Source organism: Sorangium sp. So ce321 (assembly GCF_051530195.1).
Taxonomy (GTDB): domain Bacteria; phylum Myxococcota_A; class Polyangia; order Polyangiales; family Polyangiaceae; genus Sorangium.
The window spans coordinates 9912442-9970112 of record NZ_CP150329.1 but is presented as its reverse complement, the minus strand read 5'-3'; the positions used below and the strand labels follow the sequence as shown (position 1 = coordinate 9970112).

Below are 57671 nucleotides of genomic sequence, written 5' to 3'. Positions count from 1 at the left end.
CCGGAGGGCGCGGCCGTGCCGCGCGCGTCGAGCACGTAGACGGCGCCGGCGTGGCTGTCCGTGCCGAGCCGCTCGGTCGAGCCGACGAGCAGGTCGGGGAGCGCGTCGCCGTTGAAGTCGGCGACGGCCGGGGTCGCGAGGAGGCGGCTCGGCGCCGGCTCCTGGGCGAGCGGCCCGGTGTAGTGCACCTCCACCGGCCAGCCGCGCAGCGCGCCGCCGCTGGCGTCGAACGCGTGGACCTTGCCGTCGAACGCCGCCTGGATCACGTCGAGCCGGCCGTCGCCGTCGAGGTCCGCGAGCACCGGCGAGGCGAGGGCCCCCCGCGCGATCCGCGCGTCCGCGGACATGCACGGCGCGCCCGCCGGCGCCCCTTGATCGAGCGGGCAGGAGGGGACCTCGGGCAGGCGCACCGGCCACCCGTCCTTGACCCGGCCGTCCGCGCCGACGACGTAGATCGTGCCCGGCCAGGTGGAGATCGCGATCTCCTGCGCGCCGTCGCCGTCGAGGTCCGCGATCGCGGGCGCGCTCAGGATCGGCTCGCGGCCGAGCTCCCAGTCCACCTCGCTGTACGCCTGCGCGTCCCGGTAGAAGGGCACGCCCTCGGCCGGCGCGGGCTCGACGAGGCCGTCGGTGTGGCGCGTCCGGAACGGGAACTCGAGCAGCTGCTTCGGCCCCTTCGGCGTCACCTTCAGCACGTGCAGCGCGCCGTCGGCCGTCGGGTAGACGATCTCGCGGAGGCCGTCGCCGTCGATGTCCGAGAGCTTCGGGCTGCCCCCGCCGCTGTCGCCGACACGGTAGGGGAACCCCTCGACGAGCGTCGGGTCGCTGTCGACGTAGTACGTGCGCCGCGCCTCGCCTTGCACGTCGCCGAGGGCCCCGCCGTAGTGGGCGAACGCGCGGACGCGCACCGTGATCGCGCGGTCGTTCTCTCCGTGGGGGCTGTCGGGGTCACGCGCGTGGGACGTGTCGATGGTGCGCACGTCGAGCGAGGCCAGCGGGCCGTCGCTGCCGGTGACCACCGTCGGCGCGATGTTCATCTCCCTGCGGATCGCCCTGAAGTCGGCCTCGAGCGGCTGCACGCCCGCGGCCCACTCGACGGTGTAGTCGTAGGACATCGCCCGCGCCGCCGAGATGGTGCCCTCGATGGGCACCGGCCCCTGGACCTGATCCTTGTAGAGGACCTCGAACCACCGCGGCGCCGTGAGGTCGACCGCGGGCGGCAGGCGCCCCTCGCGGAGCGCCTCGACGGCGCGGCTCGCGTTGACGCGGCCGTAGCCGAACCGCTGATCGAACTCCGGCTGCGAGAAGCGGTACGCCGAGCCCGGCTCCCGCGACTCCGGCACGTCGATGTCGTCGGCTGTCGCGATGAGCAGGCCCTGCGCCTCTCCCGGGGTCAGGGTGACGCCGCGCTCGAGGGCGGCGGCGTAGAGCAGCCCCGCGACGCCGGCGATCCCGGCGGTCGCGTCGCTGGCGCAGCCGGGGCTCGACACGGCGAGCAGGTTGTTGCCGCCGAAGCTCGAGCAAGGAGAGGCGTCGATGAACGTGGTCGACGTCGTGACGCTCTGGCCGTCGAAGCGGACGGCGCTCACGGGCAGCGCGTGGTTGCTCGTCGCGGGCGCGCTGTGGTGGTGCGAGCCCGTGTTGCCCACCGACGCGACGACGAGCGTCCCCTTGCCGTGCGCGTGGTCGAGCGCCTCCTGGAGGAAGCTGGTGCTGTCGACCGCGGTCACCGGGCACTGCGCGACGTCGGCCCGGCTGTCGGCCGCGTAGAGGAGCGCCTTCGCGAGGTCCTGCGCGTCGGCGACGTGGCTGTCGCCGACGCGCAGCGGGATCAGCCGGCAGCGCGGGCAGATGCCGGCGCCGCCCAGCTGGTTGTCCGTCTGCGCCGCCGCGGTCTTCGCGCCCTCGGTGCCGTGGCCGTTGCGGGTGTCGTCGAACGGGTCGTTGTCGTTCTTGAAGAAGTCCCAGCCCGCGATGTCGTCCGCGTAGCCGTTGCGATCGTCGTCGAGCCCGTCCGAGAAGTGGAGGAGGAGATCGCCGGCGTCGAGCCGGCCGTTCCCGTTCCTGTCGCCCTTCGGCCGTCCTGCCGACGCTTCCGGCGTGAGCGCCGGCGTGTCCTTGTAGTCCGACGCGGAGAGGATCCCGTCGCCGTTGCAGTCGAAGCCGGCGAGCTCGCCGTCGCCGGCGCACGGCGCGCCGTCCGCGTGCTGCGGCTTGTGGGCCGCGAGCTCGCCCTGGTTGAGCCACACCTTGTCGACGAGATCCCCGTCTCCCCAGAGGATCCCGGAGTCCGTGATCGCGATCCTGACGCGCGGATCCCCCTGGGTGAAGCGCCAGGCGAGATCGACGGACATGCCGGCGGCGGACTCCTCCGGACGGGGGCGGAAGCGCCCGCTCGGGGCCGGGACGAAGGAGTAATGGCTCCACTGCCCGCTCTGCGTGGCCGAGGGGCCGTAATCGGGATCGGTCGGCCAGTAGTCCGGATCGGCCATGTCCGACGCGTCGGCCGAGGCGGGCGGCGGCCAGTCGCCGGACGCGTCGGAGGGAACGAGCGCGCCCACCGCGGCGCCCCCGAGCGCCCCCAGGAAAGCAAGCGAGGGAAAGCGAGCGCAGCGCATGCCGGGAACCTACCATCGGTCCATGCGCGCGAGGCAACCGGCGCTTTCAGCAGGAAATCGGCGCTCCCGCCGCGCTGCTCGCGCGCGCGGTCCGCGCCCGGTTCGCGCGTGGTTCGCGCGCGGTTCGCGCGTGGTCCGCGCCCGGTTCGCGCGCGGTCACGCCCTGATTGCGGTGATCTTTGCCGCTGCGATCGGACGAGCGCTGCGGCGCGCTCAGGGCGCGCAGAGCGCGGGGGTGGGGTGCTCGGCGCAGTACGCCGGATCGTCCGGGGGGCCGACGCGGAGCACGGCGTCTTGCGACGCGAGGCGCGGCCGCGCGCCGCAGATGTCGGCGGACGGCGCGGGCTCGGACGGCGCGCAGACGCCCGCCTCGTTCGGCACGGTCCACGCCTGGCCGGTGCCGTAGATGAGGTTGAGCGCGTAGCGCCCCTCGGGCAGGCAGCCGTAGACGATCTCGATCGCGCGCCCGAACTGCCGGGAGAGCGCCTCCTCGACGTCGGCCGCGCCCTCCTCGGCGATGATGGGGTTGCCCTCCCGGTCCTCGGCGTGGCTGATGACCAGGACGCCCCCCCGCGCCGGGTCGGTCGGGTGCATGCACAGCGCTGCGGGCCGGACGCCGACGAGGGCGCTCTCCTTCGGGTCGTTCAGGTCGTCCGAGCCGATCTGCCCGGCCGTGGTCAGGAGGTCCTCGTAGATCGTGAGCCCCTGGAGGATGACCGTGGGCGCGGCCTGGCTGACCAGCTTGCTGTCGCCCTCGAGCTTCGAGAACACCGAGAGCGGGAAGAGCGCCGGGATCAGGGGTGAGTCGGGGACGTGATCCTTCCCGTCGAGCTCTCCGTCGCCGTTCACGTCCTGCCGCGCGTACGTGAGGGTCGGCGCGGCGTCGCCGCCCACCGGCAGCGAGAGCGGGGGCGCCGCCGCCCTCGAGGCCTCCTTGCCGGGCACCCCGGCCGCGAGCCGCAGGCGCAGGAGCGACGCCTCGGTCTCCGCGGGGGCGGCAGGGCTGAACACGTCGAGCTGGAAGTCGGAGGCCATGACCACCTCGCCGGCGGTCTGCGTGACGCCCGACGGCGGCGCGAGCACCTCGGCGACGTGGAAGATCGGCCGCTCCAGCGGGAGCGGGAGGCCGAGGGTGACCGCGATGCCGCTGATGCGCGCGCCCGTCTCCGGGATGGGGGCGGCCAGCGTGACCTCGCGGTACCGCGGGGCCGCGCCGCCGAGCACCTCGGCCGCGTTCTCGATCGCGCCGCCGGCCACGTCGCCCTGGCTCGGGAGGTTGGCGATGCTGAAGGTGGGGTCGAAATCGCCATCGTGGTCGTAAAACCCGCGGATCTGGTAGGTGCCGGCGGGCAGCGGCGACATCCTCCAGGTGGCGCTCACGGTCACCGGCGGCGCGTCCGGGGCGGGGCAGCGGAGCGCGCCGTCCGGCGCCGGATCGAGCGCCGCGCCCAGGCCGCCGAACAGCTCGTCGCCGGTGATCACGTCGATGCTCGCGGCCGAGGCGCCGAGCCCCTCCGGCGGCGGCAGGAGGCGCGTGTCGAAGCCGAGCACGATCGCGGCCCCGACGACGTGGCCGTCCTTCGTGCAGGGCCGGGGGCCGGAGTACGTCACCGTGCCGTCGAGCACCCCGGCGGGGCCGCTCTGTTCCGGCAGCGGGATGAACACGTCCACCTCCTCGCAGCCCGGTGAGGCAGCGAGGAGTGCGCCGAGCAGGAGGAGGCCGATGCGGAGGCTGGGTCCGAGCATGGGGGTCCCTAGAGTGAGTACCGGAAGAAGCCCATGAAGCGCCGCCCGATCCGGTTGCCGAACGGGTGCATCTGCAGCGGCTGATCGCCGAGGCCGTCGAGCGCGTTGAAGACGGTGGCGGAGATCTCGGCGCGGTTGTCCAGGAAGCGGTAGCCGAGGCGCGCGTTGAGCAGCGTGTACGCGGGCAGCGGGTAGATGCTCGTCGCGATGACCGTCCCCGCCGGGACCTGCTCGGCCCACGCCTGCGACGACTGGTAGTGGAGCGTGACCTCGCCGTCGACGCCGACCGGAGAGCGGACCTGGACCCCGGCGTTCACCTTGTGCCGGCTGGTGCGCCGGTCCTCGAGGGCGTCGCACCCGTCCGGGCGCTGCTGCTCCGACAGGTTGAGCGCGTAGTTGGCGAACAGATCGAGCCCCTCGACCGGGTAGACGCGGCCGCCGAGCTCGCCGCCGACGACATGGTAGATGTCGCACTGGTTCTCGAAGCCGCCGAGGCCGGAGGTGTAGCGCCCCGTCTCCGGGTTCAGGCCCCCGACGCCCTGCGCGCGCTGCGAGAGGGTCGTGCGCTCCGGCTCGGCGAGCGCGATGAGGTCGCTCACGCGGTTGTAGTACGCGGTGACCTCGAACTCGAAGTAGTCGCTCTGCTGGTTCAGGTAGCTCGCCTCGGCGGTGATGATCTGCTCGGGATCGATGATGAAGTCGGACCTCACCGGCGGCCTCGTGGTCGAGAGCAGCTCGAGGCCGGGCAGCGCGAGCTGGATCGGCAGATCCACGTAGGCCTCGAGCGACGTGGGCGAGCGGAACGCGGTCGAGCCGGAGAGGCGGATCGCCTGGCGAGCGGTCGGCTTGACGATGACGGAGCCGCGCGGCGACGGGATCAGCCGCTCCAGGTACGGCACGTAGTCGAGCCTCCCCGAGGCGACGATCGTGACGCGCTCCCCGAGCTTCATCGAGTCCTGGAGGAAGACCGAGCCGTGGTGCTCGATCGGCATGTCGTCGTCGAGGTAGCTCCACTCGGTCGCCTTGAGCCGGTAGCCGAGGCCGATGTGGAAGTCGTGCACGACGGGCGCGGGCGCGCGCAGCGTCTTCACGAACTCGAGCTCGGCGTTCACGATGTGCTGCTGCGGCCGCCCCGCGTAGAGCGTGTGCCCGAGGTACGCGGCGTTGAGCAGCGAGTACCCGTCGAGGTTCGAGTAGTACGTCCGCGCGTTGACGTTCTCGCTGCGGTACGCGACCGCGACGTCGGCGTTCGTGACCTCCAGGTTGTAGTCGTTGAACGGGCCGATGCCGTAGATGTCGAGCTCGCTGCGCGAGTAGCCGGCGCCCACGTCGAGCGCGCGGCGCGGCCCGAGCCGCTGCGAGGCCCGGAGGTCGATCCGGACGTTCTGCGCGCCGATGTCCTGGCTCTGGACGCTCGTCTCGAGGTCGATGCGATCGCCCGCGACCTCGCGCGTCCACCGCGGGTAGCGGGTGTAGCCCGCGGACAGGCGGTAGGCGAAGTCGCCCTCGCGCGCGGAGGCCCACACCGAGCCGTAGCCCTGCTGGTGATCGCCGTAGCCCGCGCGGAAGCCGCTCTTCCCGGCGCCGGGCTCGATCGTGATGATGTTGACGATGCCGGTGAAGGCGTCGGCGCCGTAGAGCGCGGAGCCGGGGCCGCGCACCACCTCGATGCGCTCGATCTGGTCGACGTCGATCGAGAGCGCCTCCCAGAAGGTCGAGCCGAGCACGTCGTTCTTGACCGTGCGCCCGTTCACGAGGACGAGGAGCTTGTTCGCGAGGCGGCTGTTGAACCCGCGCATCGAGACGTTCTCGTCGCCGCCCGTGATCTGCATGACGTCCATGCCCGCGACCCGCCGGAGCAGCTCCGGGATACGGGTCATCCCGGAGAGCCGGATGTCCTGGCGGGTCACGATGGTCGTCGAGTTCGGCGAGTCGAGCGGGCTCTGGGCGCCGCGCGACGCGGTGATGACGGTCTCCTGGTAGACGTCCTCGGTGCGGGCGGCGCCGACGATCCCCGCGGCGTCGGCGGTCGCCTGGCCCGGCGCCGGCCTCGCGACCGCGGCCGGCGCGCCGGGGGCAGCCCGCGCGCCCGGCGCCGCGGGCTGCCCCGCGGTGGGCTGGGCGGGCGCGCCCCCAGGGGCGGGCTGCTGCGGCCCGGGCTGCTGCGGCGCGGGCGCGGGCGGCTGCGAAGGCTGCTGCGGCTCGGCGCTCGCCGCGGCGCGCTGCGCGGCGAGGCGCTGCTCGAGCTGCGCCACGATGCGCGTCACCTGCTCGCGGTCCGGAGGGTCGCTCGCGATGTACTCGCGGTAGGCGGCGAGCGCCTGCTCGATGTTGCCGGCCTCCGCGTGCGCGCGCGCGATGTTGAAGACGACGTTCGGGTGCGGGAGGATCTCGTTCGCCGTCTGGAGCTGCCGGATACCCTCGTCGAACTGCTTCTGCGCGATGAGCTCCATGCCCGCCCGGAAGTGGATGCGCGCCTCGGTGCGGGCGTCGGCGAGCGCGCCGCTCGCGGCGGTCACCGAGCCGAGGAGGATGGCGCAGGCGGAGAGCCTCCGCTCGAGCGCCGCCCGCGCCGTCTTGCGGCGCGGCGCCGCCGCGCGCGCGGCGCGGGCGTCGTTCGTCGGGGGGAGCGCCGTACCGGCGTCGCGGCGGCCTTGCGAGCAGGAATCGGAAGACGACATGGGTTCGCCCTGTCCTCAAGCGGGCCGGGATAGCGATCGTTCCCCGGCGACAAAGGCCGGGGCGCGACCGCGATCCCGGCAGGAGCTCGGGAGCATCCATGGAGCTGCTCCCCACATCACATCGAACACGTCCTCGGCGAGGGGAGCGCCCGCTACGCCCCTCGCGCGAGCGAGGCCACTGCGGCGATGTCACGAGGCTGCAAACGCGAGAGCGCCGCGGACTCTAACAGAGTGGCCGGCGCGCGTCCGCGCGCTCGTCAGTACGGGTTGCTCTTGTACGGCGCGCTCTTCTGGACGTTCGCCCTGGGCTTGCTCGGGGGCCACGGCGCCGGGGTCGCGGCCGGGTCGAGCTTCGCCCGGACCCTCTCTTCCGCGCCGGCGACGCGCACGGTCGCGGGCTTGTAGCCCGTCTTCTCGAAGACGAGCTCGTGCTCCGACGCGAGCGCGGCCGCCGTCCCTCGCCAGATGATCTCGCACGGCGTCTCGGCGCAGAGCTCCTTGGCGCCTTCCCTGACGGCCGCCCCGGGCGGCGTGCTCTCGACCTGCAGCGCGCGCGTCGCGGGCGTGGGCGGCGTCGTCTCCGCGGGCGGCGTGCTCCCCGGGCCGGGCTCGCGCGCGAGCGCGCTCGTCTGCGAGGCCGGCGCGCGCGACGTCACGACGGCGGCGACGCCGAGCCCGGCCGCGAGCACCGCGGCGATCGCCCACGGGACGACCTTCCGACCCGGGCTCGCGCTGGGCTGGGCCGCGGAGAGCCCCTCCACGGCGGGCGCGGGGCGGGGGCCCATCGAGTCCGTGATCGAGGGCGCGACGAAGGTGGGCGACGCCGGCGCCTTGAGCGCGGTCTCCGTGGCGAGCGGGCCTGTGTGCGTGGGGGTGGAGCTCGTGGGAGGCGCCGAGCTCGGCGTGGACAGGCCCGGGAAGTCGCCCGTCGTCGAGTACGAGGGCATGGTCGGGTAGGAGGGCACCGACGGGCGGTGGCTCGTCGCGCCGGACCGCGTGGGCAGCGTCTCGCCCGTGTCGCGCGTGGAGATGCCGCCGGCGGTGAACTTGAGCGCGCCGACGAGCTCGTTCATCGAGGAGAAGCGCTGCGCCGGGTCCTTCTCGAGGCAGCGATACACGATCCCCTCCATCGTCTGCGAGATGGAGAGGTCCGGGTTGCGCGTCTGCATGGGCGGGACCGGATCGTGGACGTGCGACATGAGCGTCCCGACGCTGGCGCCCTTGTCGAAGGGGACATGGCCCGTCAGCATCTCGTACATCATCACGCCGAGCGCGTAGATATCGGTGCGCGCGGAGACGTCGCCGTTGGTGATCTGCTCGGGCGCCATGTACTTCGGCGAGCCCATGAACAGGCCCTGTTGCGTGAGGTTCTCGCCGCTCTCGGTGTCCTTGACGAGCCCGAAGTCGAGCACCTTCACGTGGTCGTGCTCGTCCTCGTGGTCGACGAGCAGCACGTTGCCCGGCTTGAGATCGCGGTGCACGACGCCGAGCCCGTGCGCCTCGCGGAGCGACCGGCAGATCTGGCGGGCGATGTGCGCGGCGCGGGCCTCGGAGAACGGCCCTTCCTCGCGGAGCACGCGGTGGAGGGTCTTCCCCTCGATGTACTCCATCGCGATGTAGTAGATATCGTCGTCGCTGTGGCCGTAGTCGAAGACGGTGACCGTGTTCGGGTGCGTGAGCTTCGCCGCGGTCGACGCTTCGAGGAAGAAGCGCCTGTGGAACTCGGGGTCGTGGTCGCCGTCGTACTTGGGGCTCAGCACCTTGAGCGCGCAGATGCGGCCGAGCGGCGCCTGCTCGGCCCGGTACACCTTCCCCATGCCCCCGCGCGCGATGACGCTGACGACCTTGAAGCGGCCGTTGATGACACGCCCTAGCAGCGGGTCCGGCGCGGCAGCCTTCGAGGGCCTCGAGCTGCCGGTAACGTCTCCCTGTCGGCCATCAGGCATGTCGTGCCTCTCCTCGGGCAGCGTGAGGAGGTGAAGATTGGACACACAGCAGCCGCCTCGAAAGCAGTGTGACTGAGGCGACTCTGGGGTGTCAATCTGCAGTGCCACGATACACGCAGGAAATGCGCGAAGCGCGGTGCGCTGCCGTCCGGACGGCCGGTGAGCGCGGCGCGGCGGCTGCGGGGCGCCAAGCGCCGGCGGCCGGGGACGCACGTGGTTGTCGGGTGACCAACGTGGGTGATCAGGCAGATCGGTGGGCCGGGGTGACACGCAGGTCGGTGAGCGGCGCCGGAGCGCGCGGGGCTCAGCGGCGGGCGGCGACCGCGAAAAGGAACCCGCCGTCCGGCAGGGGGCCGCCGATCCAGAGGCGGCTCGCCTCGTCGGTGAGGAGCGAGAGCGACGTGCCTGCCTTCGCGAGCTCGACGAGCGGCGCCGGGGAGCCGTCGGCGCGCACGCGACCGCCGTCATCGCTGAAGGCGACGGCGATCGGCGCGAGGGCCTCGTAGGTCGCCGGGTCGGTGGGTTGAAAGACGACGAGGCCCGGCGCGCCCTGCGCGGGCGCGAGGGCGGCGAGGCTCATGCCGCCGCCGGGCAGCGTGAAGAGCACGTCGCCGTCCGTCGGACCGGCGCCGCGCGCGATCGCGCCGGCCGCGAAGCCGCGCGCCTCCTGCTGCCCGTCCGCGGACGCGAGCACGGCGAAGACGTCGCCGCGCTGATCCGCGGCGATCGCGCCGGAGTTGTCGCCCCACGTCGCGACGGCGGCGGGCGCCGCGCAGCTCGCGTCGCCCTCGGGCACGAGCCGGGCGTCCTGCCCCGCGGAGCCGCAGCGGTCGGCTGCATAGAGGCCGCTCGGGCCCGCGGCGGGATCGCCGAGCGGCGAGAGCCCGGTGTAGAGCAAGCGCCCCTCGACGGCGGCGGCCGAGAAGAAGCCGTTCACCTCGTAGCGCTCCGCCACCGCGACGTCCTCGACCAGGAGCAGCTCCCCGAGCGTGTCCGGGAACGCGCTGGTCCACGAGATCGCCGTCCAGTCGAAGAAGGGCAGATCCAGCGCCTGCCCGCCGAAGAAGGCGCCGGCGGGGATGCCGGCGTCGACCTTCGTCCGCGCCGCGGTGAGCGCCCCGCTGGCCCCGACCGGCGGCGTCAGCCGCACGATCTCCACCGCGCCCTCGGCGTCGCTCCGCGCGAACATCGGCCCGCCGTGGCGCCCCCACGTCACCGACGAGAAGCCGATCTCTTCGTCCGTCGTGTAGACGCCGACGGCGCACCACGCGGGATCGACCAGCGAGAAGAGCGCCTCGTGCGATCGCGCGTCCAGGCACCCGTCGCCGTTCGCTCCGCCGTCGCCGCCCGACGCCGCCCCGGCGCCTCCGTCGTCGCCGCAGCCCGCCGCGAGCGTCGTCGCCGCCGCGCAGAGCGCCGCCGCGGCGACGCTCGCTCGTCTCTCCTGGATCCAGCCGTCCCAGCGCATCGTTGCCTCCGAGGGGCCGCGGCGCTGCGGTCCGGTGATCGCGCCCGTCCCGGGCTCAGGGCCCGCGGAGGGGCCACGCCGGGTTTCACGGCTTCACCGGCTCGCTGGCCCGGCGCGCCTCGCGGCGCCAGCGCCGGCGCGCGCGCCGGCAGTCCCGCCGGGCTGGCGGACTCGCGTAAACAAATCAGCGGCCATCGTCAAGAGATCCCGGCAGCCAGGACGTCCGGAGGAGCGATCTCGGCCCAAATCAGCGGCGCGGCCGGGTTCTTTCGCTCTGTCCTGCCCGTCCCCCAGAACGACCGTTGCGCTCCACGTTCAGATGGACGACGCTGTGCGCCGCAGCCGGTGTCGGGCACGCTCCGGTTCGCGCTCCTTTTGATCCACCGCGGGCCGTGACCAAGACACCCCCTCCTCCCATTACTGCCGGAACGGTCATCAACGATCGTTACGACATCCGTCAGAGCCTCGGTAAAGGCGGCATGGGCGAGGTCTTTCTGGCCTTCGATCGCTCCACGCAGCAGACCGTGGCGCTCAAGGTGGTCCGCGAAGAGTCGCGCATGCCGGGCGACGACGAGGCGCTCCGTCAGGAGCTCCTCCTCGCGCGCTCGGTCGGCCACCCGAACGTGTGCCGCGTGCACGACCTAGCGCCGAGCCCGTGGGGCCCCATCCTCGTGATGGAGCAGATCCCCGGGCAGACGCTCCACACGCACATCCGCAAGCGCAAGGCCCAGGGCGGCTACACGGCGGACGAGTTCCGCAAGATCGCGAGCGAGGTCTGCAACGGCCTCGCGGCGATCCACGCGCAGGGCCTCGTCCACGGGGACCTGAAGCCCGGCAACGTGATGGTCTCCGAGGGGCGCGCGGTGATCCTCGACTTCGGCTTCGCGCAGGAGCGCGCGCGCGCCTCGGCGCGGCGCCCGGGCGCGCCGCCCGACGGCGGGACGCCGAACTACATGTCTCCCGAGCGGCTCCGCAACGGCGGCGCCAGCCCCGAGGACGACGTGTACGCGATGGCCTTGACGCTCTGGGAGATGTGGACCTGCCGCGTCCCCGAGCCCGGCTACAAGCCGCGGCTCAAGACGATGAAGCAGCAGATCATGTTCGACGTCCCGGCGGGCCTGTCGATCGACGAGGTGCGGCAGATCTTCCGCGGCCTCAACGAGGACCCGGGGATGCGGCCGCAGGCGCGGCACATGCGCTTCTTCAACCCGTCGCAGCTCACGACGAGCCCGATCCAGCTGCCGCGCGAGCGCCTCGACCCCGGCCCGCCGCCCGGCGGCGCGCTCAAGCTGAACTTCACCCCCGGGGCGCAGTCGCTGCTCGTGACGTACGCGACGAACGCGCCGGAGATCGTCGGCTCGCTGCTCCCGCTGCACGACACGAAGCTCGCGCTCGGCCGGCGCAGCGATCAGAGCCTGTGCGTGCCCGAGGCGACCGTCTCGGGGGCGCACGCGATCCTGAAGTGGCAGACGGGCTCGTGGCTCATCGAGGATCAGGGCAGCACGAACGGCACGTACGCGGACTTCAACTACGAGCGCAAGTCGCAGGTCTCGCTGCTGCACGGCGGCGAGGTGCAGGTCGGCGAGTGCCGCATGAAGCTCGTGACCTTCGGCCCGGACTCGCCGCAGCACCGGCGCGCGAAGCAGTACCTCGCGAAGCGCGACGGCCTCACCGGCCTGCTCGTGCGCGAGCACCTGATGAAGGCGATCGACGAGGACGGCCTGTTCGCCGACTGGGCCGAGGTGCCGATGCAGGTCGCGCGCTACGAGCTGCGCGGCCCGAACCGCCAGGTGAGCGAGCGCCCGACCATCCTCGAGATGCTCGCCCTGCGGAAGGCGGCGCAGCGGGTGATCGACCTGACCGAGATGCTCCTGCTCAGCCTCACGCCCGCGGTCGCGGGCCGGACGGGGCCGCTCAAGTTCGTCGTCTCGATCGTGGGCCCGAGCATCGACGAGGCCCGCCACGTGGTCGAGCAGGTGGTCGCGCAGGTCCAGGGCATGCTCCCGGAGACGCTCGAGCTCGGCGCGACGCTGGTGAAGGGCGAGCCCGGACGCCCGGCGCGGACGCTCATCGATTGACCTTGAACGCGCCCGATGAACAGCCGGCCTCCGTTCCCTTCCAGCCCGCCGTCTCAGCCCTCGCCTTACCGCTACCTCGGTCGCGGCGGCAGCGAGCGCCCCGTGCGGCTCCAGATCATCATCGCGCTCGTCGCCGGGCTCATCCTCGTCGCGGTGCCGCTCTACCTCTGGCGCCGCCCGAGGCCTGAGTCGATCCCGTCCGCGGACGCCGCGATGGCCGACGCCGGCGCTTACGCCTGGGACGCGGGGGCGCTCTCGGACGCCGGCGCCGCGCTGCCGGAGGGCGTCACGCTCTCGCCGTTCACCACGATCCGCTGCGAGAACCCCGGCCCGGGCAGCACGCCGCCCGATCGCTGCGATCACGTCACCTTCTTCGAGGACGCCCTCTCGCGCGCGATCCGCGACAACGTCCAGTGCGCGCCGACGGGCAAGACGAGCGTCACGGTGAGCTTCGTCCTGGAGATGGACTTCCGGCGCAAGCGGACGAACCTCTACGTCGGCAAGTCGACGACGGTGAGCCGCGCGAAGACGAAGGAGCTGCTCCGCTGCGTGAAGCGGGCGATGCCGACGCCCGACTGGGGGACGGTCCCGCACCAGTACGTGAAGTACAAGGTCAACGTCATGGCGACGTACCCTGCCAGCGATTCCTTCTGAGGCGAGCGGAGCTTGCATCGCGCATCGATGGGGCTGGGGCGCTGCGCGCTCGCGCTCTCCGGAGCGCTCCTCGCGAGCGCGGCGCAAGCGCAGCAGCGCGCGCCCGTTGCGCCCGTTGCGCCCGTTGCGCCCGCTGCCCCCGCTGCGCGCGAGGGCTACTCTAGCTACGAGAGCGCCACGATCGAGCGTGCCCTCGCGCGCCTCCGCGCGACCCTCGATCCTGCCCCGGAGGGCAAGACCGTCGAGGGGGTCGACGTGGTCCCGTTCGAGGTGATCGAGGACCGCGATCCGGCGCCGGCCTTCCTCAACTGGTTCCACGTGCTCTCGCGGCGGTACGTCATCCGGCGCGAGGTGCTGCTCGCGGTCGGGCACCCTTACGAGCAGGCGCTCGCCGACGAGTCGGCGCGCATCCTGCGCGATCTCAGCCAGCTGTCGCTCGTCCTCGTCTTCGCCGTGCGGGGCAGCGCTCCGGATCGGGTGCGGGTCGTCGTCGCCACCAAGGACGTCTGGAGCCTGCGCCTCAACACGAACTACCGCTTCGCTGGCGGGCAGCTCGAGTACCTGTTCCTGCAGCCCAGCGAGCAGAACCTGTTCGGCATCCACCACGCCATCGCGGCGCAGCTCGCGCTCGATCCCGGCGCGCTCTCGCTCGGCGTCGCCTACGCGATGCCGCGCATCGGGGGCAGCCACGTGCGGCTGCGGACAGAGCTGAACGCGATCGTCGAGCGCAAGACCGGCGCGCTCGAGGGCTCCAGCGGGACGTTCGTGTACGGGCAGCCGCTCTACGCGACGGAGGCGAAGTGGGCCTGGGGCGCCGAGATCACCTGGCGCGACGAGGTGACCCGGCGCTTCATCGGCACGAAGCTCGCCACCTTCGACGCGGCGGCGACGCCGGGGAACGACCGCATCCCGTACCGCTACCGGAGCGATCTCCTGGTGGGCGCCTACACGGTCACGCGCAGCTTCGGCGGCCGCGGCGCGCGCGACGGCGGCGCGAGGTCCTCGGGCGTGAAGCACGACATCTCGGTGGGGATCGAGGCGAGCCGCAAGGTCTATCGCCTGGACGAGCCCGCGGGCGTCGCCCCCGCCGCGATCGCCGAGTTCAAGCAGAGCGAGATGCCGGTGAGCGACACCCGCGTCGCGCCGACGTTCAAGTACTCCACGTACTCGACCCGCTTCTCGCGCGTGCTCGACTTCAACACGCTCGCGCTGCAGGAGGACTACCGGCTGGGGCACGAGCTCTCGATCGCGATCTACCCGGTCACGACCGCGCTCAACTCCACCCGGAGCTTCCTCGGCGTCTCGGCCGCGGCGGCGTACACCGTCGCGCTCGGCGACGGCCTCGCGCGCGCGGTGGTCGAGACCATCACCGAGCTCGATCGGTCCCAGATCTTCGACGCGTCGATCGAGGCGCGCGCGCGCGTGCACACGCCGAGCTTCGGCCTCGGGCGGCTCGTCTTCGACGTGCGGTTGTTCGACCGCTACAGGAACTACCTGAACCGGCGCTCGCAGCTCGGCGGCGAGACGCGCCTCCGCGGGTACCCGACGGCGGCGTTCATCGGCGAGGACGTGCTGTCCGCGAACCTGGAGCTCCGGACGCGCCCGCTGGAGATCTGGTCGTGCCAGATCGCGGGCGCGGCCTTCCTCGACGCCGGCGACGCCTTCGACGGCTACGACGAGCTGCGCCTCAAGCAGTCGGCCGGCTTCGGCCTCCGGGCCCTCTTCCCGCAGCTCAACCGCGTCGTCATGCGCGCCGACTGGGGCTTCCCGCTCACGCGCGGCTACCGGGAGCCCGACTCCCTCCCGGGCGACATCGTCGTCACCTTCGGTCAGGCGTTTCCGATGCTGCCCGCGGACGAGTAGGCGCGCCGCCCGCGCTGCGCGGCTCCTCGCCGCCCGCGCTGCGCGGCTCCTCGCCGCCCGCGCTGCGCGGCTCCTCCCTGGCCGGCGCGCCGGCCGGGTCGACCGCGGCCACGCTCGCCACGAGCGCGCGGTGGGCCGAGAACGCCGGCTGGAGGGCGGGCGGCACCGGCTCCCTGTCGAGCGCCGCGAGCGTCTCCTTCGCCGGCCTGCCCGCGAGCAGCGCGTGCCATGCCTGCTCGAGCGCGCGCCGCAGGCGCGCGGCGTCGTCCTGCGGCGGCTCCTGTCGCTTGACCTGCCCGGCGCCGTCTCCGCCCGGGCGCGTTAGTTCCACGCCGCGCGCCGCGTGGAACGCGCGGGCAGCGCTGCCCCGGTGCGTGTAGCGATCGCCCTCGAAGCCCGCGACGTCGAGGAGCTCGGGCGCGATGGGATCTCCCTCCCTCCTCCGCGTCCTCCCGGCGAGCTCCAGCGTTCCATCCTGGTCCACGTCGAGCGCGAACCGCGGCCCCATCGCGAGCTCGACCGCGTACCGGGCCGCGCCGAACGGGTGCACGGCCCATACCTCCAGCTCGCCAGCCTCGTTCCTGAGCACGACGTCCGGGGCGCCGTCGCCGTTGAGGTCGGTCCCGGAGCGGAACACCCCGAGCTGCTCCGTTGCGTCCGGCTCCTCGCCCGGCAGGAGCGACGGCACGAGTTGGGTAGCCTGGCTCCGGTCCACGCGCCCGCTGTCGAGCGGCCCCACCGCCATGACCACGCCCCGCGGCGTCGCCACCCGGACCGCCGAGGTACGGCGCCCGAGCGCGTCGGTGCCCGCGTAGCCGCGCAGCACCACCTCGCCCTGGCCGCGCGGCAGCGCGCCGCGGAGCTCGAGCTGGAGCTCGAGCCCGAGCTCGTCGGCCTCGACGTCGATGGCGCGCAGCTGCGCGTCGAGGTCCGGGGGCGCGATGTACGCGGCGAGGGGCGGCCTGCGCGCGGCGCCCCAGGGAGAAACCTGATGATCGCTGGTGCAGGAGCTGGTGCAGGAGAGGAGCAGAACGCCCATCGTCAGCGTGAGCTTTTCTGTTACCGTTCCCATCCGCATGCGCCTGCTAGTCGCCGACAAGATGGATCTCTCGGCTCTGGAAGAGCTCAGGGTACTCGGGATCCAGATCGAGTCCCGGCCGGAGCTCACCAAGGACACGCTCTCGGCGGCCCTGGACGGAATCGGCATTCTTGTCGTTCGCTCCACGGAGGTCACGGCGAAGGCGATCGAAGCTGGACGGCAGCTCAACCTCATCGTGCGGGCCGGGGTCGGCGTGGGCACGATCGACGTCGCCGCGGCGAGCGCGCGCGGCATCTACGTGGCGAACTGTCCCGGCAAGAACGCGACCGCGGTGGCAGAGCTCACGCTGGGGTTGATCCTGGCGCTCGACCGCCGCCTTGTGGACGCGACGTCGGAGCTCCGGGCCGGCCGCTGGGAGAAGGCGAAGTACTCGGTGGCCCGCGGCCTGTTCGGCCGCCGGATCGGGATCGCGGGGCTCGGCGCGATCGGCCGCGAGGTGCTGCTGCGCGCGCGCGCGTTCGGCCTCGAGCCGCACGCCTGGTCGCGCTCGCTGACGCCGGGCCGCGCCGGCAAGCTGGACGTCAGCTACGCCCGGACGCTGGAGGACCTGGCCGCCCGCTCGGACATCTTCACCATTCACCTGACGGCGACGCCGCACACGCGCGGCGTCGTCAGCCGGAGCGTCCTCGAGGCGCTCCCTGACGGCGCCATCGTCGTGAACGCCGCGCGCCCCGAGGTGATGGACTACGCCGCGCTCGAAGAGCTCATCCCGCGCAAGGGGCTGCGGGTCGGCCTCGACGTCTTTGCCAACGAGCCCGACAGGAGCTCGGCGCCCTTCGAGTCGCACCTCCTCGAGCGCGGGCTCGTCTACGGGACGCCGCACATCGGCGCGCAGACGGAGCAGGCCCAGCGCGCCGTCGCCCACGAGACGGCCCGGATCATCCGCTCCTTCATGACGGAGGCGGAGATCCCCAACGTGGTCAACATCTGCGCGACCTCGCCCGCTCGCTACGCGGTCGTCGTCCGGATGCTGGACAAGGTCGGCGTCCTGGCCAACACCCTGAGCGTCATGAAACGGCACGGGATCAACATCGAGGAGATCTCAAACACCGTCTTCGAGGGGGCGACCGCCACCTGCACGAAGATGCGGGTCACCGGCCGACCGAGCGAAGCTTGCCTGAAGGAAATCGCGGCGTTCGAGGAGGTCCTGCACGTGGATATCGTCGCGCTGCCCAATCTGGCGTAACTGGCGTGAGGCAGCGCAGCATCCAGCGCGGCGCGGCGCGGCACGGTCCAGCGCGGCGCGCGTGAACGCTGGGACGAACCGGCGGGGAGATCCCCGGCCATGCAGGGGCGGTTTGCCCGTATCCCCCCTTGCATGAAGGCCCGCATTCGACTAGGTTGTCCGCCGACAACTAGGCGGATCCGCTGAGCCGGATTCCCAGTTCGGGAATCGGCTCTTTTTTTTTGGCGCAGGGGCGCCGGGCACCGTCGCCCGGGGCTTGTGGCGCTGAGAGGTGCCGGATCCGCCAAGGGTGACGTCTCTCACATGTCGCAACCGATGGAGACCCCGACCAGACCCGTGTTCGATCTTGGGCGCGTCCGCGACGCGCTGGCGCCCGTGCTCGCCTCGCACGGGATCACGCTCGTCGATCTGGAGTGGATCACGGAGCGGGCGGGCTGGACGCTGCGGCTCACGATCGAGCGCGAGGGGACGGCGGACGCGGGCGGCGGCGTCACGCTGGAGGACTGCGCGGACGTGTCGCGCGACGTCTCATCGGTCCTCGACGTCGAGGATCTCATACCCAATCATTACAACCTCGAGGTCAGCTCTCCAGGCCTCGACCGGCGGCTCCGCACGATGGCCGAGTTCGCCAGGTTCCTCGGCCGGACGGCCAAGGTGAAGCTGTCGCGCCCCGCGCCGGACGGCCAGAGGCTGCTCCGGGGCGAGCTCCTGGAGGCCTCGGAGGGGCAGGTCGCGGTCCTGGTCGACGGCAAGCGGATCGAGGTCCCGTTTTCGGATGTCATGGAGGCGCGCCTCGTCTTCGAGCTCACGTCGCAGCCCAAGCCCAAGAAAGGGCAGCGGCCGGGCAAGGAGGCCGCTAAGGAGTCGGCTCCGCGGTCGGCCTCGAAGCGGAGCGAGCGCGGCTCCGAGAAGCGCAAGTAGAGAGAAGAAAGATCAGGAGACAGGGACGTCATGGCAACGATGGCAGCGATGCCGACCTCGGAGACGAGCCTCGGCAGCATCCTCGATCAGGTCGCGAAGGAGAAAGGGATCGACAAGAAGATCCTTGTCGAGACGATCGAGGCCGCGATCTTGAAGGCCGCGCAGAGCGTCTTCGGCCCCACCCGCGAGCTCGAGGCGCGCTTCAACGAGGACAGCGGTCAGATCGACCTCTTCCAGTACATGACCGTGGTCGAGGCCGTGACGGAGCCGGAGCGCGAGATTTCCATCACTGACGTGGACAAGCTCAAGCTGGACGCGACCCTGGGCGAGGAGCTCGGCTTTCAGGTCTTCTGGCGCCCCGAGGACGCCGAGAAGGCGCGCGATCAGGACAAGGAGTACGGCGACATCCTGAAGCTCAAGCACGGCCGCACGACCTTCGGGCGCATCGCCGCGCAGACGGCGAAGCAGGTCTTGCTCCAGCGCGTGCGCGACGCCGAGCGCGATCTCATCTTCAACGAGTACAAGGACCGCAAGGGTGAGCTCATCCGCGGGATCGTGCGGCGGTTCGAGAAGGGCAACAACATCATCGTCGACATCGGCCGTACCGAGGGCGTGCTCACGTTCCGCGAGCAGACGCCGCGCGAGACGTACCGGCCCGGGGACCGCATCGTCGCGTACGTGAAGGACATCGATCGCGAGGCGCGCGGCCCGCAGGTCATCCTCTCCCGCTCCGACCCCCGCCTCGTCGAGAAGCTCTTCGAGGCCGAGGTCCCGGAGATCTACGAGGGCATCGTGCGGATCGTGTCGGTCGCCCGCGAGCCGGGCGCCCGCTCGAAGATCGCCGTGACCAGCCGCGACGCGGACGTCGATCCGGTCGGCGCGTGCGTCGGCATGAAGGGCTCGCGCGTGCAGGCGGTGGTCCAGGAGCTGCGCGGCGAGAAGATCGACATCGTGCCGTTCGACCGGGACCCGGCGCGCTACGTCATCGCCGCGATCCAGCCGGCCGAGGTGCACAAGGTGATCGTCGACGAGGCGGACGGGCGCATGGAGCTCGTGGTCCCCGACGAGAAGCTCTCGCTCGCGATCGGGCGCAAGGGTCAGAACGTGCGGCTCGCCGCGCAGCTGACGAACTGGAAGCTCGACATCATCAGCGAGACGAAGTTCAAGCAGATGGAGGAGGAGGCGATCTCCGCCCTCCAGCAGATGGACGTCGTGACGGAGCAGATCGCGAAGTCCATGTACCGGCTCGGCTTCCGCGCGCTGGAAGAGGTGAGCGAGGCGTCCGTCGAGGAGCTCGCCGCCATCCCGGGCCTCGGCGGCGCCGAGGCCGCCGAGCGGATCAAGGCGCAGGCGGACACCACGATGGAGCGGCTCCGGCAGGAGCGCATCCGCTCCGCGAGCTCGCGCACCGAGCCGCTCACCGACCGCGAGCGGCTGATGTTCATCCGCGGCGTGGGCGACCGGACGGTGGTGCTGCTGGAGGAGGCCGGGTACCGCAGCGTGGAGGACCTGCTGCGCGAGGACGAGGATCGGCTGGCGATCCGCACCGGCCTCGGCATCAAGAAGGCGCGCGCGATCAAGCAAGGCGCGCGGGAGTTCGTGGAGAGCGAGCAGAAGGTGCTCGATGCGGCGCGGGCGGATATCCGCCGTGCCGCGGAGGCCAGGCACGCGTAGGCTGGAGGTCGAGAGGATCGAGGATGGAATCAGCGGTGAGCAGACAGAGCGACGCAGGTGAGCGCGAGCCCTTCGAGAAGGGGCGCGTGCGCACGTGCGTCGGCTGCGGGGAGCGCGTCGGCGTCGATGACGTCCGCGGCGCCCGTCCGCTCGTCCGGCTCATCCTCGGTCCCGGCGGCGTGCTCGCGGTCGATCCGGGCGACGGCGGGTTCGGGCGGGGCGCGCATGTGCACCCGCAGCAGGACTGCCTGGCGGCTGCGGTCGCCCGGGGCCTCGCCCGCGCCGCGAAGGGGCGTGTTCACGCGATCGTGGCGGGCGCAGCCGAGCGCGCGGAGGGCGCCGGCGATCAGGCTGCGCCGGGCGTGGAGCCGCTCACGACCGTCTCGCTGGCGCGGGCCATCCGGGAAGCGACGGAGCGCCGGCTCCAGGGGCTCGTCCGCTCCGCCGTCCGCTCGCAGCGCTCGGCGCTCGGCGCCGACGCGGTCGCGGCGGCGTGCGCGCGGGGCGAGGCCGAGCTCGTGCTGGTCGCGAGCGACGCGGCGGCGGGCGCGGACCTGCCGGAGGTACGGCGGGCGATCGCGGACGGGCGCGCCGTCGCATGGGGCAGCAAGCAGGCGCTGGGCGCGCTCGCGGGCGGCCCGCGTGAGCGCGGCATGGCCGTGATGGCCATCTCCTCGGCGTCGATGGCGGCCGCCGTCGCGAACGCAGTTCACGTCGTGGACACGTGCGCCCGCGTCGAGCGGGGCGAAGATTCAGCGGAGGGCAGGCGCCGCAGCGCTGGTCGGCGGGGGCGACCGGCGCGCAACGCGGCCGCCCGACAGAACCAGGGTGACGAGGGCGGGAGCCCCGAGCCGCGGAAGGATGCGCCTGGCCATGCTGGCCCGGGGCCTCGCCGCGCAACGGGCAAGGCGGGGGTGCAATCCGAGCACCCCAGGTCTGCCCCTCGTCGGGCGTTCGAGGATGTCAGGACACAACCTGGCAGCCCGGAGGGCGCGCCTGCCAGCGGCGACGAGCGGCTGGTGTCAGAGTGCGGGGCCGGTCGGCTTCTTGCTACTGCGCCGGGGACCGGGGAAGGCGGCGCGGTCGGGGGCAGGGGGGCGGTGTCCGGATCTACTGGACGCGCCTCGACGGTGGACAGAGTGGCCGCAAATCGTCGCCCGCGCGGATGGGTGAGGCGGATTGGTTAACGTGGAGCGAGGTGCATGAGCAAAGTCCGGGTCTACGAGGTCGCCAAGCAGCTGAACATGGACCAGAAGACGCTGGTCGCGCTCTTCCAGTCCATGGGTATTGGCGACGTGCGCAATCACATGAGCGCCGTCGAATCCGACGTCGTCGAGCGGGTTAAGCGGCACCTCGAGCGGCAGAAGTCGCCTGAGGTGGTGGAGGAGCGGATCCGCCCGACAGTCGTCAAGCGCCGCGCGCGGCCCGGGGCTGAGCCCGAGCCGGAGGCGCCCGTGCGCGCTGCTCCGGAGCCGGCGCCTTCCCGGCCCGCGGCTGCGCCCCCCTCTACCTCTCCGCCGCTCGAGCGCGCTGCTCAGGAAGAAGCGCAGGTCCGCCGCCCCGCTCCGCCGCCGCCCACCGCTCCCGTCGCAGCTCCCGCGGCGCCGGTCTCCGAGCCGGTGGTCGCCGCCACGGGTCCGCGCGAGCCCGCGCCCGCGCCGACCCCCGCCTCCAGCGGGCCCGCTTCGGCTGCGCCGCTCGCCGCGGAGGCGCCGGCTGTGCCGCCCGCTGCTGCGGCAGCGCCGTCCGCTGCGGCAGCGCCGCCTGCTGCTGCAGCGCCGCCTGCTGCTGCAGCGCCGCCTGCTGCTGCAGCGCCGCCGGCTGCTGCTGCAGCGCCGCCTGCTGCTGCAGCGCCGCCGGCTGCGCCGCCCGCTGCGGCTGCACCGCCCGTCGCGGCCGCCGCTCCCGCAGCGCCCGCGCCTGTCGCTGAGCCTGCATCCGCGGAGGCGAGGGCGACCTCGCCCGAGCCGAAGCCTGCGGCTCCCGCTGCCGCGGCGCCGCCCGTGACCACCGCCGCGCCTGCGCCCGCCGCGCCTGCGCCTGTGGCCCCGGTGCCCGCCCCGGCGCAGGCTGCTGCGCCTGCGACACCCGCGCCCGCCGCGCCTGTGCCCGCGCCCGTCGCGGCCCAGCCTCCGGCGCAGACGCCGGCGCGCGCGACACCGGCGCCGGCCCGTCCGCAGCCGGCTGCATCCGCTCCGGCGCAGGGCTCATCCCGGCCGGCGCCCGGTGCATCGCCGCAGCGGCCTGGTGGGCCGACGGGCGCGTCCCGCCCGCCGTCCCGTCCGACGTCGCCGCCTGCGTCCGCTCCTGCGCCCAGGCCGGACGATGCGGCCGGCGCCGCGGGTCAGGCGCCGCGCCGCCCGTCCTCGCCGCCGAAGACCGGCATCGAGGTCTGGCAGGGTCGTCCCGGCGTCACGATGCCCGCTCCCCGCACCGGCCCGCCGCCGGCGCGGCGCACGACCTACGATCCGCGCGCCAACGCCCAGCAGGCGCGCCCCGGCGGTCCCAGCTTCGGTCCGGGCGGTCGGCCCATGACCGGCGGCCGGAACACGCGGCCGGGGATGTTCGGGCGGCCGCGCCCGGGAGGCGGCTCTCTCCCGCGCAAGCCGGTCCAGGTCTCCACGCAGGAGATGGCCTCGCACAAGAAGGTCATCAAGATCGAGGAGCAGGTCACCCTCCAGCAGCTCGCCGCGAAGATGAGCCTGAAGGCGACCGACGTGCTCATGCGGCTCCTGTCGATGGGCATGACGGGCGTGAACATCAACAGCACGCTCGACGCCGAAACCGCGAAGATCCTCGCGAGCGAGTTCGGCTGGAGCGTCGAGGACGTGGCCGTCAGCGAGCAGGACACGCTGACCGCGGCGATGCAGGCCGGGACCGACACCGATGAGGAGGTCGAGATCCGTCCGCCCATCGTCACCGTCATGGGCCACGTCGACCACGGCAAGACGTCGCTGCTCGACCGGATCAGGAAGGCCGCCGTCGCCGAGGGCGAGGCGGGCGGGATCACCCAGCACATCGGCGCTTACCGCGTCGAGACGCCGCGCGGCACGATCGCCTTCCTCGACACGCCGGGCCACGAGGCGTTCACGGCGATGCGCGCCCGCGGCGCCTCGCTGACCGACATCGTGATCCTGGTGGTCGCGGCCGACGACGGCGTGATGCCTCAGACCAAGGAGGCGATCTCGCACGCCCAGGCCGCGAAGGTGCCGATCATCGTCGCGGTGAACAAGATCGACAAGCCCGGCGCCGACGAGGACAAGATCAAGCGCGACCTCGCCGCGCTCGGGCTCCAGCCCGAGGAGTGGGGCGGCGAGACGATGTTCGCCAGCGTGTCGGCGAAGATGGGGACGGGCATCGACCAGCTCCTCGAGTCGGTCCTGCTCCTCGCCGAGGTCCAGGACCTCCGCGCCAACCCGAAGAAGCGCGCCAGCGGCACCGTCATCGAGGCCCTGCTCGATCGTGGCCGCGGTCCTGTCGCGCGCGTCATGGTCCAGGACGGCACGCTCCGCACGGGCGACATCCTCCTGGCCGGCGCCGCGTGGGGCAAGGTCCGGGCGATGACCGACGAGCTCGGGCGCTCCGTCGCCGAGGCCGGCCCCGCGACGCCCGTCGAGGTCCTCGGCCTCGCCGAGGTGCCGAGCGCGGGCGATCCCGTCCACGCCGTCAAGGACGGGAAGACCGCAGAGGAGATCGCCGAGACCCGCCGGAAGAAGGCGTCGAAGACGCTGATCCCGCAGGACTCGCGCGTCTCGCTCGAGTCGATCACGAAGAACCTGCAGGAGGCCGATCAGCTCGAGCTCAAGCTGATCATCAAGGGCGACGTGCAGGGCTCGGTCGAGGCGATCACCCACGCGCTGGCGAAGCTCTCGACCGAGAAGGTGAAGGTCACGATCGTGAACGGCGCGGTCGGTGGCATCACCGAGGGCGACGTCAACCTGGCGGTCGCGTCGAAGGCGATCATCGTCGGCTTCAACGTCCGACCGGCCGGCAAGGCGGGCGCTCTGGCCGAGAACGAGGGCGTCGAGATCCGGCTCTACAACATCATCTACAACGCTGTGGATGACATCCGAAGCGCGATGGAGGGGCTCCTCCCCGCGACGAAGGTGGAGAAGGTCCTCGGCCGCGCCGAGGTCCGCCAGGTCTTCAAGATCACGAAGGCGGGCACGGTCGCCGGCTGCATGGCCATCAGCGGCTCGCTCAAGCGCACCGCCGAGGCGCGCCTCATCCGGGACAACGTCGTGATCTGGACGGGGCGCCTCTCCGGGCTGCGCCGCTTCAAGGACGACGTGAAAGAGGTGGTCGAGGGCTTCGAGTGCGGCATCTCGCTCGACGGCTACTCGGACATCAAGGAACGCGACCTCATCGAGAGCTTCGAGATCGAAGAGATCAAGACGAAGCTCTGAGCCTCCCCGGATGTTCGTCGGCGTCCTCCGCCTCCGCCTCGACATCGTCGGGGCCCGCTCCCTCAAGGACAAACGCAGCGTGGTGCGCTCCTTGAAGGAGCGGGCGCAGGCCCGGATGCGCGTGTCGATCGCCGAGGTCGGCGTGCTCGACGATCCGCGGCGGGCGACGCTCGGCGTCGCGGTGGTCTCGAACTCGGCGGCCATGTGCGACAGGGTCCTCGCGGACGTGGCCGCGATGGCCGGATCGCTGCCCCACGCCGTCCTCACCGACCGCGCGACCGAGATCGTGCCGTTCGGTGAGGGAGGGGCAGGGGTCCAGGGCGGCATCGAGCAAGCGCTCGATCGTGACGATGGAGATCTCGGAGCGGCCTCGGACATGCTCGAGGACGCAGAGGACGACGAATGAGTGGCACGGTGAAGCGGGCGACGCGGGTCGCCGAAAGGCTCCGCGAGGACCTGTCCAACCTGCTCCGGGGGATGCGCGATCCGCGCATCGGAGGCGTGCTCGTGTCGCGCGTGGAGATCACGGACGATCTGCAGAGCGCGAAGGTGCACGTGCGGCACGAGTTCGGGGCGGAGGACGAGGCGTCGCGCCGCGCCATGCTCAAGGGCCTGGAGGCCGCCTCGGGCCGGCTGCGCCGGGACGTGGCCCGCACGATGGGGCTGCGCGTCGTGCCGACGCTGCGCTTCTTCTACGACGAGGGGCCCGACGCCCAGCGGCGGATCGAGGAGCTGCTCCGGGAGATCAAGGACGACTCGAGCGGCGAGCGCTCCTAGCGCCGCGGGCCGACCAGCGCTGGCCGCGCCCGGGGTGCAATCACCGCAGGATCAGCCGCTCGATCGCCTGCGCGGGCTCGAGGTCGAAGCGCCACGGGCCCATCTTCGTCGGGGCGTCGAGCGCCGTCTTCAGCGCGCGCAGGAACTCGCGCCGGGGCCACTCCACGGCGCCGAAGCGATCCAGGTGGTCCGTGTACACCTGGCAGTCCACCAGCGCGAAGTCCCAGTCGACCAGGTTCCCGAGCAGCGTCGCGAACGCGACCTTCGACGCGTCGGGCGCGCGCGCGAACATCGACTCGCCGAAGAACATGCGCCCCAGCGACACGCCGTAGAGGCCTCCGACGAGCTCGCCGTTCGACCAGCTCTCGATGCTGTGCGCGACCCCGGCGGCGTGCAGCGCGGTGTACCCGGCGATGAGCTCCTCGGTGATCCACGTGCCGCGCTGCCCGGGCCGCGGCGCCTCCCCGCAGGCCCGCATGACGTCCGCGAACGCCGTGTCGGTCCGCACCTCGAGCTCGCCGCGACGCACCCGCTTGCGCAGCGAGTGCGGGATGTGCGCCTCGCGCGGCGGCAGGACGAAGCGCGGATCCGGCGAGAACCAGAGCAGCGGCAGCCCGTCGTGCGGCCACGGGAAGATGCCCCGGCGGTAGCCGGCCAGGAGCCGCTCCGGCGAGGCCTCGCCGCCCACGGCGACGATCCCCTCCGGGGTCGCGCGCTCAGGCGGGGGAAAGTCGAGCTTGCTCGTGAGCACCGGGACGCGCATCGCTTGGGATCGAATCCTCCCATCAGCGCGCGCGCTTGCAAATAGCCGCGCTATTTGCAAACGCGCGCTCAGGAGGCGCACACATAGTCGGAGCCCTCGACGAAGCCGCGCGCCGCGAGGTGCTCGCGGATGAGCGCGCGCGCTCCCCGCGCCCCCACGGCGACGACGAGCGTCTGCGCGCCCCGCTCGAGCCGCGACGGGTCGACGATCGGCGCGCCCTGCGCGGTCCGGCCGATCTTGCGCGGATCGATGTCCACGAACCGCTCCGGCAGGACGCCGTTCCGGGCGAGCGCCCTCGCCAGCCGCCGGCCAGTCTTGCCCGCGCCCCACACAGCCACCGGGCGCGCCGGGCCCAGCTTCCGCGCGAGGTAGTGGGCCTTCGCCTCCAGGAAGCGCGCGATCGCGTAGCGCGGATCCGCGAACGTGGCGCGCCCCTCGCGGTGCCGCCACCGCAGGCCGAGCGCCGGGAGCTTCGCCATCCGTACGCCCGCGGCGTCGAGGCGCAGCCACAGGTCGTAGTCCTCGGCCCACGGGGCCTCGCGGAAGCCGCCGACCTGCTCCAGCGCGCTCCGCCGCAGCATCACCGACGGATGGCACAGCGGGGACTCCACGAACATCTCCCGCGCGTGATCCTCGGGCGTGAGGATCGAGTTCAGCCAGTCCACGTAGCGCAGCATGCCCTCGCCGACCGGCCCGGCCGCGAACGCCTCGACGCGCGCGCCGACGACGCCGAGCCGCGGATCCCTCAGGAGCGCCTCGGCCTGCCGCGCGAGGCGGCCGCCGACCGAGATGTCGTCGCCGTCCATGCGCGCGAGGAGCTCGCCTCGCGCCGCCTCGGCCGCCAGGGACAGCGCCCGGGCGATCCCCACGCCGCCCGCCGCGACCGGAACGACGCGGCGGTCGCGCTGCGCGATGCGCGCGACAGTGGACGGGCCGGCGTCGGTCGAGCCGTCGTCCACGGCGATCACCTCGAGGTCGACGTCGCGCTCGGCGAGCACGCTCTCCAGCGCCTCCTCGATCGTCGCCTCCGCCTGCCGGTACGGGAGCAAGACGGAGACGAGCGGCGCCACGCCGGGACCATGGTGGCGCGCCGGCGCAGCGTCCAGGAGAAGCCCGCGTCAGAGGTCGCGGGCCAGCCGGATGCCGCTCATCTGCCAGCGCGCGTCCGGCGGGAAGAAGTTCCTGTAGGTCGCGCGGATGTGGCTCGCGGGGGTCGCGGCGGAGCCGCCGCGGAGCACGAGCTGGCTGCTCATGAACTTGCCGTTGTACTCGCCGAGCGCCCCGGACCACGGGCGGAACCCGGGGTACGGCGCGTACGCGCTCGACGTCCACTCCCACACGTCGCCGAGCAGCTGCCGCGGGGCGCCCTGCCGCGAGGGCGCGCCCGCCGGCTCCGGGTGGTACCGCCCGCGCTCGGCGAAGTTCCCCTCGAGCGCCGCCTCGCCCGGCGCGGCGCCGCGGGGCACCTCCTCTGCGCCGGCGAGCGCGCCCTGCGCGGCCGTCTCCCACTCGGCCTCGGTCGGGAGGCGCGCTCCTGCCCACCGGGCGTAGGCGTCGGCCTCGTAATGGCTCACGTGGCAGACGGGCTCGTCGACGTCGAGCTCGCGGAGCCCGTGCAGCGTGAACAGCTGGAATCTGTCGTCATGGCGCTCGCGGCGCTCCCAGTAGAGCGGCGCCTCCCACCGGTTCGCCACGACCGCGTCCCAGCCGCTCGAGAGCCAGAGCTCCGGCCGCGAGTAGCCGCCGTCCTGCATGAACGCGAGGTACTCGCCGCACGTCACCGGCCGCTCTGCGAGCGCGAAAGCGCCCACGAACACGCGATGCCGCGGCGCCTCGTTGTCGAACGCGAACGCGCCGCCGCCGTGGCCGACCCAGCGCACGCCCTCGGCTTGATCGAGGTAGCGGAGCTCCCCGGCGCCGCCGCCGCGCCGGCCTGGCGGCGCGCCGCCGAAGATCGCGGGGCGCAGCGGGTTCTGCGCCATCGCGTGCTTCAGATCGGTCAGGATGAGCTCCTGGTGCTGCTGCTCGTGGTGCAGCCCCACCTCGATCGCGAACGCGAGGTCATCGACGTGTCGGCCCGCGGCGAGCTCGTCGAGGAGCTCCCGCATCCTCTCGTCCACGTGGCGCCGGTAGCGGTAGGTCTCGTCCACCGTCGGGCGCGACAGGACCCCTCGCCGGGGGCGGCTGTGCCGCTCTCCCACGCTCACGTAATACGAGTTGAAGAGGTACCCGAACTGCGGGTGAAAGGGCGCGTACCCGGCGCGCTCGCCGAGCACGAACGTCTCGAAGAACCAGGCCGTGTGCGCGAGGTGCCACTTCACCGGGCTCGCGTCCGGCATCGACTGGATGACGTGGTCCTCGGGGCAGAGCGGCGCGCAGAGCGACTCCGTGAACGCCCGGACGGCGTCGTACCGCGCCCTCAGCCCGCTCGCGACGCATCGCGCCTGTTCCATGGCGTTTCCTGGGTTCCTTGCCCGCGCGCGGCGCGCCGCCGCGGCGAGCGGTGCGGAGGCCTAGCGCTTCTTGAAGTCGCCGAGGTGCGTGATGTACCAGCGGCCCTGCCAGGAGATGATCGTGTGCACGTCGAGGCTCGCCGGCTTCCCGTCGAGCTCGTACTTCAGCTTGCCGTGCAGGGAGCGGTAGTAGCCGATCTTGTTGGCCTCGTCCCCCGGAGGCACCCACTTCGGCCTGGAGCCGACCTGGAAGCCGACGAACCGCGCGCCCTCCCAGCTCTTGCGCTTCCGGTGCATCGCCTTCACGTCGTTGAGGTACGCGGCGTGGAGGTTGTCCCAGTACTTGCCGGGGTCCTTCACGTCCTTGAGCGGGATGAACGGCTCCTTCGGGAACCAGAATGCCTCGGCCAGCGCCGGCTCGTTCTTCACGATGGCGTCGAACAGCGCGCTGGCCCGCTCGGTGAGGTCCTTGCTCTCGAGCGCCGGCATGACCTTCTCCGTCGACAAGGCGGACGCCGCGTCGCCGGCGTCGATGGGCGCCGATCCCGGCTGGAGCGTCCCGTCCGCCGCCGTCTCGGTGGCCGTGCGCGCGCCTCCGTCCTGCGGCAGCCCCGGCGTCCCCGCGTCCGTCGGCGGTGGCGCCGACGCCACCTCGGCCGCGCCTGCGGTCGCTGCCTCCGGTGAGGCGCCGGCCGACGGGGGCTGGGCGCTCTCGGCCGGCCGCGCGTCCGGCGCTGGCGAGGGCGCCGCGCACCCCATCACCACGGCGAATGTGCCCGCGACGACCGGCTTCATCATGCGCATGCCCCTATCGCAACCCCCCGGCGCCGACAAGCGACGCCGGGGGCGTGGGCGCGACGAGGGCCGCCCGGCGGCGGGCCCGGATCACTTCTCGAGGATGATGAACTGCACGCGCCTGTTCTTGGCCTTGTTCGCGGGCGTGACGTTCGGCGCGACCGGGCGGTCCTGCCCGTAGCCCTTCGCGACCAGCCGCGAGCCGTCCACGCCGGCCTTGCTCAGCCAGGCGCGCACCGAGTTCGCCCGGGCCTCGCTGAGCGTCTGGTTGTGCTCTCGCCCGCCCGTGTTGTCGGTGTGCCCCTGGATCTCGACCTTGCGGATGTTCGGATTCCGCTGGAGCACGTCCGCGATCTCCTCCATCAGCGCGTTCGAGTCGCCCAGGATCTTCGCCGAGTCGGTCTCGAAGTGGATCTGCCGCGAGATCTTGATCTCGTTGCCCTGCACCTTCACGAGCGAGACCTTCGGCCGCTTGTTCACGGTGAGCTGCGCGCGCGTGTCCTCGCTCGTCCGGACGTCGGCCTGGTTGACGTGGTTCATGTAGCCCTGCGCCTCGACCTTGAGCGTCACCGCGCCGGCCGGCAGGTCGGGGAAGCGGAAGGCGCCGCTCGCGTCGGCTGTCGCGGTCTGCTCGCGGCCCGTCGCGTCGGTCAGCCGGATCGTCGCGCCAGCGACCGCATCCCCGCTCTCCGCGTCCTTCACCGTCCCGACGACGTTCCCCGTCTTCGGCAGCGCCTCGAGCGAGCAATCGACGTCCACGAACGTGGGCCCCTGCGGCTGCGCCGGGCTCGGCGCCGCGCCAGGGAACGCCGGCTGCGGGCCGAAGGCGCCGGGCTGCCCGGGCTGCGGACCGAACCCGCCGGGCTGCGGACCGAAGGCGCCGGGCTGCCCCGGCTGCGGGCCAAAGGCGCCAGGCTGCCCGGGCTGCGGACCGAACCCGCCGGGCTGCGGACCGAAGGCGCCGGGCTGCCCCGGCTGCGGGCCAAAGGCGCCAGGCTGCCCGGGCTGCGGACCGAAGGCGCCCGGCTGCGGACCGAAGGCGCCCGGCTGCGGACCGAAGGCGCCCGGCTGCGGACCGAAGGGATCGAGCTGCCCGGGCTGCGGGCCGAAGCCGCCGGGCTGCCCAGGCGCTGCCCCGGGGGCGGGGATCGTCGCCTGGCACGTGCCCGGTTTGTAGCCGTTCGCCCGGATGTTGAACGTGTACGTCCCCGGCTCGAGGTGACGCGTGAGGAAGCGGCCGTCGGGCCCCGTCGCGTACGGCGGCTGGGGGACGCCCTCGACCGTGACGATGGCGTCCGCCACCGCCGCGTCGGGCCTGTTCTGCTCGTGCACGAAGCCGCGCGCGAAGCTCTGCGGCGCAGGCACGAGCTGCGGCGGCTCCTTGATGATCTGCGGCGCCGGGGCGGGCGGCGGCTCCTTCTGCTTCGTGTCGTACGCGTACCCGATCCCGAGATAGAGCGTCCACGGCGCCTGCGGCGCGACCTCCTCAATGAACACGGAGGTCGCCGACAGCCCGAGGTCGAACGCCGCGTGCCCGGAGAGCCCGCGGAACGCCTTCTCGAACGGCGTCACCCGCACGCCGAGCGACAGCCGCGACGGCGCCGCCGCGTACCCCGGGCCGCCCTGGTTCTGCGGATCGGGCGACGCGAAGTCGTCGAGCCCGAGGCAGACGTCGCCGCGCGACACGCGGCTCGTGTGGCACTCGTAGCCCTGCCGGTTCACCGGGATGTCGAGCGTGTACTCCAGGTACGGCTGCACCTTCGGCAGCGGCATCTCCACGCCGAGGTGGGTCTGGAAGAAGTCGACCCGGTTGATGCCGAGCCCGAACCGCTCGATGCGCGTGATCGGCTGCCTGTCGCGGCCGTCCGTGAACGCCTTGGCCCGCTGCTGCTCGACCTCCTCGACGAGGACGCCGGAGTTGTCGAGCTTGTAGCCGAGGTTCAGGTTGAACCGCAGCGGGAAGCCCTTGCCCTCCGGCTTCCGCAGGTCGAGCGACGCGAGCCCGCGGAAGACCGCGCTCGTGCCGCCGCCGGCCAGGCCGACGTCGCCCGTCCCGTTCAGCAGGAGCAGCTGCGCCTCGCCGCCGAAGGTGAGCGGCTTGCCGATCTTCGGCGGCGTGAACGCCTTCACGCCGAGCGTCGTGTCGCCGAGCACCTGCAGCAGCCCGGGACGCCCTTGATCGTTCGCGTTCGCGAACGTGCGGATCGCCGCGTAGCCCTCGAGGAAGGGCAGGGGGGTCGCGTTCAGCGCGAAGAACGCCCCCACGTGGCTCGCCGAGTCCTCCCGCGCGTCGGGGCCGCAGGTGATCGGCTGGCCGGCGGGCGTCGACTCCGCCGGATCGCAGAGGAAGCCGCTCGTGGAGAACCAGTCGAGCAGGAAGGACACGCGGAATGTGCCCGGCGCGCCCGAGCCCGCGTACGACGTCCTGAGGAGGCCGGTCGAGCCCCAGAGGTTCGGCTGCTCGGTGAGCGAGAGCGCGCGCTCCTGCTCGTCCCACGCGGCGGAGCGGGGCGCCGTCGCGCTGGCCTGGACGCCCTGCTCGCCGGCGGACGCCTGCGCGCCGAACGAGAAGCTCGCGTCCGGCGGCGGCTGGCCTGGCGCGGGCGCCTGCCCGAACTGAGGCGGCGGCGCGCCATCCGGAGAAAAGCCCGGCTGCGGCCCGAACTGAGGCGGCGGCGCGCCACCCGGAGAAAAGCCCGGCTGCGGCCCGAACTGAGGCGGCGGCGCGCCGCCCGGAGAAAAGCCGGGCTGCGGCCCGAAGGGGCCCGGCTGGGCGGGAGGAGGCTCGGACCCGAAGGGCGGCTGCGGCTGCGCCGGCTGGCCCGGAGGCGGCTGCGGTCCGAAGGGCGGCTGCGGCTGCTGCGCCTCGGCGGCGCCCGCGAGCGTGAGACAGCCGACGAGCGGCAGCGCCGTGAGCGCAGCGCGCCGGGGCATGTCGGCGAACACCTTCAGAAGCGTATGCATCGAGCCTCATCCGCGAGATCGATGAAGGAAACGCCCGCCAATCGGGACGATAGGACCTCGCGCGCGGCCCGTTGTACCACTCCGGGCGGCACACGAAACAGCGGTTTTCGACGGCGGCAGGTTCGCGACAACCGCGCCGCACGGCTCGATAAGTGCCGTATCGCCGCCCTCTGATGCGCGGTCGCTCCGGCCGCCCTCGAGCTCCCTGCGCGCCGTCGGCGGACGGCCCGCGCGGCCCGCGCGGCGCGCTGCCGCGACCGCGCCCCGGTCACAATCGTGCTCGACGGCTGACCCCGCGCGGCCCGGGCGCCCCCCGCCCGGGGCCGCGCCGGGGCCGTGCAGCCGCCCATTTCCGCGGGCGCGCATGCTAGGAAAGCCACCATGGCATCCCGGGGGCGCATCCTGATCGTCGACGACGAGGCCAACGCGCGCGCGGCGCTCTCCGAGATCCTGCGCGAGGAAGGGTACACCACCGAGACCGCGGCGGACGGCTTCAAGGCACTCGGCAAGCTCGAGGAGTTCGCGCCCGACGTGGTGCTGACCGACCTGAAGATGCCGGGGCTCGACGGCATCCGGATGATGGAGAAGGCGCAGCTCGCCCTCCCGGACGCGACGTTCGTCGTGATGACCGCGTTCGGCACCATCTCGAGCGCCGTCGAGGCGGTGAAGAAGGGCGCGTACAACTACCTGACCAAGCCGCTCGACTTCTCGGTGCTCGCGGTCGTGGTCGAGCGCGCGGTGGAGCGGGCGAAGCTGCTCCAGGAGAACTCGCGGCTGCGCGAGCGGCTGCGCGAGCGCAACGCGTTCGGCCATGTGATCGCGAGCCACCCGAGCATGGTGAAGCTCGTCCGGCTGGTCGAGCAGGTGGCGCCGAGCCGCGCGAGCGTGCTGATCATCGGCGAGACGGGCACGGGCAAGGAGCTCGTCGCCGAGATGATCCACCGCGCCAGCCCGCGCGCGAAGGCGCCGCTCGTCCGGCTGAACTGCGCCGCCCTGAGCGAGTCGCTCCTGGAGAGCGAGCTGTTCGGCCACGAGCGCGGCGCCTTCACCGGCGCGGTCGGGCGCCGCGAGGGCCGCTTCGAGCAGGCGAACGGCGGCACGCTGTTCCTGGACGAGGTGAGCGAGATCCCGCTCGCCACCCAGGTGAAGCTCCTGCGCTTCCTGCAGGAGCGGACCTTCGAGCGGGTCGGCGGCAACGAGACCCTCAAGGTGGACGTGCGCATCCTCGCCGCGTCGAACCGCGACCTGCGCCAGCGCATCGCCGACGGCCTGTTCCGCGAGGACCTCTATTACCGCCTCAACGTCGTCACCCTGGAGATCCCGCCGCTCCGCGATCGCCGGAGCGACATCCCCGAGCTCGCGACGTTCTTCCTCGGGCGCTACGCGCAGGAGAACGGCAAGCGCATCGAGGGGTTCACGGACGAGGCGCTCTCCGCGCTGACGAGCTACTCGTTCCCCGGCAACGTGCGCGAGCTGGAGAACGCGATCGAGCGGGCGGCGGTGCTCTGCGACGGCCCGCGCATCGAGCCCCGGCACCTGCCGGCGCAGATGTCGTCCGAGCCGGCCGAGGCGGCCGACGCGATGCCGCGCATCCCCGGGAGCACCATCTACGACCTGGAGCGCTACGCGATCCTGCGCACGCTCGAGGCGTGCAAGGGCTCGACCTCGAAGGCGGCGACGATCCTCGGCATCAGCCCGCGCAAGATCCAGTACAAGCTGCACGAGTACAGCGCGGCCAGCGCGCGCAGCCGGGCGCGGCAGGGCGACGGGACGTCCGGCGAGCACGCCGAGGGCGAGGAGGGCGCATGAGCAGCGGAGCGGAGCCGCTCGTCGAGGAGCGCGGAGGGCGCGCTTCGCCGCCCCCTTCGGGCGGCGAGGCGCCGGACGGCGAGCTGCTGATCGACGTCCGCGGCCTCCTGAAGACGTTCCGGGTGGGCTTCTTGCGCCGCAAGGCGGTCGAGGCGGTCAAGGGCGTGAGCTTCGGCGTGCGCCGCGGCGAGATCTTCGGCTTTCTCGGCCCGAACGGGGCTGGCAAGACGACGACGATCAAGATGCTGACGGGCCTCATCTCCCCGACCGGCGGCGAGGCGTACCTGTTCGGCGCGCGCGTCCCGTCGCCCGAGGCGCGCCGGAAGATCGGCTTCTTGCCGGAGAACCCGTACGTCTACCCCTACCTCACCCCGCGCGAGTTCGTGGAGCTCTGCGGCCGCCTGTCCGGGATGGGCGGCGCGGCGCTGCGCCGGCGCACGATGGAGGTGCTCGATCAGGTGAAGATCGCGTACGCGGCGGACCGGCAGGTGCGCCGGCTCTCGAAGGGGATGCTGCAGCGCACGGGGCTGGCCGCCGCGCTGGTCGCCGATCCGGAGATGCTGATCCTGGACGAGCCGATGAGCGGCCTCGATCCGGTGGGTCGCAAGGAGGTGCGCGATCTCATCTTCGCGGAGCGCGACCAAGGGCGGACGATCTTCTTCTCGACGCACATCCTGAGCGACGTCGAGGCGATGTGCGATCGCGTGGCGATCCTGCGCGAGGGCCAGGTCGTGGTGAGCGGCGCGATCCGGCAGCTCTTGCGGGGCGACGTGCTGCGCACCGACGTCACGCTGGCGGGCGCGTCCGACGGCCTGCTCGCGCAGCTCGGCGCGACGGGCTTCGCGGCCTCGCGCCGGGGCGACGTCGTCGTGGTCGACGTGGAGGGCGAGGCGCGGGTGCGCGAGGTGCTGGACAAGGCGCTCAGCGCGGGCGCGCAGGTCGTCGAGGTGACCCCGCGCCGCGAGACGCTGGAGGACCTCTTCATGCGCCGCGCGCTGTAGAGCGACGCTCGCCCGCTTCGGATACGGGCCCATCTCGACGTTTTCGGTGCTCGGCGTACCGGAGTACGCCTGCGCGCCGAAAACGCCGATCTGGGCCCGTCTCCTGTGCGGGCGAGCGTCGCTCTGCGTCGTGGATGTGGATGGCGAGGGCGCGCTAGGGCGTGGCGCCTGCGACGTCCTGCTTGGCCGCCTCGATGATCTCGAGCGCGTACGCGCTGATGGTCGACGCGTCCTCGCCCTCGACCATGACGCGCAGCTTCGGCTCCGTGCCGCTCCAGCGCACGAGGATGCGCCCCTTGTCCCCGAGCGTCTTCTCGATGCGATCCACGATGAGCCGCGTCCGCTGCATGCTGTCGAGGGGCAGGCGCGTCGCGAACGTCGCGTTCTCCAGCACCTGAGGCACCCGGTGCATCGCCTTCGAGGCGAGCTCGCTCAGCGGCTTGTCCTCCTCCACCATGATCGCGAGCACCTGCAGCGCCGCCACGATGCCGTCGCCCGTCGTCGCGTGGTCCAGGAAGATGAGGTGCCCCGACTGCTCGCCGCCGAACGAGTAGCCGCCGTTCCGCATCGCCTCCACGACGTAGCGGTCCCCGACCGCCGTCCGCACCACGTGCCCGTTCTGGGCCTTGAGCGCGCGCTCGAGGCCGAGGTTCGACATCACCGTCGTCACGATCGTGTTCCGCGGCAGCTTGCCGGTGCGCAGCATCCTGAGCGCGCAGAGCGCCATGATCGCGTCGCCGTCCACGACCTCGCCGCGCTCGTCGACCATGATCACCCGGTCCGCGTCGCCGTCGAGCGCGATGCCGATCGCCGCGCCGCGCTTCAGCACCTCGGACTTCATGTGCTCCGGGTGCATCGCGCCCGTCTCGCGGTTGATGTTGCGGCCGTTCGGCTTCACGCCGAGCGCTGTCACGTGCGCGCCGAGCTCGGTGAACACCGCGGGCGCCACGCGGTAGGCAGCCCCGTGCGCCGCGTCGACGACGACCTTCACGCCGTCGAGCGACAGCGCCGTGGGGAACGTGCTCTTGCAGAACACGACGTACCGCCCGCGCGCGTCGTCGAGCTTCACCGCGCTGCCGATCGCGGCCCCCACGACCCGGGCCTCGTCGAGCTCGTGGCTCTCCATGAGCCGCTCGATCTCCTCCTCCTCCACGTCGGGGAGCTTGTAGCCGTCGGGCCCGAAGATCTTGATGCCGTTGTCCTGATACGGATTATGGCTCGCGCTGATCACGACCCCGGCGTCGGCGCGCATGCTCTGCGTCAGCTGCGCGACCGCCGGCGTCGGGATCGGCCCGCTCAGCATCACGCGCCCGCCCATGGCGCACACGCCGGACGCGATCGCTGTCTCGAGCATGTAGCCGGACAGCCGCGTGTCCTTCCCGATCACCACCCGCACCTGCCGCGATTTCCCGTGGCTCGCGACGAACGCGATCGCGCGCCCGAGCCGCAGCGCCATCTCCGGCGTCATCGGCGGCTGGTTCGCGACGCCGCGCACCCCGTCGGTGCCGAAGAGCTTGCGGCCTGCGGACTGCTTCTGCGGTTCGCCCGTCGCCGACGGAGCGCTCTCCTTCTGATCTTTCTTGGTCTGCTTCGGCACGGTCCCTCTCTGTGGTTGGGGCTGAGGAGACCACCCTTAGCAACCTTTGCCAAGACAGCCTACGGGATCGCGCCGGGTTGACGGCGCGGTCACCATCGCGCCGGGTTTGACGGCGCGGTCGCTATCGCGCCGGGTTTGACGGCGCGGTCGCTATCGCGCCGCTTCCGGCGGCGCCTCGTTGTTGCGCCGCGCCGCCTCGTTGCTCAGGCGCAGCAACACCGACCTCTGCGTCGGCGTGCGCAGGTCCCGCCCTCGCGTCGTCCCCTCGGTGCCGCGGGGCGCCGGCAGGAGCGTGTTGACCAGGCCCATCAGCCGCACCGTCGCCTGCGGCGCGATCCCGTGCGCCCAGCTCAGGAGGTGCGCCGACAGCCCGAGCGTCACCGCGGCGCGCCCCTCGCGCGCCGCCGCCACCACCCGGCGGGCCGCGCGCCGCGCGTCGACCGTCGCGATCGGGAGCGACGAGGCCAGGCCGAACCAGCCGAACTCGAGCTGCTCGCTGCCGCCGAACTCGGCGTTGTAGATCGACCCCGTGCGCATCGGCCCGGGGATCACCGTCGTGACCAGCGGGCCCTTCGCGCTCCCGTGCGAGAGCTCGGCCTGGAGGCTCTCGGAGAAGCCCATCATCGCGAACTTCGACGCGTTGTACCCGAGCAGGTGCGGCAAGGCGACGCGCCCGCCGATGGACACGATGTTCACGATGCGCGCCGCCCGCCCCTGCTTCTCGAGGTGCGGCAGCGCCCTCAGCGTCGCGTGGACCGCGCTCCAGTAGTTCGAGCGCATCGCCTCGTCGAGCTCCTCCACGCGGAGGTCCTTCATCGGCGCGACCTGGATCACGCCGGCGTTGTTGACGAGCACGTCGATCCGGCCGAACGCGCGCACCGTGCCGTCGATGAACGCCTCGGCCGCCGCCCGATCGCCGAGGTCGCACGCCACCGCGTGCACCTCGACGCCGAGCGCCCGCAGCCGCTGCTCGGCCCGGTCGAGCGCCCCGGCGTCGCGCCCGGTGATGGCCACCCGGGCGCCGTGCCGGCCGAACTCCTCGGCCAGGAGCAGCCCGAGGCCGCGAGAGCCGCCCGTGATGACCACGACCCGGCCGCGCAGGTCGAGCCGCCGCAGGGCGCGGAACGCCGTCCGCGCGAGCGCGGCCGCCCCGAGGGCTGCCGCTGGGAAGAGCACCGGCGAACGCCGTTTCTTGATGAATGCCATGGCGCCGGAACCGGCATCGCGCGTGCCAGACTGGCGCGCTGACAGGGCAGCGACGCGCCCGCTCCTGCGCGCCTCCGCGGCGCTCCCCCCCGTGATGCCCCGCCGCCCGCTCAGAGCGTCACGACCGGATCCGGCGCGATGCCGAGCAGCGCCGACCGCACCTCGCCGACCAGATAGATCGAGCCGGTCACGACGACGAGCTCGCCCGGCGCGGCGATCTCGAGCGCCCGCGCCACCGCCGCGCCCGGATCGCCGATCGGCTCGCCCGGCGCGATCGCGCACAGCGCCTCGAGCGGGGCTGCCGCGCGGCCCTTGGGCGTCACGTAGAACCGCCGCTGCGCGCGCGGGGCGAGCGTCTGTAGCATTTCGCCCCACCCCTTGTCGGTCATCGCCCCGAACACGAGGGACGTGCGCGCCGCGCCCGGGCCCTCCTCGTCGAGCCACGCCGCGAGCGCCTGCGCGCCGTGCGGGTTGTGCGCACAGTCGAGCAGGACATGGGCAGCGCCTGCCTCGATCCGCTCCAGCCGGCCGGGCCAGCGCGCGGCGGCGAGCCCCGCCGGCAGCGCGCGCTCGACCTCGGGCCACCGGCCGGCGAGCTGCCACGCGACGCCGCACGCCACTCCCGCGTTCTCCGCCTGGTGCGCCCCGCGCAGGCCGAGCTCCACCTCGACCGCGCGGCGCCCCGGCGCGGCGACGCGCGTCGCGAGCGCTCCAGGCCCCGCGCGCCCCACCGCGATCTCGCCCGCGCGCGCGCCGTGCTCCGCCCGCGTCACGCGGAGGCGCGGCCCTGCGCCCGCCGCCTGCGCCGCCGCCTCGATCGCGGCGTCCGCCTCGGGCTCGAGCGGGCCGAGCACGGCGGGCGCGCCGGGCTTCAGGATGCCGGCCTTCTCCCTGGCGATGTCGGCCAGCGTCGGGCCGAGCAGGGCCTGGTGATCGAAGGCGATCGACGTGATCGCCGTGCAGAGCGGCGCCCCGATCACGTTGGTCGCGTCGAGCCGCCCGCCGAGCCCCACCTCGAGGATCGCGAGGTCGACCCCCGCGTTGCGGAACGCCACGAACGCCGCGACGGTCAGCGCCTCGAAGAACGTGAGCGGCGAGGGGACCCGCTCGAGCGCGGCCGAGAGCGCCCGCTCGAACGCCGCGTCGTCGATCGGCTCGCCCCGGACGCGGATGCGCTCGGCGAAGCGCGACAGGTGCGGCGACGTGTAGAGGCCGGTGCGGAGCCCGGCCGCGCGCGCGATCGACTCCACCATCGCGCAAACGCTCCCCTTGCCGTTGGTACCGGCGACGTGCACCGCGGGGACGCTCTCGTGGGGATCGCCGAGCGCCGCGAGCGCCTCGCGCACCCGGTCGAGCCCGAGCACCATGCCCCGCGGCGCGCGCTGCCCCAGCGCGTCGAGCAGCGCCGGGAGCCGCGGCGCCGCCGAGGTCATCGCCGCGCCCGGCGACCGCCCGCGAGGTGCTGGAGGAGCGTCCCGAGGTACGCCTTCATCTCGGGGCGCGGCACGATGGCGTCGACCATGCCGTGGTCGAGCAGGAACTCGGCCCGCTGGAAGCCCGCCGGCAGCGTCTGCCGGATCGTGTTCTCGATGACCCGGGGGCCGGCGAAGCCGATGAGCGCCTTGGGCTCGGCGATGTTCACGTCGCCGAGGAAGGCGAAGCTCGCCGCGACGCCGCCCGTGGTCGGGTGGAGCAGCACGGAAAGGAACGGCAGCCGCGTCTTCCGGTACCGCTCGAGCGCGGACACGCTCTTCGCCATCTGCATCAGCGAGAGGATGCCCTCCTGCATCCGCGCGCCGCCCGACGACTGGAGGAGCACCACCGGGAGCTCCTCCCGGGCCGCGCGCTCGAACAGGCGGGCGATCTTCTCGCCGACCACGGAGCCCATGCTCCCGCCCATGAAGGCGAAGACGAACGCGCCGTAGGCGATATCCCGGCCGTCCAGCCTGGCCCGGCCGATCTCGATCGCCTCCTTCGACCGGCTCTTCTTGTGGAGCGCGGCGACGCGGTCGCGGTAGCTCTTGCCGTCGCTGAACCGGAGCGGATCGTTCGGGACGAGGTGATCGTCCCACTGGGCGAGCTCGCCATCGTCGAGCAGGAGCCTCCGCCACCCGTCGGCGTCGAGCTTGTGGTGGTGGCCGCACTGCGAGCACACCTCGAAGGTGCGCGCGAGCTCGGCGGCGTCGTGCGTGTGCGCGCAGCCGTCGCAGCGACGGAACACGCCCGCTCCCAGCGAGCGCTTCTCGCTCGCGTCGGTCGTCGGCAGGGTCTTTTCGGGCCAGGTCATCGGCGAACCCTCAGGCGCTCCCGAGGTCCATCTCCATCACGTCGGAGGGGACCCGCAGGGTTGGTTGTGTCTTCTCCTGCACCTCTCGGGCGCTCACGCCGGGCGCGAGCTCGCGCAGCAAGAGCCCCTCGGGCGTCACGTCGAGCACGGCGAGGTCGGTGATGATCCGGTGGACGACGCCCCGCCCGGTGAGGGGCAGCGCGCACTCGTTCAGGATCTTCGGCGCGCCGTTCTTGGCCGCGTGATCCATGATCACGACCACGCGCTTCGCGCTCACCACCAGGTCCATCGCCCCGCCCATCCCCTTCACCATCTTGCCGGGGATCATCCAGTTGGCAAGATCGCCCTTCGCGGAGACCTCCATGGCCCCGAGGATCGCGAGGTCGATGTGGCCGCCCCGGATCTGCGCGAACGACTCGGCGCTCGAGAAGATCGCCGAGCCGCGGAGCATCGTCACGGTCTCCTTGCCGGCGTTGATGAGGTCCGGGTCCTCCGAGCCCTCGGCCGGGTAGGGGCCGATGCCGAGCAGCCCGTTCTCGCTCTGGAGCACCACCTCGATCCCGGCGGGGATGTAGTTGGCCACGAGCGTCGGCATCCCGATGCCGAGGTTGACGTAGTAGCCGTCCCTGAGCTCCAGCGCGGCGCGCTGCGCGATCTGTTCCCGCGTGAGTCCCATCGTGTCCCCTGTCCTTCCGCCGCGCGCGGTCAGGCCGAAGCCGCCTTGCGCACCGTGCGCCGCTCGATCCGCTTCTCGTAGCGCTCGCCCTGGAAGATCCGGTGCACGAAGATCCCGGGCGTGTGGATGTGGTCCGGGTCGAGCGAGCCGACCTCCACGAGCTCCTCGACCTCGGCGATCGTCACCTTCGCGGCCATGGCCATCATCGGGTTGAAGTTCATGGCGGTGTGGCGGTAGACGAGGTTGCCGAACCGGTCGCCCCGCCAGGCCTTCACGATCGCGTAGTCGCCGCGGATGGCCGGCTCGAGCACGTAGTCGCGGCCGTCGAACTGCCGCACCTCCTTCTTCTCGGAGTACCGCTTCACCGTGCCGTCGGGGTCGTAGAGCACCGGCAGCCCGCCCTCGCTGATGGCCGTGCCCGCCCCGGTCGGGGTGTAGAAAGCAGGGATCCCGGCGCCGCCGGCGCGGATGCGCTCGGCCAGCGTGCCCTGCGGCGTGAGCTCGACCTCGAGCTCGCCGCTCAGGTACTGCCGCTCGAACTCCTTGTTCTCGCCGACGTACGACGAGACCATCTTCCGTATCTGGCGGTTCTGGAGCAGGACCCCGAGCCCGAAGGCGTCGACTCCGCAGTTGTTGGACACGACCACGAGATCCTTCGTGCCGAGCTCGCGGAGCGCCGCGATGCAGTTCTCCGGGATGCCGCAGAGGCCGAAGCCGCCCGCGAGGATCGTGGCGCCGCTCGGGATGTCTCTCACCGCATCCAGCGCGCTCTTGTAGACCTTGTCCATGGCCGCAAGAGAGGTAGCCCAACTGGCCGCGAGGCAAAAGCCTCCGCTGCCGCCGCGGCATGCCGCGACGCCGGCGCCGCAGCGCGGCACAGGGGCCGGGCGGCGCCGGCCGTCGCCGTGGCGCCGCGGCGCCGCGGCGCCGCGAGGCGCGCCGTGAACGCGGCAACCAAGGCGCGCCGGCTTCTTGGCCCTGCACGCCGAAACTTCGTAACGCACCGGTGTGCCTCGACCGCTCTCCTTGCTGTTCACGATGCTGGCGCTCTCCTTGCCCGGCTTCCGTTCAGCCGACGCCGCGACGGCAGCACCGGCGCGCCCCGCCGCGGCATCTCCAGCGCCCCGCGCGCAGCGCGCGCAGGCGCGCCCGGCGGCGCCACGAGCGCTGCGCGCGAAGGACCCGATCAAGGGCCACCGCCCTCGCGCCGGCGACGCGGGCCCGAGATCGACCGAGCCCGCCAGGACCAAGGCCGCCCCCCGGACGCCCGCGTCGTCGGTCGGCCATCCGAACGAGGGGCGCCTCGAGGGCGGCGTGCGGCTCGACACCTCGCGCAAGGACATCCGCGTCGTGCCCGCCTACGCCCACGCCGACGTCCGCTGGGGGCTGCCGGCGCTCGTCGGCATGATCGAGCGCGCGGCGCGCGGCGTCGCCAGGCGCTTCCCGGGGGCCGTGCTCGACGTCGGCGACCTGTCGCGCCAGCAGGGCGGCGAGGTCCACCGCCACAACTCCCACGAGAGCGGCCGCGACGTCGACCTCGGCTTCTACGCGCTCGACGCGCGCGGCAAGCAGGTGCACGCGCAGTTCTTCCTGCGGTTCAACGCCCGGCTCGCCTCGACCAACATGCCCGGGGCGCGCTTCGACCTGCCGCGCAACTGGCTGCTCGTGCAGCACCTGCTCACCGACCCGCGCGCCCGCGTGAGCCACATCTTCGTCTCCGATCCGCTGCGGTCCGCGCTGCTCGCCCACGCGAAGCGCATCGGCGTCTCGCGCGCGCTGCTCGTGCGCGCGCAGCTCGCCATGATGCAGCCGACGGGCGCCGAGCCGCACGACGACCACATGCACGTGCGCATCTCCTGCCCCGGCGCCACGCGCGGCAGCTGCATCGAGCTCGCGAAGAACGCGCCCTCGTTTCGCACGCGCGCGCGGATGGCGAAGATGGCGAGGGCGCTCCGGACCCCGGCCGCGCGCTCCCAGGCCGCGCGCCCCCGGAAGACGACCGCGGCGCCGGCGCGGCCCAGCGCGGCCGAGGCGAGCCGCCGCGATCCCGCGGCGCGAGCCCGCCCCGAGAGCCCGCGGCCCGAGAGCCCGCGGCCCGAGAGCCCGCGGCCCGAGAGCCCGCGGCCCGAGAAGGAGGGGCGCCGCGCCGCGCCGCGCGCAGGCGAGCGCGACGCGCTCCCCCTCGCCGCCGCGCGCGCGGCCGCGCAGCAGCCCATGGGCGGCCTGGACCTGTCGTTTCTTCGGCCTTCGGCCCCTTCCGCGTCGCAGGAGGAGGTCGAGGCCGACTCCGACGGCGCCGACGCGAGCGGCGCGCTCGACGACAGCGGCGCGCTCAAGATAACGGACTGACGCCGCCGGCCTCCCGCGCCCTGCCGCGTCGGCAAAGGCAGAATAACGCGCTGCATCGAAGGTAGCCCCGCATTCTTTGATCGGGGCGTCCGGCCATCTGGACCTGGAGAGAAGTCCTCGTGCAGACTGGGGCGAACAAGGGGGGTGTTCATGCGGCAAGCGGACTCCCACACCTCGATTCCGACGCTCCCATCCACTCCCTCGCTCGTCGCCAGCGGCCATGATCGACGCGCGTTGCTCGCGGCGCTCACGTTCATCGACGCGCCGCCCCAGAGCGCCGCGGCGCTCGCGGCCTGGTTCGAGAAGCACCTCGTGACGACCGGGCGGATGCGCCGTCCGGCCTACGTGACCGAGGGCTTCTCCAAGCAGGTGATGCTCGGCCCGCCCCTCGACGCGGACCTCGACCAGGCCGAGCTCCGGGAGCTCGTCGGCGCGGCGCGGTTCCGGGTGCTCGCCTCGCTCCGCGCCTTCATGCCCCCCGCCTCGGACGATCGGTTCCTCGGCGCTGCCATCGACGGCGGGCGCGTGCGCCGCGCCGGAGACCCCGCGCTCTGGGAGCCGTGCCCGCGCGAGGAGGACCTGCTCAGCGACATCGTCCTCAGCCTGTTCGCCGCCGACATCCTGAGCTACCGCGAGTTCCACGACGCGTACCTCTGCGTCTGCAAGACCTGCCTCCGCATCGATTTCGATCCCAGCCGGTCTGGCCGCACCGGCTGCCCCGAGCACCAGCCCACGGCGACGGTCAACGTGATGCGGCGCAGCCGGCCGCCGTCCCTCTGAGGCTCGGCCCGCGGCGCTCAGCGGCTCGCGCCTGACGATCGACGCGCCCGCGCTGGCCCGGCGCTCGGAGCGCTCGCGCGGTGCGGGCTCAGAGGCAGCCGAGTCGGCACCTGGATGCTTGCTCCAGGCACGTCGACAGGCAGCTCTGGTACTTCTGGTACTGGCTGCTCTGCGTGGGCTCTCTCCCGCACTGCGTCGCCCGGCATGCCTGGTGGCGCCGCTCGCACGCGCCAACGCACCCGGCGTTGCCGGCCGCGGCGGGCGCGCGAGGCGCCGCCCCCGCGGCGGGCGGCAGCGACGGTGGCAGGTCCGCGGCCGGCGGAGCGCCGCGAGCCGCCGGGGCGGGCAACGCCGGGTGCGCAGGCGCCGGCCCGCAGCGCTCGAACGCGCGGCGCATCACGTCCTCCGCCGCGCCCGGCTGGATCTCGCACGCCCGTGCGACGCTCTCGATGTGGCGATCGATCGCGGAGGCGGCGCGCGCCGCGACCCCGTCCGGCCGGAGCGCCGGCGCCGGGGCGCTCGCGGGCGCGCCGCTCGCGGGCGCGCCGCTCGTGGGCGCCGCGCGCGCCGCCTCCTCGCCAGGAGCGCTCGACGCCCTGCCGATCAGGAAGGCGACGAACAGGCTGGCCACCACGAGCGCCAGGGCGGCCAGCAGGACGCGCGAATCGACGCGGCGCGCCGCCCGCGCGGGCGTCCGCTCGGCAGCGGCGGGTGCGCCGGCCTGGCGCCGCGCCGGCCCGCCGGCGCCGGGGGCCCGCGCCCGCGCGGCGGGCTCCGGCGTGGGGACGCCCGGCGTGCGCGTCGTCGGCGGGATCGGCGGCGGCGCCAGGGTCGCGACGTACGCTGGAGGTGAGGGGACCGGCACCGGCGAGAGGTTCGGCAGCGGTGCAGGTCGCGGGATGTCCGTGTGCGCGTGCCCGAGCGACGACACCGGCGGCACTGTCCGCTGATCGGGCCACTCCACGAGCGGCCTCACCGCGCGGAGGCTCTCGACGAGCGACCAGAGCTCGCGCCGCTGCTCGAAGCGCCGGACGAGCTCGTGCGCCGCGCCCTGGATCCCCCGATCCCAGGGGATATCCGGCACGCCGAGCTCTTCCGCGAAGCGGCGCAGCTCCATCAGGCTGAAGCAGGCGGTGATGCGCCCGCGGATCTCCGCGGCGTCTCGCGCCGTGCTGCCCGCGCCGTGCGGCGTCCCCGTGACCTCGTCGTCCACGCCCTGCAGTTTACCGCACGCGCCACGGAAGCCGAACCTGGTATAGGCTCCGGACATCGTGTCCCGAGCTGCGGCACCCGGGGGACGTGGAGGCCACAGGTAGATGAGCCGAGAGGACAGTGCAATTGGCGCGGCGCCGGCCGCCCGCGCGCCGCTGATCGGGCGCGAGGGCGAGCTGACGGCGCTGGCCCGCGCCCTCGACGCGGTCGAGAGGGAGCGCGCCACCCGGACCGTGACGCTCGTCGGCCCCCCGGGCATCGGCAAGAGCAGGCTCGCGCGCGACTTCCTCGAGCAGCGGCGCCAGGGCTCCGCCCCGCTGCGCGTCTACTCGGGCAACGCCGGCGACATCGCGTCGGCGTACGGCCTCTTCACGCGGCTCCTGCGCGCCCGCTTCGGCCTCTCCGAAGGCATGGAGAAGGACGCGGCCCGCGCCGAGGTCCGCGCGCAGGTCGCCCACGTGATGGGCGACCGCAAGGTCGGGGACGTCATCTACTTCCTCGGCCAGTTCATCGGGCTCGCGTTCGGCGACAGCCCGCTCACCCGCGCGGTGCAGGACGATCCGGCGCAGGCTGACCTCATCCGCCGCGCCGTCCTGAAGGCGTTCCTCGAGGCGGACGCCGCCCACGGCCCCGTGTGCCTCGTCTTCGAGGACCTCCACGCGGCCCACGACGACTCCCTCGCGCTCGTGCGCTACCTCATCGAGTACCTCGCGGGCCCGGTCCTGATCCTCTGCGCCGCCCGCCCGGAGCTGCTCACCCGCCAGGACGACTGGGGCAAGGTCGGCGAGCGGCGCCACGCGCTGATCGAGCTCTCGCCGCTCGGCGAGGCCGACTCGGCGGCGCTGGCGCGGGCGCTGCTCGCGCCCTGCCTGCCGCGCGGGGGCGAGGACATCGTCGTCGTCGACGCCGCGGGCGCGGAGTCGCAGCCCCGGCCGGGCGCGCCGCCCGAGCTCGTCGAGGCGGCCTGCTCCTTCGCGAACGGCAACCCGGCGCTGCTCGAGCAGATGGTCCGCATCTGCCACGACCAGGGCGTGATCGAGGAGCTCTCGCCCGACTCCGCGGGCGGGCCGCGCTGGCGCGTCCACCTCGGGAAGCTGTCGACGGCGAGCCTCCCGATGACGGTCGAGGACGCCGTGAACGTCCGCCTCGCCGCGCTCGATCAGGACAGCCGGCAGCTGCTCGAGCAGGCCGCGACGATCGGCCCGGTGTTCTGGAGCGGCGCGCTGTTCGTGCTCGGCCGCGCCGGCTGTCAGGCGCCCGAGCTGTGGGGCGAGGAGCAGAGCGACAAGGACCTCGACCGGATCAACGCGTCGCTCCGCTCGCTGTGCGACCGCGGCTACCTGCGCAAGCAGAGCGAGTCGAGCTTCGCGGGCTCGGACGAGTACGTGTTCGCGCAGGACAAGGAGCGCGAGACGCTCCAGAAGCGGATGAGCGCCGCGGCCCAGCGGCGCTACCACCACGCGATCGCCGAGTGGCTGGAGCAGCAGGTGGCGGTGCGCGCCAGCGAGGAGTTCCTGGCGCAGCTCGCGGTGCACCGCGAGCGCATCGGCGACGCGGTGCGGGCGGGGCTCTCGCTGCTCGACGCCGGGGACGTGGCGCGCGGGCGCTACTCGAACGCGAAGGCCGCCGAGTACTACGCGCGCGGGCTCTCGCTGCTCGGCGACGCGCACGTCGCGCGGCGCATCGACGCGCTCCACGACTACGGCGACGTCCTTCAGCTCGCCGGCCGGGTCGACGACGCGCTCGCCGCCTTCCGCGAGATGCTGACGCTCGCCTACCGGCTCGACAACCGGCGCAAGGGCGGCGCCGCGCACAACCGCATCGGGCGGCTCTACCGCGACAGCGGCTCGCTCGACGAGGCCGGCAAGCACCTCACGACCGCGCTCCGGCTCTTCGAGGGCGCGCGGGACGAGCGGGGGATCGCCTCGACCATCGACGACATAGGCAAGCTGCACTGGCTCCGGGGCGAGTACCAGGAGGCGCTGAAGTGGCTGCGCGACGCGCTCACCCGCCGGGAGCGGATGGGGGACCGCCGCTCGATCGCGCTCTCGCTGAACAACCTCGGGCTCGCCCTGCAGGACTCGGGCGAGTTCAAGCAGGCCCTGGCGACGTTCGAGCGGTCGCTCGCGATCCGGCGCGAGATCTCGGACCTGCTCGGCGTCGTGATGAGCCTGAACAACCTCGGCATGATCGCCCAGGACCAGCGGGACCACCGCCGCGCGCTCGCCCTCTTCGAGGAGGCCCTGGAGGTGGCGCGGCAGGTCGGCGATCGCAACCGGACGGCGCTGATCCTGACGAACATCGGCGGGACGCTCTACCGGAGCGGCGATCCGGACCAGGCGGTGCGCGTGCTGCAGCAGGCCGAGGAGCTCTGCGACGAGCTGGGCGACCGGCTCGGGCTGGCCGAGGCGCGGCGCGCCCTCGGGAAGGCCTACATGCTCCGGGGCGATCTGGAGAAGGCGCGCGACTCGATCAGCCGGGCGGTGGACCTGTTCGCCTCGGTCCGGAGCAAGGTGCACCTCGGCATCGCGCTCCGGACGCTCGGCGAGATCACCGCGGCGGGCGGCTGGGGCAGCGCGAACACGAAGAGCGCGCGCGCTTATTTCGCGCGCTCGGTGAGCCTCTTCGAGGAGACGGGGAACGAGCTCGAGCTCGCGCGCACGTTCCAGGCCTACGCGCGGTTCCTGACGACCGATCGCAGCTTCGTGGCGAACATGGCGGCGCGGCGCGAGGCGGTGACGATGCACGATCGGGCCGAGGCGATCTTCACGCGGCTCAAGGTCACGGCGGCGCGCTTCGAGGACGAGCCCACGCTCCCGACGGGGCCGCCGGGCCTCGCGAAGTCGTCGGTCGCGCCGGGCCCCGGGCGCTCGCCGGAGGAGCCGTTGTTCCCGATCCCGGGGCGGGCGTCGACGTAGAGCGGCGCTCACCCGCTTCGGATACGGGCCCACCTCGACGTTTTCGGTGCTCGGCGTACGGGAGTACGCCTCCGCGCCGAAAACGCCGATCTGGGCCCGTCTCCTGTGCGGGTGAGCGCCGCTCTGCGGCGAGTTGGCCAGGGTGGGGGCTCGCGGAGAGGGCGCGAGGCGGGGCAGAGGACCGTGATACACCTGCCAGGTGACGGTCCAGCACGAGAAGCGCGCCTCCGAGTCGGTCACCACGATGACCGAGTACGTCCTGCCAACGCACGCGAACGCGCTCGGCTCGATCTTCGGCGGCCAGGTGCTCGCCTGGATCGACCTGTGCGCCGCCATCTGCGCGCAGCGGCACACCGGCAGCACCGTGATCACCGCGGGGATCGACGACCTCTCGTTCGACCGCGGGATCAAGGTCGGTCAGGTCGTCCGCCTGGCCGCGCGGGTGACGGCCACCTTCCGGACGTCGCTCGAGATCCTCGTGTCGGTCGAGGGCGAGGACGCGGCGACAGGCGACGTCTGGCCCACGGTCACGGCCTTCGTGACGTTCGTGGCGGTGGACGCGTCGCTGAGGCCGACCGCCGTTCGGCCGCTCCGGCTCGAGACGGACGAGGACCGCCGCCTCGCCGAGGCCGCGGCAGAGCGGCGCGCGCGCCGGCTCTCCCGACGCGGCGGCGCTCGCGGCGGCGCGTGATCGCCGGCGCTCGCCGCGGCGCCGGGCGCGCTACTTCTTCTTGATCCGGTCGGGGTTCCCGAGGAACTCGAAGTGCATCGTGTCCTCGAGGTCGTCGTGGCCGAGCCAGTCGAAGCCGTAGCGCTCGAACGCCTTGATCCAGCAGCGGGTGAGCGCGGTGCGCTCGTAGGCCGTGCGCTTCTTCTCGTGGCACAGCGGGCTCGTGGGCCACGGGTCGACGCAGCCGCAGCACGGGTTGCGCTCGGGATCGATGTCGATGGCGATGCCGAGGAGGTGGTTCGAGATCTCCGCGCCACGATAGCTGTTCGCCGTGCGAAACCCACCGACCGCGCGCGGCGTGTAGCGGCGCGACTTGCTGGAACACGTCGCGCGGATCCGCTTCTCGACGCAGTGGAGCGCGGGGGCGATCTTCTCGTGGATGGAGAGCGGCAGGCCCATGAACTGCACGGTCGTGGCCTGGGAGAAGGCGCTCTCAGGGTTGAGGCGCCGCGTCTCGTCTGTCTCGACGTGGCCGTAATGCTCGATGAGGTAGCGGACCGCGCGGGCGTGCTTCTTCGGGTTGAGCATGCCCTTCTCCACGAAGTTGCGCCGCTTCAGGAACTTCTGCGGGCTCTGCGGCCGACACTCGTAGTTCTTCGTCTTCTTGGCCCGCGCGGTCTCCTTCGCCTCGGCCACAGCCCCGTCGCCGAGCCCGGAGGGGCCGGCCGCGAGCAGGGCGATCGCTGCTGCCACGAGCAGATGCACCCGTGTCCGGCCGTTCGCGTTCACGCGGGGAGGTTAAGCAGGCCGCGCCAAGGGCGGCAAGGACTTGCCGCAAGCGCCTGTCAGGAGACCGCCGTCAGGGGGCAGGGCGCACCCTGCCCCCTGCCGGCGGCTGCGCCCCCGAGCGCGGCTGTGCGGCGGGGACCTCGCCGCGCAGCCGCGCGATCCGGATCGCCCGTCCGTGAAGCGGCCGATCTCATGGGACGTCCCACGGCGCGCAGATCTCCACGAGCACGCCGTTCAGATCGCGTACGTAAGAGACGCGCTGGCCCCACGGCATGTCGTGGGGCTGCGCGACGGGCGTCGCCCCGGCATCGACCGCGCGCTTGAACGCCGCGTCGACGTCCTTGTCGACGACGAGGATCTCGAACCCAGCGGGCCGCGCGCCCGACTGGTTCCTCACGAACTCGGGGAGGCTCTTCTGGGCGTAGTCCTCCTGCACGAACCCGAGCGGCACTTCCCCCTGCATCTGGCAGTATTCCTTGCCGTCAGAGACGAACTTTCGCTCGAAGCCGAACGCGCGCTCGTAGAACGCCGCCGCTGCCGCAGCATCGGGCACATAGACGATCACACCGCCGAATCCTGCTTTCATGAGGTCCTCCTCGCGGGCCTCCGGCCCGCACGCACTGCCATCCTACGGCCGCCCTCCTGACAGCGTGCTGTCAGGAGCCTGGAGCCCCCGGCGCGCTCCGCGCCGGCCACGCGGGCGTCGCGGTCCACCGCGCCGCCGTCGAGCCACCCACCCTGACCAGGGACGCACCGGGCGCGATAATCGCGCGCATGAACACGCTCACCACGTTCCGCTTCATGGCCGAGAACAACGCCTGGTCGAACCACAGGCTCCACCGCGCGTGCGCCGAGCTCACCTTCGACGAGCTCACGGCCGAGCGGACCAGCTTCTTCCCCTCCATCTACAAGACGCTCACGCACGTCCTCCTCGTCGACTTGTACTACCTCGACGCGTTCGAGCGCGGCGGCCGCGGCCTCTCGATCTTCGAGGACACCGAGCCGTTCACCGACTTCGCCGCGCTGCGCCAGGCCCAGCGCGAGACCGATCGCCGCCTCATCGCCTTCTGCGAGCAACTCTCAGGCGACTCGGATCGCGAGGTACAGATCCAGCGTGAAAATTACGTGCAGGTCGATCGCGTGGGGAGTGTGCTGCTGCACCTCTTTGTCCACCAGATCCACCACCGCGGGCAGGCGCACGCGATGCTCGCCGGCACGCGCGTGAAGCCGCCGCAGCTCGATGAGTTCTTCATGGCCGCGGAGCTCCCGCTGCGCGAGGCAGAGCTCCGCGAGCTCGGCCTCCAGGTGCGCTGACGCGGTGTGCCTTCGGTCAGGCGCCCGCGAACATGTATCTGGGCACACGCGCGCGCCCGGCCGGAGCGGAGTCGCGTCCCGTCCTGGCCACCGCCGCCGGTTGCAGCGCTGAAGCAGCCTTGCATCCATGCAAGGGAAATCCGCCGTGAGCCCCCGTGTTCGCGCGGTACTCATTCAGGAGGCGGGCGGCATGGCCATTGCAGAATCAGGGAATGTGCCCTCCGCTGCGGTGGTTGCCGCAAGTGGCCCCTGAGTTGAGTTCTTTCACGGCGAGCTCCATATGAAAGAGGTCCGCAGCGACCAGCGCCGGCAAGCGAACGAGACGCCGGTTCCCAGGAGCGGTGTCATGCGCACCGTTGCTCGAAGCGTCATGCCGGCGAGCGCCCCGTTCGGTGAGGGGCCGCTCGTCGGGCCGAACGGCGCCTCCTTCGAGGTGCGGCCGTCCGATCCGCTCCTGGGCAACATCGAGCTCGACGCCGTGGTGGCGGGTGTCCCCGAGTTCTACGCGATGAAGGGGATGTTCTTCAACGCGCTGGCGGCGACGCTCGGGGAGCGCTTCGCGCAGGTGGTGCCGACGCTCTCGAGCCCTCCGCGGGGCGGGCTCTACCTGCCGTTCTCGGACTACCCGATGCGCGACTTCCTGCGCCTCTATGATGCGGCGGCGCGGCTCTCCCACCCGAACCGGAGCTCGCGCGAGGCGTACCGTCGCCTGGCGCGGCAGCAGGTCACGGCCTTCCGGGACAGCGCGCTCGGACGGATCACGATGCACCTCGCGACCGACCCGGGCGCCGCGCTGATGCGCTACACGGGCAGCCTCGGCGCGCTCGTGAAGGGGCCGACGGCGCGGGCGAGGCAGCTGGGGCCGTCCGAGGTGAAGATCGACATCGGCAGCTTCCGCGGTGTGCTGGAGTACCCGCTGGGGAACTTCGAGGCGCTCGTCATGGGGTACGGGGCCAAGCCGACCATCTCGGTGGATGTGCGGGGGGCGGACTCGCTCCAGTTCGTGGTCAGCTGGTAGCCCGCGCCGGCGGGAGGGTCCGCGCGGCGGGGGCGGGCAGGCGCTCGGCCATCCGCCAAGACGGGGACCGGGAGCTTGCGCATAAGACACCACCCGGCATGTCTCCCTTCGGGCCATGCCACCTGGGACGTCGTGTTGCGCGCCACACAAGGCGCGCCTGAGACGCAGAGCCACCAGGAACCTCATGGCACCTCGGTCGGTGCTGGTCGCGCCCACCCGCCCCCGCCGCGCGGACCCTCCCGCCGGCGCTACGGCGGTTGATGCGTGGAGGATCCGGCCGCGGAGCGCTGCATCGGATCGCCTCTCGCACAGCCGCGGAGATCAGCCCGATGGCAACCGAGCACATGAGAGAGCCTGCTCCTCACAACCTCGCGAGCAGGCAGCACTCGGAGTATTCCGAGGCTAGCAATGGACAGGGCTGGAGTGGCCATACGCTGAACGAGCCTATCGTCTCGGGTCCATTGAAGATGGAGTTGGCCGAGAGGCACTCGAGCCTATCCGGTTCGTGCGGACGAGGACCGCTATCGACCGCCGCGCTCGAGTCTTCATGTTCCCACGGCTCAAGACGAACTCTGGATATGTCCTGTGCAGATCGCTGTCCTGCCATGTGACTGCCACAGCGTCATTCCCGATGTCGAGTGGGAGCAGAGTGCACGGCCACGAGGGCCGCCGCTCCGCCCTCGCCGGGGCGCGATCCGGTCGAGTCGCGCGGCCCGCGGCCGGGCGGTGCGTCGATGGATCCCCGCAGCGGCTCCCGACGGCCGGGCTTGCGCTCGCTCCCTCCCTTTGAGAGGGTCGGAGCCGGGCCGCCGAGCCCGTCCCGAGGACCACTCCGATGACCACCAGCGAGATCGCGCTCTTCGTCTACGACAACCTCATGAAAGGCGAGGACCAGCACGAACGGCTCGCAGGCGCCCGCCCCCTTGGAGAGGCCATCACGACCCCCCAGTTCGCGCTCGTCGACCTGGGCACGAGCGGCGCCCTCGTCCAGGGCGGATTCGTCGCCGTGACCGGCGAGCTCTACGCCGTCACGCCCGCCGCGCTCGCCACGCTCGACGTGCACCGGGGACACCCGATCTTGCACCGGCGCGCAACCATCCGCCTCGCCGACGGGCGCGAAGCCGAGACCTACCTCCTGTCCATGGAGCAGGCGGCAGGGTGCCGGCGCGTCCGCGAAGGCGACTGGCGGAAACGCCGCGGCGCGCCCGGCGCCACACGCACCCGGGACAACAGCCCGCTCGTGAGCTGGGCGAAGCGCCGCTTCGACCCCTCCCGGTGACGCCTCGGCGAGCACCCCTGCGCACCCGCGCTGCGCCACCTCCTCCGGACCGGATCGAACGAGACGGACGCGCCATCCGCTCGAGCGGCGCCTCCCCGCGCAGGTGCTAGGGCATGGTGCGGGGGAAACGTGACGAAAATCTCGGAGCATGACCGGCTCCAGGCCGCGACCGGAGAACCCGCATCGGCCGCCTCCCTGCTCGCAGACGCGGTGGTCCAGGCGTCCGCCGCGCTCTCGCGGACGCTCGCACCGGAGGCGCTCCACCACGTCATCGCCGAGCAGGCCGCCCGGCTGCTCGGCGCCGACCTCTCGCTCCTCCACCGCGCGCCAGCCGGTCGCGCGCTCCCCATCCGGCTGCTCGCTTCCTCCGGCGTGCCCCTCGAGCTCGCCGGCGCCTTCGACGAGCTCCCGAGCACCCCGTCGCTCATCCGGCGCGCCGCCGAGAGCCGCCGCATCGAGCACACCGCGACGGACGAGGCAGACCGCGAACGCTTCCCCGACGTCCGCGTCATCGAGGCCTCCCTGAGGCCCTGCTGGGTCGTGTCCGCCCCCCTGCTGGGCGCAGATCGGCTGCTGGGCGTCCTCACCTGCGCCTTCGGCGGCCGCTCCGCGCCTTCGCTGGAGCTCCTCCCGTGCGTCCAGGCCCTCGGCGCGCTGTTCGGCCTGGCGCTCGGGTCCGTCGAGCGCGACGCCGAGCATCGCGCCGAGCGCCTCCCCCGCGGCGCGCTCGACGACGCCGCCGACGCGAGCCCTCCCTCACAGCAGAGCGCCGTGACCCTGCTCGAGGACGCCCGCGCCGAGCTGCGCGAGGCGGAGGGCCGCCTCGCCGTCGAGCGGCGATGGCTGCGTAGCATCATCGAGGACTTCCCCGTCGCCATCGCCGTCTTCGATGAGCGCAACGGCGGCTCGCTCGTCGCCAGCCGCCGCTGCGAGCAGATCTGCGGCGGGCCGCACCCGCTCAAGATGCCCCCGTCCCCCCCGTGCGCGCTCCTGTGCGCGCCGGGAGGACGGCCGCTCCTGCACCACGAGATGCCCCTCGTCCGAGCGGCGCGCGGCAAGGGGACGACCTGCGAGGAGCTGTGGTTCCGGACGCCGGACGGTAGCTACGTCCCCGTCGTGGTGAGCGCCGGCCCCATCCGGGACGATCAGGGCACGATCCTCGGGGCCATCGCCAGCTACGAGGACGTCACCCACTTCACGGAGCGCGCGCGGCTCCACCAGGAATGGATCTCGATGGTCGCGCACGACCTCAAGCAGCCGCTCACCGCGGTCTCCGCGTACGCCGGCATGCTGCTGCGCCGGTCCCAGGCCGCCGACATGACGGGCTGGAGCCAGAAGGTCCTGGCCGGCGCCCGCCGCCTCGAGCGGATGATCGAGGACCTGCTCGACGCCTCGAAGATCGAGGCGCGGCGCCTCTCCATCGAGCGGCGGCCGACGGACCTCGTCGCCCACCTGCGCGCCGCCGTCGAGCTCGCAGCCGCCGAGCGGCCGGAGCGCGCCGTCGAGCTCACCGCCGACGAGGACGTGCCGCTCGTCCTCGTGGACGCGGCCCGCATGGACCAGGTGATGGGAAACCTCCTCCTCAACGCCGCCAAGTACGGCGACCCCGGCGCGCCGACCCGGGTCGCGCTCTCGCGCCGCGGCGCCGAGGTGGAGATCGCCGTCGAGAACCGCGGGCCGGGCATCCCCCCGGACGATCTGCAGCGGCTCTTTCAGCGCTTCCAGCGGCTCTCGTCGGGCCAGTCCGGCAACGCCCCCTCGGGCACGGGCCTCGGGCTCTACATCTGCAAGGGCATCGTCGAGGCGCACGGCGGCAGGATCTGGGCGCAGAGCCAGACGAACGAGACGACGTCGTTCCACTTCACGCTGCCGCTCCCGGAAGCGCCCGCGGGCGACGGCTGACCCGCGGCCGCTCTTTGGACCGCCACGCCGGTTCGCCGTGACGCCGGTCCCGGGGCGGCCGCGTCGATTCGCCGTGACGCCGGTCCCGGGGCGGCCGCGTCGATTCGCCGTGACGCCGGTCCCAGGGCGGCCGCGACCGCTCAGCCGTTCTTGATGCGCGCCACGATGGCGTCCGTGAGCGTCTTCGTGTCCGCCTTGCCGCCGAGGTCGCGGGTGCGCACCCCGTCCGCGTTGAGCGCCCCGTCGATGGCGGCGCGCAGCCGGCCGGCGAGCTCCGGCTGGCCCACGTGGTCGAGCATCATCGCGGCGGCGAGCATGAGGGCGATCGGGTTCGCCACGCCCTTGCCGGCGATGTCCGGCGCCGAGCCGTGCACCGCCTCGAAGATGGCGGCGTTGTGGCCGATGTTGGCCCCCGGCGCCATGCCGAGGCCGCCGATCAGGCCCGCGATCTCGTCCGAGAGGATGTCGCCGAAGAGGTTCGTCGTGACGATGACGTCGAACTGCCACGGGTTCAGCACGAGCTGCATCGCGCACGCGTCCACGATGCGCTCGTCGGTCGCCACGCGGCCCTCGAAGGCCCGGCCCACCTCGCGCGCCGTCTCGAGGAAGATGCCGGTGAGCGCCTTCATGATGTTGGCCTTGTGGACGATGGTGACCTTCTTGCGGCCGTGCTTCTCGGCGTAGTTGTAGGCGTACTCGGAGATGCGGCGCGAGCCGACCCGGGTGTTCACGCCGGAGCCGATCGCCACCGCGTGCTCGTCGCTCCCGATCGGGATGTAATGCTCGAAGCCCACGTAGAGGCCCTCGAGGTTCTCCCGCACGAGCACGATGTCGATGTTCTCGTAGCGGCCGCCGGGGATCAGCGTGCGCGCGGGGCGCACGTTCGCGAAGAGCTGGAACTCCTGCCGCAGCCGCACGTTCGAGGAGCGATATCCGCCGCCGATCGGCGTCTCGAGCGGCCCCTTGAGCGCGAGCTGCGTGCGGTGGATGCTGTCGAGCGTGGCCCGCGGCAGCGGGTCGCCGAAGTCCTTGACGCCGGCCATGCCGGCCACGCACGTCTCCCACTCGAAAGGCGAGCCGAGGGCGTCGAGGGCGCGCAGCGTCGCCTCCACGATCTCGGGGCCGATGCCGTCACCAGGGATGAGGGTCGCGGTCTGCTTCTGTGATGTCACGGGCTGTGTCTCTCGGGCTCGGGGTCAATCGCGTCGACCAGGAAAGTCGCACGCATAGCCGAGGTCCGCGCCGCGATCTACCTCCGGGGACGGTAGATCGCGCCCTCGACGGAACGCGCTTTGTGCGCTCTGCGCTCTGTGCGCTCCACATGTTTCAACTGTTTCATGCGCTCCGCGTTGGTCCGCGCACGTCGCTGTCGTCGTGGTCGTCGTCGTCGTGGTCGTCGTCGCTCCGCGCGGCTCCGCGCGCGTCCGGTTTGTTTCGTGTCGTGGTCCGCGTCGTTTCACGTGGTTCCCCGTACGATTGCCGGCCGGGGCGCAAGTCCCTTGAGGATCCCCGCCGGCACCCCCATCATGTCGCGCCTCCATGATCTGCCCGCGATGCCACCGCGGCTACGCCGACCGGTCCTACGTCTTCTGTCCGGACGACGGCGCCCGCCTGGTTCAGTCCCTGTCGGCCGCCCCGCCCGCGCAGCCGACGCGGCAGTTCGGCGCCGTGCTCGAGGATCGCTACGTGATCCAGGGCTTCATCGGCGCCGGCGGGATGTCGCGCGTGTACCTGGCCGTGGACAGCCACACGAAGGAGCAGGTCGCGATCAAGATCCTGAACCGCAACTTCGCCGCCGACCGGACCCAGCGGGAGCGGTTCCTCCGCGAGCTCGAGGTGGCGGCCGAGCTCGGGCACCCGAACATCATCCGGGTCCTCGACGCGGGCGCGCGCAAGGACGGGTCTCCCTTCATCGTGCTCGAGCTCCTCACCGGCGAGTCGCTCGGCTCCATGCTCCGCCGCGAGGTGGCCGTGAGCGAGGCGGTCGCGCTGCCGCTGATCCGCCAGGCGGCGTCGGCGCTCGCCGCCGCGCACGCGGCCGGCATCATCCACCGCGACGTGAAGCCGGACAACATGTTCCTCGTCCGCTCCGCGAGCGGCCCGCGCGTGATCAAGGTGATGGATTTCGGCTTCGCGAAGCTGCGATCGGGCCCCGCGACGGCGGCCGGCCTCGTGCTGGGCACCGTCCCGTACATGGCCCCGGAGCAGGCCCTGGCCGATCCCGTCGACGGCCGGACGGACGTCTACGCGCTCGGCATCACGATGTACCGCATGCTCGCGGGCCAGCTGCCCTTCTCGTCGTCGGACGACGTGGTGGTCGTGGCGCAGCACGCCTGCACCCCGGCCCCCCGGCTGAGCGCGATCCGCCCCGGCATCGATCGGCGCCTCGAGGCGCTGGTCGCCACCGCGCTGCGCAAGCTGCCCGGGAACCGCTTCGACTCGATGCAATCGCTCCTGGAGGACGTCGAGCGCATCCTCGGCGCCCGCCCCGGCGAGCCGATCGGGGCGCCGCTCCGGAAGGCCCCGGACGTCTACGAGCCGGTGAACCCGGCCGCGCGCGAGGCGCTGAAGTTCCTGCGGCGCCAGCTGCCCTGAGCGCACAGGCGCTGTCCACGGATGGCGCCGGGCCGCCGGCGCGCATCGACCGGCGCGCGCCGGCGATCATCGCGCGCCGAGGTCCTCGATGCGGTAGCCGTCCGGATACGTGCGGCTCTTCGTCCGGGTGAGCAGGCGCGGCGAGCGCCGGCGGGGCATCGCCCGCAGCACCGGGCC

At 72.7% G+C, this 57671-nt stretch carries 43 protein-coding genes and 1 pseudogene (2 of these 44 only partly in view); 22 read left to right on the top strand and 22 right to left on the bottom strand.

The window, feature by feature from the left end; genetic code table 11:
* The 5 genes from WME89_RS36800 to WME89_RS36780 form a co-directional block, all read right to left on the bottom strand.
* Positions 1–2618, bottom strand: partial view of a S8 family serine peptidase gene (locus WME89_RS36800; protein WP_438004289.1) — the 5' portion only. It extends 1072 nt beyond the left edge of the window; the window shows 2618 of its 3690 coding nt (coding positions 1–2618); the start codon lies at positions 2616–2618; its stop codon lies off the left edge, out of view.
* A gap of 213 nt (positions 2619–2831) precedes the next feature.
* Positions 2832–4364 (bottom strand): hypothetical protein, encoded by a 1533-nt coding sequence (locus WME89_RS36795; RefSeq protein WP_438004288.1) that lies wholly within the window; start codon positions 4362–4364, stop codon positions 2832–2834.
* 8 nt (positions 4365–4372) lie between these two features.
* Positions 4373–7045: a TonB-dependent receptor domain-containing protein gene (locus tag WME89_RS36790; protein WP_438004287.1), complete on the bottom strand. Its 2673-nt coding sequence runs from the start codon at positions 7043–7045 to the stop codon at positions 4373–4375.
* A gap of 257 nt (positions 7046–7302) precedes the next feature.
* Positions 7303–8991, bottom strand: a complete 1689-nt coding sequence (locus tag WME89_RS36785; protein WP_438004286.1) for a serine/threonine protein kinase — start codon at positions 8989–8991, stop codon at positions 7303–7305.
* Between the two features lie 304 nt (positions 8992–9295).
* Entirely contained in the window at positions 9296–10459 is a 1164-nt protein-coding gene (locus WME89_RS36780; protein ID WP_438004285.1) for a hypothetical protein, read from the bottom strand.
* A gap of 392 nt (positions 10460–10851) precedes the next feature.
* Between WME89_RS36780 and WME89_RS36775 the strand changes: the two genes are divergently transcribed.
* The 3 genes from WME89_RS36775 to WME89_RS36765 are packed head-to-tail and all read left to right on the top strand — an operon-like array spanning position 10852 to position 15054.
* Positions 10852–12537 (top strand): protein kinase domain-containing protein, encoded by a 1686-nt coding sequence (locus WME89_RS36775; RefSeq protein WP_436622006.1) that lies wholly within the window; start codon positions 10852–10854, stop codon positions 12535–12537.
* 15 nt (positions 12538–12552) lie between these two features.
* Positions 12553–13191, top strand: coding sequence for a hypothetical protein (locus WME89_RS36770; RefSeq protein ID WP_438004284.1), 639 nt, complete (start codon positions 12553–12555; stop codon positions 13189–13191).
* Positions 13192–13203: 12 nt separating this feature from the next.
* On the top strand, positions 13204–15054 hold the full coding sequence (locus WME89_RS36765; RefSeq protein WP_438004283.1) for a hypothetical protein: 1851 nt from the start codon (positions 13204–13206) through the stop codon (positions 15052–15054).
* Here WME89_RS36765 and WME89_RS36760 read toward each other — a convergent pair.
* A complete protein-coding gene (locus tag WME89_RS36760) occupies positions 15011–16126 on the bottom strand; it encodes an FG-GAP repeat domain-containing protein (protein ID WP_438004282.1) in 1116 nt (371 codons plus the stop codon). The genes WME89_RS36765 and WME89_RS36760 overlap by 44 nt on opposite strands.
* A gap of 4 nt (positions 16127–16130) precedes the next feature.
* Between WME89_RS36760 and WME89_RS36755 the strand changes: the two genes are divergently transcribed.
* From WME89_RS36755 to rbfA, 8 genes and pseudogenes are all read left to right on the top strand, one after another.
* Positions 16131–17339, top strand: a complete 1209-nt coding sequence (locus WME89_RS36755; RefSeq protein WP_438004281.1) for a phosphoglycerate dehydrogenase — start codon at positions 16131–16133, stop codon at positions 17337–17339.
* Between the two features lie 336 nt (positions 17340–17675).
* Complete coding sequence (gene rimP / locus WME89_RS36750; protein WP_438004280.1) at positions 17676–18260, top strand: ribosome maturation factor RimP; 585 nt, start codon at positions 17676–17678, stop codon at positions 18258–18260.
* Between the two features lie 30 nt (positions 18261–18290).
* Positions 18291–19934 (top strand): transcription termination factor NusA, encoded by a 1644-nt coding sequence (gene nusA / locus WME89_RS36745; RefSeq protein ID WP_437619311.1) that lies wholly within the window; start codon positions 18291–18293, stop codon positions 19932–19934.
* A 35-nt stretch (positions 19935–19969) separates the two neighbouring features.
* Positions 19970–21121, top strand: a complete 1152-nt coding sequence (locus tag WME89_RS36740) for a YlxR family protein (protein WP_438004279.1) — start codon at positions 19970–19972, stop codon at positions 21119–21121.
* Positions 21122–21136: 15 nt separating this feature from the next.
* Positions 21137–21280, top strand: a pseudogene (locus WME89_RS36735) (translation initiation factor IF-2 N-terminal domain-containing protein); the annotation flags it as partial.
* A gap of 1071 nt (positions 21281–22351) precedes the next feature.
* Positions 22352–24340 carry a translation initiation factor IF-2 gene (gene infB / locus WME89_RS36730; RefSeq protein ID WP_438012016.1) on the top strand — a complete coding sequence of 663 codons (1989 nt, stop codon included), beginning with the start codon at positions 22352–22354 and terminating at the stop codon, positions 24338–24340.
* A 10-nt stretch (positions 24341–24350) separates the two neighbouring features.
* The gene (locus WME89_RS36725; RefSeq protein WP_437619307.1) at positions 24351–24746 is read left to right on the top strand and encodes a DUF503 domain-containing protein; all 396 of its coding nucleotides are present in this window, start codon (positions 24351–24353) and stop codon (positions 24744–24746) included.
* Positions 24743–25117, top strand: coding sequence for a 30S ribosome-binding factor RbfA (gene rbfA, locus WME89_RS36720; protein ID WP_438004278.1), 375 nt, complete (start codon positions 24743–24745; stop codon positions 25115–25117). The genes WME89_RS36725 and rbfA overlap by 4 nt, the downstream gene beginning before the upstream one ends.
* Before the next feature lie 40 nt (positions 25118–25157).
* On the opposite strand, the gene aat is transcribed toward rbfA, so the two are convergent.
* From aat to WME89_RS36695, 5 genes are all read right to left on the bottom strand, one after another.
* Positions 25158–25880, bottom strand: coding sequence for a leucyl/phenylalanyl-tRNA--protein transferase (aat, locus tag WME89_RS36715; protein WP_437619304.1), 723 nt, complete (start codon positions 25878–25880; stop codon positions 25158–25160).
* A 68-nt stretch (positions 25881–25948) separates the two neighbouring features.
* Positions 25949–26950, bottom strand: a complete 1002-nt coding sequence (locus WME89_RS36710) for a glycosyltransferase (protein ID WP_438004277.1) — start codon at positions 26948–26950, stop codon at positions 25949–25951.
* A 48-nt stretch (positions 26951–26998) separates the two neighbouring features.
* Positions 26999–28333: an ergothioneine biosynthesis protein EgtB gene (egtB, locus tag WME89_RS36705; protein ID WP_438004276.1), complete on the bottom strand. Its 1335-nt coding sequence runs from the start codon at positions 28331–28333 to the stop codon at positions 26999–27001.
* A 60-nt stretch (positions 28334–28393) separates the two neighbouring features.
* A complete protein-coding gene (locus WME89_RS36700) occupies positions 28394–29131 on the bottom strand; it encodes a hypothetical protein (RefSeq protein ID WP_438004275.1) in 738 nt (245 codons plus the stop codon).
* Between the two features lie 87 nt (positions 29132–29218).
* Entirely contained in the window at positions 29219–32092 is a 2874-nt protein-coding gene (locus WME89_RS36695) for a carboxypeptidase regulatory-like domain-containing protein (protein WP_438004274.1), read from the bottom strand.
* A 381-nt stretch (positions 32093–32473) separates the two neighbouring features.
* Between WME89_RS36695 and WME89_RS36690 the strand changes: the two genes are divergently transcribed.
* Positions 32474–33901 carry a sigma-54-dependent transcriptional regulator gene (locus tag WME89_RS36690; RefSeq protein WP_438004273.1) on the top strand — a complete coding sequence of 476 codons (1428 nt, stop codon included), beginning with the start codon at positions 32474–32476 and terminating at the stop codon, positions 33899–33901.
* A complete protein-coding gene (locus tag WME89_RS36685; protein ID WP_438004272.1) occupies positions 33898–34902 on the top strand; it encodes an ABC transporter ATP-binding protein in 1005 nt (334 codons plus the stop codon). Before WME89_RS36690 ends, WME89_RS36685 begins: the two co-directional genes overlap by 4 nt.
* A 154-nt stretch (positions 34903–35056) precedes the next feature.
* Here the strand turns inward: WME89_RS36685 and glmM are convergent, their stop codons facing one another.
* The 6 genes from glmM to WME89_RS36655 form a co-directional block, all read right to left on the bottom strand.
* On the bottom strand, positions 35057–36499 hold the full coding sequence (gene glmM / locus WME89_RS36680) for a phosphoglucosamine mutase (protein WP_438004271.1): 1443 nt from the start codon (positions 36497–36499) through the stop codon (positions 35057–35059).
* Between the two features lie 150 nt (positions 36500–36649).
* Positions 36650–37675 (bottom strand): SDR family NAD(P)-dependent oxidoreductase, encoded by a 1026-nt coding sequence (locus WME89_RS36675; protein ID WP_438004270.1) that lies wholly within the window; start codon positions 37673–37675, stop codon positions 36650–36652.
* A gap of 140 nt (positions 37676–37815) precedes the next feature.
* On the bottom strand, positions 37816–39138 hold the full coding sequence (locus WME89_RS36670) for a bifunctional folylpolyglutamate synthase/dihydrofolate synthase (protein WP_438004269.1): 1323 nt from the start codon (positions 39136–39138) through the stop codon (positions 37816–37818).
* On the bottom strand, positions 39135–39992 hold the full coding sequence (gene accD / locus WME89_RS36665) for an acetyl-CoA carboxylase carboxyltransferase subunit beta (RefSeq protein ID WP_437303501.1): 858 nt from the start codon (positions 39990–39992) through the stop codon (positions 39135–39137). The genes WME89_RS36670 and accD overlap by 4 nt, the downstream gene beginning before the upstream one ends.
* A gap of 10 nt (positions 39993–40002) precedes the next feature.
* Positions 40003–40668, bottom strand: a complete 666-nt coding sequence (locus WME89_RS36660) for a CoA transferase subunit B (protein ID WP_437619283.1) — start codon at positions 40666–40668, stop codon at positions 40003–40005.
* Between the two features lie 29 nt (positions 40669–40697).
* Complete coding sequence (locus tag WME89_RS36655) at positions 40698–41456, bottom strand: CoA transferase subunit A (RefSeq protein WP_438004268.1); 759 nt, start codon at positions 41454–41456, stop codon at positions 40698–40700.
* 220 nt (positions 41457–41676) lie between these two features.
* Here WME89_RS36655 and WME89_RS36650 point away from each other — a divergent pair, with 220 nt between their 5' ends.
* Together WME89_RS36650 and WME89_RS36645 are read left to right on the top strand one after the other, a co-directional pair.
* Positions 41677–43017, top strand: a complete 1341-nt coding sequence (locus WME89_RS36650) for a penicillin-insensitive murein endopeptidase (protein WP_438004267.1) — start codon at positions 41677–41679, stop codon at positions 43015–43017.
* A gap of 234 nt (positions 43018–43251) precedes the next feature.
* The gene (locus WME89_RS36645) at positions 43252–43797 is read left to right on the top strand and encodes a hypothetical protein (protein ID WP_438004266.1); all 546 of its coding nucleotides are present in this window, start codon (positions 43252–43254) and stop codon (positions 43795–43797) included.
* A gap of 88 nt (positions 43798–43885) precedes the next feature.
* On the opposite strand, the gene WME89_RS36640 is transcribed toward WME89_RS36645, so the two are convergent.
* Positions 43886–45067 carry a hypothetical protein gene (locus WME89_RS36640; protein ID WP_438004265.1) on the bottom strand — a complete coding sequence of 394 codons (1182 nt, stop codon included), beginning with the start codon at positions 45065–45067 and terminating at the stop codon, positions 43886–43888.
* Between the two features lie 46 nt (positions 45068–45113).
* On the opposite strand from WME89_RS36640, the gene WME89_RS36635 reads away from it, so the two are divergent.
* Both WME89_RS36635 and WME89_RS36630 read left to right on the top strand, forming a co-directional pair.
* Positions 45114–47927 (top strand): ATP-binding protein, encoded by a 2814-nt coding sequence (locus tag WME89_RS36635; RefSeq protein WP_438004264.1) that lies wholly within the window; start codon positions 45114–45116, stop codon positions 47925–47927.
* A gap of 199 nt (positions 47928–48126) precedes the next feature.
* Positions 48127–48618 (top strand): acyl-CoA thioesterase, encoded by a 492-nt coding sequence (locus WME89_RS36630; protein ID WP_437500512.1) that lies wholly within the window; start codon positions 48127–48129, stop codon positions 48616–48618.
* A gap of 30 nt (positions 48619–48648) precedes the next feature.
* On the opposite strand, the gene WME89_RS36625 is transcribed toward WME89_RS36630, so the two are convergent.
* Together WME89_RS36625 and WME89_RS36620 are read right to left on the bottom strand one after the other, a co-directional pair.
* Positions 48649–49350: a M15 family metallopeptidase gene (locus WME89_RS36625; protein WP_437924320.1), complete on the bottom strand. Its 702-nt coding sequence runs from the start codon at positions 49348–49350 to the stop codon at positions 48649–48651.
* Between the two features lie 226 nt (positions 49351–49576).
* A complete protein-coding gene (locus WME89_RS36620; protein WP_438004263.1) occupies positions 49577–49972 on the bottom strand; it encodes a VOC family protein in 396 nt (131 codons plus the stop codon).
* Positions 49973–50160: 188 nt separating this feature from the next.
* Here WME89_RS36620 and WME89_RS36615 point away from each other — a divergent pair, with 188 nt between their 5' ends.
* The 4 genes from WME89_RS36615 to WME89_RS36600 all read left to right on the top strand — a co-directional run bounded on the left by WME89_RS36615 (position 50161) and on the right by WME89_RS36600 (position 54899).
* Positions 50161–50700, top strand: a complete 540-nt coding sequence (locus WME89_RS36615) for a DinB family protein (RefSeq protein WP_438004262.1) — start codon at positions 50161–50163, stop codon at positions 50698–50700.
* A 346-nt stretch (positions 50701–51046) separates the two neighbouring features.
* Positions 51047–51718, top strand: coding sequence for a DUF2378 family protein (locus WME89_RS36610; protein ID WP_438004261.1), 672 nt, complete (start codon positions 51047–51049; stop codon positions 51716–51718).
* A gap of 835 nt (positions 51719–52553) precedes the next feature.
* A complete protein-coding gene (locus WME89_RS36605; protein ID WP_438004260.1) occupies positions 52554–52997 on the top strand; it encodes a gamma-glutamylcyclotransferase family protein in 444 nt (147 codons plus the stop codon).
* A 129-nt stretch (positions 52998–53126) separates the two neighbouring features.
* Entirely contained in the window at positions 53127–54899 is a 1773-nt protein-coding gene (locus tag WME89_RS36600) for an ATP-binding protein (protein ID WP_438004259.1), read from the top strand.
* 140 nt (positions 54900–55039) lie between these two features.
* On the opposite strand, the gene WME89_RS36595 is transcribed toward WME89_RS36600, so the two are convergent.
* The gene (locus WME89_RS36595) at positions 55040–56071 is read right to left on the bottom strand and encodes an isocitrate/isopropylmalate dehydrogenase family protein (protein WP_437660473.1); all 1032 of its coding nucleotides are present in this window, start codon (positions 56069–56071) and stop codon (positions 55040–55042) included.
* A 367-nt stretch (positions 56072–56438) separates the two neighbouring features.
* On the opposite strand from WME89_RS36595, the gene WME89_RS36590 reads away from it, so the two are divergent.
* Complete coding sequence (locus WME89_RS36590) at positions 56439–57494, top strand: serine/threonine-protein kinase (protein ID WP_438004258.1); 1056 nt, start codon at positions 56439–56441, stop codon at positions 57492–57494.
* A 66-nt stretch (positions 57495–57560) separates the two neighbouring features.
* Here the strand turns inward: WME89_RS36590 and WME89_RS36585 are convergent, their stop codons facing one another.
* On the bottom strand, positions 57561–57671 hold the 3' portion of the coding sequence (locus WME89_RS36585) for an oxygenase MpaB family protein (RefSeq protein ID WP_438004257.1). The gene runs 756 nt beyond the window's last position; the window shows 111 of its 867 coding nt (coding positions 757–867); its start codon lies off the right edge, out of view; its stop codon occupies positions 57561–57563.

What these genes read in the sequence shown, in the direction of transcription:
- WME89_RS36795 (WP_438004288.1), bottom strand. Translation starts at nt 4,364, where the DNA reads ATGCTCGGACCCAGCCTCCGCATCGGCCTCCTCCTGCTCGGCGCACTC.
- WME89_RS36790 (WP_438004287.1), bottom strand. Translation starts at nt 7,045, where the DNA reads ATGTCGTCTTCCGATTCCTGCTCGCAAGGCCGCCGCGACGCCGGTACG.
- WME89_RS36785 (WP_438004286.1), bottom strand. Translation starts at nt 8,991, where the DNA reads ATGCCTGATGGCCGACAGGGAGACGTTACCGGCAGCTCGAGGCCCTCG.
- WME89_RS36780 (WP_438004285.1), bottom strand. Translation starts at nt 10,459, where the DNA reads ATGCGCTGGGACGGCTGGATCCAGGAGAGACGAGCGAGCGTCGCCGCG.
- WME89_RS36770 (WP_438004284.1), top strand. Translation starts at nt 12,553, where the DNA reads ATGAACAGCCGGCCTCCGTTCCCTTCCAGCCCGCCGTCTCAGCCCTCG.
- WME89_RS36760 (WP_438004282.1), bottom strand. Translation starts at nt 16,126, where the DNA reads ATGGGAACGGTAACAGAAAAGCTCACGCTGACGATGGGCGTTCTGCTC.
- WME89_RS36755 (WP_438004281.1), top strand. Translation starts at nt 16,131, where the DNA reads ATGCGCCTGCTAGTCGCCGACAAGATGGATCTCTCGGCTCTGGAAGAG.
- nusA (WP_437619311.1), top strand. Translation starts at nt 18,291, where the DNA reads ATGGCAACGATGGCAGCGATGCCGACCTCGGAGACGAGCCTCGGCAGC.
- infB (WP_438012016.1), top strand. Translation starts at nt 22,352, where the DNA reads ATGCCCGCTCCCCGCACCGGCCCGCCGCCGGCGCGGCGCACGACCTAC.
- WME89_RS36725 (WP_437619307.1), top strand. Translation starts at nt 24,351, where the DNA reads ATGTTCGTCGGCGTCCTCCGCCTCCGCCTCGACATCGTCGGGGCCCGC.
- rbfA (WP_438004278.1), top strand. Translation starts at nt 24,743, where the DNA reads ATGAGTGGCACGGTGAAGCGGGCGACGCGGGTCGCCGAAAGGCTCCGC.
- aat (WP_437619304.1), bottom strand. Translation starts at nt 25,880, where the DNA reads ATGCGCGTCCCGGTGCTCACGAGCAAGCTCGACTTTCCCCCGCCTGAG.
- egtB (WP_438004276.1), bottom strand. Translation starts at nt 28,333, where the DNA reads ATGGAACAGGCGCGATGCGTCGCGAGCGGGCTGAGGGCGCGGTACGAC.
- WME89_RS36700 (WP_438004275.1), bottom strand. Translation starts at nt 29,131, where the DNA reads ATGATGAAGCCGGTCGTCGCGGGCACATTCGCCGTGGTGATGGGGTGC.
- WME89_RS36695 (WP_438004274.1), bottom strand. Translation starts at nt 32,092, where the DNA reads ATGCATACGCTTCTGAAGGTGTTCGCCGACATGCCCCGGCGCGCTGCG.
- WME89_RS36690 (WP_438004273.1), top strand. Translation starts at nt 32,474, where the DNA reads ATGGCATCCCGGGGGCGCATCCTGATCGTCGACGACGAGGCCAACGCG.
- WME89_RS36685 (WP_438004272.1), top strand. Translation starts at nt 33,898, where the DNA reads ATGAGCAGCGGAGCGGAGCCGCTCGTCGAGGAGCGCGGAGGGCGCGCT.
- WME89_RS36670 (WP_438004269.1), bottom strand. Translation starts at nt 39,138, where the DNA reads ATGACCTCGGCGGCGCCGCGGCTCCCGGCGCTGCTCGACGCGCTGGGG.
- accD (WP_437303501.1), bottom strand. Translation starts at nt 39,992, where the DNA reads ATGACCTGGCCCGAAAAGACCCTGCCGACGACCGACGCGAGCGAGAAG.
- WME89_RS36660 (WP_437619283.1), bottom strand. Translation starts at nt 40,668, where the DNA reads ATGGGACTCACGCGGGAACAGATCGCGCAGCGCGCCGCGCTGGAGCTC.
- WME89_RS36655 (WP_438004268.1), bottom strand. Translation starts at nt 41,456, where the DNA reads ATGGACAAGGTCTACAAGAGCGCGCTGGATGCGGTGAGAGACATCCCG.
- WME89_RS36640 (WP_438004265.1), bottom strand. Translation starts at nt 45,067, where the DNA reads ATGTCCGGAGCCTATACCAGGTTCGGCTTCCGTGGCGCGTGCGGTAAA.
- WME89_RS36635 (WP_438004264.1), top strand. Translation starts at nt 45,114, where the DNA reads ATGAGCCGAGAGGACAGTGCAATTGGCGCGGCGCCGGCCGCCCGCGCG.
- WME89_RS36620 (WP_438004263.1), bottom strand. Translation starts at nt 49,972, where the DNA reads ATGAAAGCAGGATTCGGCGGTGTGATCGTCTATGTGCCCGATGCTGCG.
- WME89_RS36615 (WP_438004262.1), top strand. Translation starts at nt 50,161, where the DNA reads ATGAACACGCTCACCACGTTCCGCTTCATGGCCGAGAACAACGCCTGG.
- WME89_RS36610 (WP_438004261.1), top strand. Translation starts at nt 51,047, where the DNA reads ATGCGCACCGTTGCTCGAAGCGTCATGCCGGCGAGCGCCCCGTTCGGT.
- WME89_RS36605 (WP_438004260.1), top strand. Translation starts at nt 52,554, where the DNA reads ATGACCACCAGCGAGATCGCGCTCTTCGTCTACGACAACCTCATGAAA.
- WME89_RS36590 (WP_438004258.1), top strand. Translation starts at nt 56,439, where the DNA reads ATGATCTGCCCGCGATGCCACCGCGGCTACGCCGACCGGTCCTACGTC.